General features: G+C 69.5%; 41 protein-coding genes. 16 read left to right on the forward strand and 25 right to left on the reverse strand.

The window, feature by feature from the left end; genetic code table 11:
• Nucleotides 1–20 precede the first annotated feature (20 nt).
• The 4 genes from VGO20_RS22810 to fliI form a co-directional block, all read right to left on the reverse strand.
• Nucleotides 21–392 (reverse strand): hypothetical protein, encoded by a 372-nt coding sequence (locus VGO20_RS22810; protein WP_327504690.1) that lies wholly within the window; start codon nucleotides 390–392, stop codon nucleotides 21–23.
• A 40-nt stretch (nucleotides 393–432) separates the two neighbouring features.
• Nucleotides 433–2,067 carry a PRC-barrel domain-containing protein gene (locus VGO20_RS22815; RefSeq protein ID WP_327504691.1) on the reverse strand — a complete coding sequence of 545 codons (1,635 nt, stop codon included), beginning with the start codon at nucleotides 2,065–2,067 and terminating at the stop codon, nucleotides 433–435.
• 232 nt (nucleotides 2,068–2,299) lie between these two features.
• Entirely contained in the window at nucleotides 2,300–2,728 is a 429-nt protein-coding gene (locus VGO20_RS22820; RefSeq protein ID WP_327504692.1) for a flagellar FliJ family protein, read from the reverse strand.
• The gene (gene fliI / locus VGO20_RS22825) at nucleotides 2,725–4,050 is read right to left on the reverse strand and encodes a flagellar protein export ATPase FliI (protein WP_414639883.1); all 1,326 of its coding nucleotides are present in this window, start codon (nucleotides 4,048–4,050) and stop codon (nucleotides 2,725–2,727) included. The genes VGO20_RS22820 and fliI overlap by 4 nt, the downstream gene beginning before the upstream one ends.
• Before the next feature lie 207 nt (nucleotides 4,051–4,257).
• Between fliI and ctrA the strand changes: the two genes are divergently transcribed.
• The 3 genes from ctrA (at nucleotide 4,258) to VGO20_RS22840 (ending at nucleotide 7,026) form a co-directional block, all read left to right on the forward strand.
• Nucleotides 4,258–4,995, forward strand: coding sequence for a response regulator transcription factor CtrA (gene ctrA / locus VGO20_RS22830; protein WP_327504694.1), 738 nt, complete (start codon nucleotides 4,258–4,260; stop codon nucleotides 4,993–4,995).
• Between the two features lie 145 nt (nucleotides 4,996–5,140).
• Nucleotides 5,141–6,313, forward strand: a complete 1,173-nt coding sequence (locus tag VGO20_RS22835) for a M20 aminoacylase family protein (RefSeq protein WP_327504695.1) — start codon at nucleotides 5,141–5,143, stop codon at nucleotides 6,311–6,313.
• 101 nt (nucleotides 6,314–6,414) lie between these two features.
• Nucleotides 6,415–7,026, forward strand: a complete 612-nt coding sequence (locus VGO20_RS22840) for a hypothetical protein (RefSeq protein WP_327504696.1) — start codon at nucleotides 6,415–6,417, stop codon at nucleotides 7,024–7,026.
• 41 nt (nucleotides 7,027–7,067) lie between these two features.
• Here VGO20_RS22840 and VGO20_RS22845 read toward each other — a convergent pair whose 3' ends face one another.
• The 5 genes from VGO20_RS22845 to VGO20_RS22865 are packed head-to-tail and all read right to left on the reverse strand — an operon-like array spanning nucleotide 7,068 to nucleotide 12,652.
• Nucleotides 7,068–7,907, reverse strand: a complete 840-nt coding sequence (locus VGO20_RS22845) for a CheR family methyltransferase (RefSeq protein WP_327504697.1) — start codon at nucleotides 7,905–7,907, stop codon at nucleotides 7,068–7,070.
• Nucleotides 7,904–9,043, reverse strand: a complete 1,140-nt coding sequence (locus VGO20_RS22850; RefSeq protein WP_327504698.1) for a protein-glutamate methylesterase/protein-glutamine glutaminase — start codon at nucleotides 9,041–9,043, stop codon at nucleotides 7,904–7,906. The genes VGO20_RS22845 and VGO20_RS22850 overlap by 4 nt, the downstream gene beginning before the upstream one ends.
• 36 nt (nucleotides 9,044–9,079) lie before the next feature.
• On the reverse strand, nucleotides 9,080–9,445 hold the full coding sequence (locus VGO20_RS22855; RefSeq protein WP_327504699.1) for a response regulator: 366 nt from the start codon (nucleotides 9,443–9,445) through the stop codon (nucleotides 9,080–9,082).
• A 43-nt stretch (nucleotides 9,446–9,488) separates the two neighbouring features.
• Entirely contained in the window at nucleotides 9,489–9,980 is a 492-nt protein-coding gene (locus VGO20_RS22860) for a chemotaxis protein CheW (RefSeq protein WP_327504700.1), read from the reverse strand.
• Complete coding sequence (locus VGO20_RS22865) at nucleotides 9,977–12,652, reverse strand: hybrid sensor histidine kinase/response regulator (protein ID WP_327504701.1); 2,676 nt, start codon at nucleotides 12,650–12,652, stop codon at nucleotides 9,977–9,979. Before VGO20_RS22865 ends, VGO20_RS22860 begins: the two co-directional genes overlap by 4 nt.
• 167 nt (nucleotides 12,653–12,819) lie before the next feature.
• Between VGO20_RS22865 and VGO20_RS22870 the strand changes: the two genes are divergently transcribed.
• Nucleotides 12,820–12,993 (forward strand): hypothetical protein, encoded by a 174-nt coding sequence (locus VGO20_RS22870; protein ID WP_327504702.1) that lies wholly within the window; start codon nucleotides 12,820–12,822, stop codon nucleotides 12,991–12,993.
• Nucleotides 12,994–12,999: 6 nt separating this feature from the next.
• Here the strand turns inward: VGO20_RS22870 and VGO20_RS22875 are convergent, their stop codons facing one another.
• Entirely contained in the window at nucleotides 13,000–13,626 is a 627-nt protein-coding gene (locus VGO20_RS22875; RefSeq protein ID WP_327504703.1) for a histidine phosphotransferase family protein, read from the reverse strand.
• A gap of 94 nt (nucleotides 13,627–13,720) precedes the next feature.
• Here VGO20_RS22875 and VGO20_RS22880 point away from each other — a divergent pair, with 94 nt between their 5' ends.
• Complete coding sequence (locus VGO20_RS22880) at nucleotides 13,721–13,903, forward strand: DUF3553 domain-containing protein (protein ID WP_327504704.1); 183 nt, start codon at nucleotides 13,721–13,723, stop codon at nucleotides 13,901–13,903.
• Between the two features lie 6 nt (nucleotides 13,904–13,909).
• Here VGO20_RS22880 and VGO20_RS22885 read toward each other — a convergent pair whose 3' ends face one another.
• The gene (locus VGO20_RS22885) at nucleotides 13,910–16,057 is read right to left on the reverse strand and encodes an AsmA family protein (RefSeq protein ID WP_327504705.1); all 2,148 of its coding nucleotides are present in this window, start codon (nucleotides 16,055–16,057) and stop codon (nucleotides 13,910–13,912) included.
• A 215-nt stretch (nucleotides 16,058–16,272) separates the two neighbouring features.
• Here VGO20_RS22885 and moaA point away from each other — a divergent pair, with 215 nt between their 5' ends.
• Together moaA and VGO20_RS22895 are read left to right on the forward strand one after the other, a co-directional pair.
• Nucleotides 16,273–17,355 carry a GTP 3',8-cyclase MoaA gene (moaA, locus tag VGO20_RS22890; protein WP_327504706.1) on the forward strand — a complete coding sequence of 361 codons (1,083 nt, stop codon included), beginning with the start codon at nucleotides 16,273–16,275 and terminating at the stop codon, nucleotides 17,353–17,355.
• 18 nt (nucleotides 17,356–17,373) lie between these two features.
• Entirely contained in the window at nucleotides 17,374–18,132 is a 759-nt protein-coding gene (locus VGO20_RS22895) for an NAD kinase (RefSeq protein WP_327504707.1), read from the forward strand.
• 9 nt (nucleotides 18,133–18,141) lie between these two features.
• On the opposite strand, the gene VGO20_RS22900 is transcribed toward VGO20_RS22895, so the two are convergent.
• A complete protein-coding gene (locus tag VGO20_RS22900; RefSeq protein WP_327504708.1) occupies nucleotides 18,142–18,999 on the reverse strand; it encodes an N-formylglutamate amidohydrolase in 858 nt (285 codons plus the stop codon).
• Between the two features lie 209 nt (nucleotides 19,000–19,208).
• Between VGO20_RS22900 and VGO20_RS22905 the strand changes: the two genes are divergently transcribed.
• From VGO20_RS22905 to VGO20_RS22920, 4 genes are all read left to right on the forward strand, one after another.
• Nucleotides 19,209–20,183, forward strand: a complete 975-nt coding sequence (locus VGO20_RS22905) for a M14 family metallopeptidase (protein ID WP_327504709.1) — start codon at nucleotides 19,209–19,211, stop codon at nucleotides 20,181–20,183.
• Entirely contained in the window at nucleotides 20,180–21,256 is a 1,077-nt protein-coding gene (locus VGO20_RS22910; protein ID WP_327504710.1) for an AbrB family transcriptional regulator, read from the forward strand. The genes VGO20_RS22905 and VGO20_RS22910 overlap by 4 nt, the downstream gene beginning before the upstream one ends.
• Before the next feature lie 66 nt (nucleotides 21,257–21,322).
• Nucleotides 21,323–22,435, forward strand: coding sequence for an AI-2E family transporter (locus tag VGO20_RS22915; RefSeq protein ID WP_327504711.1), 1,113 nt, complete (start codon nucleotides 21,323–21,325; stop codon nucleotides 22,433–22,435).
• Nucleotides 22,436–22,610: 175 nt separating this feature from the next.
• Nucleotides 22,611–23,480 (forward strand): DMT family transporter, encoded by an 870-nt coding sequence (locus VGO20_RS22920; RefSeq protein ID WP_327504712.1) that lies wholly within the window; start codon nucleotides 22,611–22,613, stop codon nucleotides 23,478–23,480.
• 6 nt (nucleotides 23,481–23,486) lie between these two features.
• On the opposite strand, the gene VGO20_RS22925 is transcribed toward VGO20_RS22920, so the two are convergent.
• Complete coding sequence (locus VGO20_RS22925) at nucleotides 23,487–24,428, reverse strand: carbohydrate kinase family protein (RefSeq protein ID WP_327504713.1); 942 nt, start codon at nucleotides 24,426–24,428, stop codon at nucleotides 23,487–23,489.
• Nucleotides 24,429–24,564: 136 nt separating this feature from the next.
• Between VGO20_RS22925 and VGO20_RS22930 the strand changes: the two genes are divergently transcribed.
• On the forward strand, nucleotides 24,565–25,233 hold the full coding sequence (locus VGO20_RS22930; protein WP_327504714.1) for a nucleoside/nucleotide kinase family protein: 669 nt from the start codon (nucleotides 24,565–24,567) through the stop codon (nucleotides 25,231–25,233).
• 27 nt (nucleotides 25,234–25,260) lie between these two features.
• Nucleotides 25,261–25,341 (forward strand): D-lyxose/D-mannose family sugar isomerase, encoded by an 81-nt coding sequence (locus tag VGO20_RS28660; protein WP_414639884.1) that lies wholly within the window; start codon nucleotides 25,261–25,263, stop codon nucleotides 25,339–25,341.
• Between the two features lie 94 nt (nucleotides 25,342–25,435).
• On the opposite strand, the gene VGO20_RS22935 is transcribed toward VGO20_RS28660, so the two are convergent.
• Complete coding sequence (locus VGO20_RS22935; RefSeq protein ID WP_327504715.1) at nucleotides 25,436–25,738, reverse strand: hypothetical protein; 303 nt, start codon at nucleotides 25,736–25,738, stop codon at nucleotides 25,436–25,438.
• Between the two features lie 109 nt (nucleotides 25,739–25,847).
• Nucleotides 25,848–26,270, reverse strand: a complete 423-nt coding sequence (locus VGO20_RS22940) for an HRDC domain-containing protein (protein ID WP_327504716.1) — start codon at nucleotides 26,268–26,270, stop codon at nucleotides 25,848–25,850.
• A 275-nt stretch (nucleotides 26,271–26,545) separates the two neighbouring features.
• Here VGO20_RS22940 and VGO20_RS22945 point away from each other — a divergent pair, with 275 nt between their 5' ends.
• On the forward strand, nucleotides 26,546–27,337 hold the full coding sequence (locus VGO20_RS22945; protein WP_327504717.1) for a YeeE/YedE thiosulfate transporter family protein: 792 nt from the start codon (nucleotides 26,546–26,548) through the stop codon (nucleotides 27,335–27,337).
• 375 nt (nucleotides 27,338–27,712) lie between these two features.
• Complete coding sequence (locus VGO20_RS22950; RefSeq protein ID WP_327504719.1) at nucleotides 27,713–27,877, forward strand: hypothetical protein; 165 nt, start codon at nucleotides 27,713–27,715, stop codon at nucleotides 27,875–27,877.
• Nucleotides 27,878–27,890: 13 nt separating this feature from the next.
• Here the strand turns inward: VGO20_RS22950 and VGO20_RS22955 are convergent, their stop codons facing one another.
• The 8 genes from VGO20_RS22955 to ligD all read right to left on the reverse strand — a co-directional run bounded on the left by VGO20_RS22955 (nucleotide 27,891) and on the right by ligD (nucleotide 38,700).
• Nucleotides 27,891–28,646: a competence/damage-inducible protein A gene (locus tag VGO20_RS22955; protein ID WP_327504721.1), complete on the reverse strand. Its 756-nt coding sequence runs from the start codon at nucleotides 28,644–28,646 to the stop codon at nucleotides 27,891–27,893.
• Between the two features lie 68 nt (nucleotides 28,647–28,714).
• Nucleotides 28,715–31,360 (reverse strand): hybrid sensor histidine kinase/response regulator, encoded by a 2,646-nt coding sequence (locus VGO20_RS22960; protein WP_327504722.1) that lies wholly within the window; start codon nucleotides 31,358–31,360, stop codon nucleotides 28,715–28,717.
• Entirely contained in the window at nucleotides 31,357–31,890 is a 534-nt protein-coding gene (locus VGO20_RS22965; RefSeq protein ID WP_327504723.1) for a putative pterin-binding protein, read from the reverse strand. The genes VGO20_RS22960 and VGO20_RS22965 overlap by 4 nt, the downstream gene beginning before the upstream one ends.
• A 174-nt stretch (nucleotides 31,891–32,064) precedes the next feature.
• Complete coding sequence (locus tag VGO20_RS22970) at nucleotides 32,065–32,706, reverse strand: response regulator transcription factor (protein ID WP_327504724.1); 642 nt, start codon at nucleotides 32,704–32,706, stop codon at nucleotides 32,065–32,067.
• 106 nt (nucleotides 32,707–32,812) lie between these two features.
• Nucleotides 32,813–34,369, reverse strand: coding sequence for a SpoVR family protein (locus VGO20_RS22975; RefSeq protein WP_327504725.1), 1,557 nt, complete (start codon nucleotides 34,367–34,369; stop codon nucleotides 32,813–32,815).
• Between the two features lie 13 nt (nucleotides 34,370–34,382).
• The gene (locus tag VGO20_RS22980) at nucleotides 34,383–35,690 is read right to left on the reverse strand and encodes a YeaH/YhbH family protein (RefSeq protein WP_327504726.1); all 1,308 of its coding nucleotides are present in this window, start codon (nucleotides 35,688–35,690) and stop codon (nucleotides 34,383–34,385) included.
• A 42-nt stretch (nucleotides 35,691–35,732) separates the two neighbouring features.
• Nucleotides 35,733–37,679, reverse strand: a complete 1,947-nt coding sequence (locus tag VGO20_RS22985) for a PrkA family serine protein kinase (RefSeq protein ID WP_327504727.1) — start codon at nucleotides 37,677–37,679, stop codon at nucleotides 35,733–35,735.
• 550 nt (nucleotides 37,680–38,229) lie between these two features.
• Entirely contained in the window at nucleotides 38,230–38,700 is a 471-nt protein-coding gene (ligD, locus tag VGO20_RS22990; protein ID WP_327504728.1) for a non-homologous end-joining DNA ligase LigD, read from the reverse strand.
• Nucleotides 38,701–38,808: 108 nt separating this feature from the next.
• On the opposite strand from ligD, the gene VGO20_RS22995 reads away from it, so the two are divergent.
• Complete coding sequence (locus VGO20_RS22995) at nucleotides 38,809–38,994, forward strand: hypothetical protein (protein WP_327504729.1); 186 nt, start codon at nucleotides 38,809–38,811, stop codon at nucleotides 38,992–38,994.
• A gap of 14 nt (nucleotides 38,995–39,008) precedes the next feature.
• Here the strand turns inward: VGO20_RS22995 and VGO20_RS23000 are convergent, their stop codons facing one another.
• Both VGO20_RS23000 and VGO20_RS23005 read right to left on the reverse strand, forming a co-directional pair.
• Nucleotides 39,009–40,610: an alpha-amylase family glycosyl hydrolase gene (locus VGO20_RS23000; protein ID WP_327504730.1), complete on the reverse strand. Its 1,602-nt coding sequence runs from the start codon at nucleotides 40,608–40,610 to the stop codon at nucleotides 39,009–39,011.
• Nucleotides 40,607–41,086: TRCF domain-containing protein (locus tag VGO20_RS23005; protein WP_327504731.1), on the reverse strand; the 480-nt coding region annotated here is incomplete at its 5' end. The genes VGO20_RS23005 and VGO20_RS23000, both read right to left, overlap by 4 nt.

Raw genomic sequence — 41,086 nt, forward strand, 5'->3', positions numbered from 1 at the left:
GCCGGCCTTACTGGCCGGCCTTACTGGGAGGTCACCGGCTCGTCGGGAACGGCCTCGATGGCCTCCTCGGTCTGCTCGAGCGCGTCCTCGATCACGACGCTGGGCTCCTCGACGGCGCCGCCCACGGCGGTATCCTCGACCACGGGCTCCTCGACGACCTCCGGTTCGACCGCGACCGGCTCCTCCACCGGCTCGCCGACCGTGGGATCGCCCACGACCGGAGCATCGACCGGCTCCTCGATCGCCCCTTCCTCGACGACGGGCGGTTCGACCACCACCTCCTCCTCGGCGACCTCGTCGTCGCCGCAGGCCGCCATCAGCGGCAGGATGATCGCGAAGGCCGCGAGGCGCGGCAGGCTCCGCATCCAGGCCGGCATCAACTTTTCTTCCATGACTCAGTTCCTCGTGTCTCGGTTGGCGTGTGCGGCGGGATCAGTTGCCTTCCGGGCCGACGAGCGCGTTCTCCGCCTCGCCATACTCGAACTCGGGCGCCTGGGCGATCTGGTCGGCCGACTGGGCCACGATCAGCCGGCGGTTCGCCTGGTCGAGCTGCGCCTCGGCCGCCGGCACCCGGACGAGATGCCCGCCGAGTTCGGTGCCCAGGACGATCACGATGGCCTCGACCAAGCCGTCGTCGGAGACGAGGATGTCGTTGACCGAACCGATCGCCTCGCCGGCATCGGACTGGACCTCGCTGCCGATCACCTGGAGGGCCTGCTGCTCGGTCCAGACGGCTCCCTGCGCCTGGGCCGCGCCCTGCTGACCGATCTCGACCTGCGGCCGGGCCTGCTCGACCATCACCTGCGGCTGGGCCTGCTCGATCTCGACCTGGGGCTGGGCCTGCTGGACCGCGACCTGGGGCTGGACCTGCTCGACCTGGACCTGCGGCTGGGCCTGCTCGACCTCGACCTCGGGCTGCGGCATCTCGACCGCGACCTGGGGCCGGACCTGCTCGACCTGGATCTCAGGCTGCGGCACGTCGACGGAAACCTGCGGCTCCGGCTGGCTCACCTGCACCTCGGGGCGCGGCATCTCGACCTGCACCTGCGGCTGCGGCTGTTCGACCGCGACCTGGGGCTCGGCCATGTCGACCTGGACCTGCGGCTCCGGCTGCTGCACGGAGACCTGCGGTTCCGGCATCTGGACGGCGACCTGCGGGGTGCCCGGCTGGACCTGCACCTGCGGCGGCGGCTGTTCGACCGCGACCTGGGGCTGGGCCTGCTGGACCCGGATCTGCGGCTCGGCCTGTTCGACCTGGACCTGCGGCTGGCCCTGGTCGACGGCGACCTGCGGCGGGGGCTGGTCGACCGCGATCTGCGGCTCGCCCTGCTCGATGATGATCTCCGGGTCGCGCACCTGGACGGTCACCTCCGGCTTGAACTGCCGGATCGTGATCTCGGGCGGGAACTGGCGGACGATGATCCGCGGCGCCGGCTCCTGCACCGTGATCTGGGGCGCGACCTGCTCGACCCGCACCTGCGCCTCGGGCTGCTGGACGCTCACCTGGGCCTCCGGCTGCACGACCTCGACCTGCGGCGCCGGCTGGTCGAGCACGACCTGGGCCGCCTGCTCCTGGACGAAGACCTCCAGGCCCGCCTCCGCCTGTCCTTGCGCGGCGAAGCGCTCGGCCTCGCCGAAGGCGACCTCGCTCTCCTCCTGGGCCGCCACGTCCTGGCCCTGGATCGCGACGAGAGAGCGCTCGACCTGCGCCTGCGCCTGCTCGAACGCCTGGACGGCTTCGTCGCTCTGCTGGACCTCCGGCAGGTCGACGACGACGACCAGCGCGTCGCGCAGCTCAATCAGCGCCTGCTCGACGTCCTCGCGGGCCTGTTGGACCTGGTCCTGGGCACCGGCTTCGCGCGTCTGGCGGAGCGCGTCGTAGGACTGGCGCAGCGAATTGCGGGCCTGCTCCAGCCGCTGCTGCGCGGCTTGGACCTGGTTCTGGCCCTGCTGCATCTGGACCTGACCGCCGGCTGCTGGCGCCTGCCCACCGGCTTGCGCCATGACCGCACCGGGGCAGGTCAGGGCCAGCAGGGTGGCGGCCGTCGCAAACAGATGGATCCGCATCGAAAATCTCCCCAAGTAATCTGCCCCAACGAATTCGCCGACGGGTCCTGTCTCGGCCGCCGACGCACCGACAACCGAACGGATGGAGATCGGTTCCGCCCGGAACGGAGAAGACCTGAAGCGGATGGGGAATACAGGGGGCACGAAAGCGCAGCGATGCGCGCGCGGGAGACTGGCCGGGGAATGTACAACGCCGTCCGGCGACACCCGGCCCGACAGGGGACGGACGGATCTATCCTTGGGCGTCGGGACGGCGGCGCAGGTATCCGGTGACCGCGACCTCGTCGAGCAGGATGCCTTCGCGCCGGCTCCGGCGCTGGCGTTCGCGCCGGTCGCGGCCCTCCTGGGCCAGCTCGTAGCGCTTCAGCTCCTGGAACGCGTCGGCCACCTCGTCGGTGGCGACGGCGATCTGGGCGTGGATCTGCGCGACCGACTGCTCGAGCCGCCGGCGCCGCTCGATCGCGACCTGGGCGAAGCCGGCATAGCTGAAGGCGACGTCCGCGGAGTTGCGGGCGGCCTCCTGCTCGCGCGAGACCTCGGCCTCGAGGCGCGCCTTGTCCTCCTCCAGCCGGTCCGCCAGCGCCTGCAGGTCGGCGAGCGCCCTGCGCTTCTCGTCGAGCTGCCAGCGGTGGAGCCGGATCAGCGTGTCGAGCTCGCTCATGGCCAGGGCTCACCCAGGACGGCCGCGAGCTGCGCATAGCCGGACGCGAGGTCGGACACCTCGTTCTTGTCCTGGCGCAGGAACGCCTCCAGCGGCTCGTGGAACTGGATCGCCTCGTCGACGAGGGGGTCCGACCCGCGGCGGTACGCCCCCAGGCGGATCATCTCGGCCATGTCGTCGTAGGTCGCCATCAGGCGGCGGGCGCGGGTCACGATCCGGTTCTCGTCGTCGGTGTTGCAGGCCGGCATGGTGCGCGAGACCGAGCGCAGGACGTTGACCGCGGGATACCGCCCGCGCTCGCCGATCGCGCGCTCCATCACGATGTGGCCGTCGAGGATGCCGCGCACGGCGTCGGCGATGGGCTCGTCGTGGTCGCCGCCTTCGACCAGGACCGTGAAGATCCCGGTGATGTCGCCCTCGCCGCGGACGCCGGGCCCGGCCCGCTCGAGCAGGCGCGGCAGCTCGGCGAACACGGTCGGCGGATAGCCCTTGGTCGTCGGCGGCTCGCCGGCCGACAGCCCGATCTCGCGCTGGGCCATGGCGAAACGGGTCACGCTGTCCATCATGCACAGCACCTGCAGGCCGCAGGCGCGGAAATACTCGGCGACCGCGAGCGTCAGATAGGCCGCCTGGCGGCGCATCAGCGGCGGCTCGTCGGAGGTCGCGACCACGACGACGCTGCGCGCCATGCCCTCGTGCCCGAGGTCCTCGGAGATGAACTCCTGCACCTCGCGGCCGCGCTCGCCGATCAGGCCGATCACCGACACGTCGGCGGAGGTGCTGCGCGCCAGCATGGACATCAGCACCGACTTGCCGACGCCCGACCCCGCGAAGATGCCGACGCGCTGCCCGCCGCACATCGACAGGAAGGTGTTGAGCGCCCGGACGCCGAGGTCGATCTTGCCGCCCACCCGCTTGCGGGCGTGCGCGGGCGGGGGTGCGGCCCTGATCGGGAAGCCGGCCGGCCCGTGCGACAGCGGCCCGCCGCCGTCGATGGGCTCGCCCAGCGCGTTGAGGACGCGGCCGAGCCAGCTCCGGTCGGGATGGATCTCGGCCTGCCCCGACGCCAGCTCGGCCCGGCAGCCCAGCCCCACGCCCTCCAGCGTGCCGAGCGGCATCAGCAGGGCGCGGCCGGCGCGGAAGCCGACGACCTCGCAGGGCACCGCCCTGTTGCCCCGCGCGATGACGTTGCAGCGGTCGCCGATCGACAGCATCCGTTCGATCCCGCCGATCTCGACCAGCAGCCCGAGCACGGCCGTGACGCGACCGAAGAATCGCAGGTCGGGAAGGCGATCAATTTCGTTAACGAAACGGCTTTGCACGGGCTGCACGATGGTTTATCAGTACGTGTATTAACCCTACTGGGCGCGTCGGGACGGGCGCGCCCGGACTGGCTGCATCTTGGGGAAGAATGCTTAAGTTTGCGTAAAGTTGACCGGCGTTGGCGTTAAGCTGAATCGTCTGTTAATAGCCGCAAGAACGGGTTATAGTTAGTTGAGGTCAAGGTCCTACAACGTCGGGATGCCGCTATGAGAGTTCTGCTGGTCGAAGACGATTCGTCGGTCGCCAAGAGCATCGAACTTATGCTTCAGTCGGAAGGGTTCATCGTGGACTCGACGGATCTCGGCGAAGACGGCTTGGAGATCGGAAAGCTCTACGACTACGACATCATCATCCTCGACCTGATGCTGCCGGACATCGACGGCTACGAGGTCCTGAGGCGACTGCGCTCCGCGCGGGTCACGACGCCGATCCTGATCCTGTCCGGCCTCTCGGAACTGGATCACAAGATCAAGGGGCTCGGCTTCGGCGCCGACGACTACCTGACCAAGCCCTTCGACAAGCGCGAGCTGATCGCCCGCATCCAGGCGATCGTCCGGCGCAGCAAGGGCCATTCCGACAGCGTCATCCGCACCGGCCGCCTGACCGTGAACCTGGACACGCGCACGGTCGAGGTCGACAGCCTGCCGCTGCACCTGACCGGCAAGGAATACGGCATCCTCGAGCTGCTGAGCCTGCGCAAGGGCACCACGCTGACCAAGGAGATGTTCTTGAACCATCTCTACGGCGGCATGGACGAGCCGGAGCTGAAGATCATCGACGTCTTCGTGTGCAAGCTGCGCAAGAAGCTCGCGACGGCGACCAGCGGCGAGAACTACATCGAGACGGTGTGGGGACGCGGCTACGTGCTGCGCGACCCGCACGAGGACGCCGCCGCCGTCCCGCCGCCGCCGGCGGCCCGCATTCCGGCCCAGGCCGCGGGCTGAGCCGCACGCCCCTGCCCTGACGAACGGCGCCGCCCCCGGGCGGCGCCGTCGCGCATTCCGGGTTCCCACCCCGCCCGTCCGCGCTTGCCCCTGCGTGCAGGGCATGTTTCCCTGTCGTCTCGACCGCGCCAGGGGAAACAAAGACATGCCCGTCAGAGACCGCATCCGCGAACTGCAGCCCGAGATCGCCGCGTGGCGGCGCGACCTGCACGCCCATCCCGAGCTCGCCTTCGAGGAATACAGGACCAGCGACTTCGTCGCCGCCAAACTCGAGGAGTTCGGCCTCGAGGTCCACAGGGGCCTGGGGCGCACCGGCGTCGTCGGCGTTCTGCGTGCCGGGCGCGGCGGCAACCAGGCGATCGGCCTGCGCGCCGACATGGACGCCCTGCCGATCCAGGAGGCGAACGAGTTCGCGCACCGCTCGACCGTGCCCGGCAAGATGCACGCCTGCGGCCATGACGGGCACACGGCGATGCTGCTGGGCGCCGCCAAGTACCTGGCGGAGACGCGCGGCTTCGACGGCACCGTCAACTTCATCTTCCAGCCCGCGGAGGAGAACGAGGGCGGCGGGCGCGAGATGGTCCAGGACGGCCTGTTCGAGCGCTTCCCCATGGCCGCGGTCTACGGCATGCACAACTGGCCGGGCATGCCGGTCGGGCAGATCGGCGCCATGCCGGGCGCCGTGATGGCGTCGATGGACAATTTCGAGGTGGCCGTCCGCGGCCTCGGCACCCATGCGGCGATGCCCCATCTCGGCCGCGACCCCGTCGTCGCGGCGGCCAACCTCGTCGGCACGCTGCAGACCGTGGCGAGCCGGACCATCGCGCCGACCGACGCCGTCGTCGTCAGCGTCACCCAGTTCCACGCCGGCGACACCTGGAACGTGATCCCGCAGGAGGTCGTGTTGCGCGGCACGGTGCGCACCCTGAGCCCGCAGGTCCAGGAGCGCATGGAACCGGCGCTGAAGCGCATCTGCGACGGCGTCGCGCTCGCCTGCGGGGTCGAGATGACGCTCGCCTACCACTACGGCTATCCCGTGACCGTCAACTCCGAGACCGAGACCCGGTTCTCCCGCGAGGTCGCCGGCGCGGTGGTCGGCACGGACAACGTCCGGATGGACCTGTCGCCGAGCATGGGCGGCGAGGACTTCGCCTTCATGCTGAAGGAGCGGCCGGGCTGCTACGTCTGGGTCGGCAACGGCCCGGCGGAGGGCGGCTGCATGCTGCACAACCCGCGCTACGACTTCAACGACGATGCGATTCCGGTCGGCGTCGGCTACTGGGCCGAGCTGGTGGAACGTGCCCTGCCCGGCCGCTGATACGGCACTGTTTACTTTATATCGAAATCAGAGTATCCCGGAGCTGCAATGCTACCGGAAGACGTATCCCATTATGTCTTCATGCGGTGACGGGGGCGGGGATGAGGTTTCGGAAGGTCTTCTCCATGTCGGCGGTGCTGGGGTGCGCCTTCCTGGCGGCCTGCACGACCACGAAGAGCGAGGTGGCCTTCCGGCCCATCGGCGCGGAAGAAGCGCGTATCGTCCTGCAGGCGCCGGCCTTCGCGGAGGCATCCCGGCGACACCTCGTCCACGAGGAAAGCCGCAACGGCAATCGCACCGAGCTCCTCGTTGCTTGGACGGAGACCTACCGGCTCGAAGCCGTTCTCCACAACGCCGGGCCTGACCACGTCTGGAAGACCGTCAAGACGGACCCGCGGGAATTCCTGGCGGAATGGCGCTCCTTCAAGGACCTGGACTTCGATGTCGAAAGGAAGCAGAAGGTCAAGACGCCCATCGGCTTCATCGACGTATGGCGGGTATCATCTTCCAGCCTTCGGTGCGCTACCTGGAACCACTACCTGGACCGGCGCCATGGCGTCGACTTCTATGGCGGTCGGTTCATGGGGTATTTCTGCCGGAACGCACTCAGGGGGCTTTCCGACGAAATGGTGATACGCACCATGGAAGGCTTCGGCCTGCGCGGCTCGGGCCGGCCGCTTCCCGCCCCGCTTCCTACCGGCACACCGACGTGAAGCGGCCGGTTCCTTGAACGCCGGAGCAGGAGAGGGAAGGCTCAGACGGCGGCGGCGCGCACCGCCGCCGGGCTGTTGATGACGTAGAGGCCGCGCTGGTCCTCCATCGGCTTGAACTTCTCCGTGATGCCGAGGACCGTCTCGGCTCCGCCCAGGTAGAGCACCCCGTCCGGAGCCATCTGGCGGGAGATCCCCTCCAGCACCCGGGCCTTGGTCGGCTGGTCGAAATAGATCAGCACGTTGCGGCAGAACACGACGTCGAACTGGCCCAGCGGCCCCAGGTCACCGAGCAGGTTGAACTCGCGGAACTGCACCATGGAGCGCAGCTTGTCGCTGATCTGCCATTTGTCCCCGACCTGGGTGAAGTTCTCCACCAGCAGCTTGATCGGCAGCCCGCGCTGCACCTCGAACTGGGTGTAGACGCCGGCCCGGGCGCGCTCGACCATCTCGCTGGACAGGTCGGTCGCGACGATCTCGACGCGCCACCCCGCGAGCCGGACCGTCTCCTTCTGGAGCAGCATGCACAGGGAATAGGGTTCCTGCCCGCTCGAACACGCGGCCGACCAGATCCGGATGGTGCGGCGCGTCGCGCGCGCCTCCAGCATGCGCGGCAGCACCACCTGGAGGAACTGGTCGAACGGCTTCTGGTCCCGGAAGAAGGAGGACTCGTTGGTGGTCATCGCCTCGGTGACGTGGCGCAGCAGCGCCTCGTCCTTGCGCGTGCGGATCGTGTTGGCGAGGTCCTCCAGGCCCTTCATGTTCCACTTGCGCGCGACCGGCATCAGGCGCGATTCCAGCAGGTAGGCCTTGTCGCGCGACAGGACGAGCCCCGACCGCTGCCTCAGCAGCGTGCTGAACATGTCGAAATCCTCGACCTTCATGCTGCCGTCCTCGTGGAAAACCTGCGGATGGCCGGGCCGATTTCCTTGAGCGGCAGAACGGCGTTCGCGATGCCGGCATGGGCGACCGCGCCGGGCATCCCCCACACGACGCTGGTCGGCTCGTCCTGCGCGACCACCATGCCCCCGGCCTCCGCGATCTCGGTGCAGCCGCGCATGCCGTCCTGGCCCATCCCGGTCAGGATCACCGACAGCGTGCGGCGCCCATAGATGCGCGCGATGCTGCGCATCATCGGGTCGACGGAGGGGCGGCAGAAATTCTCCGGCGGTTCCTTGTTGACCGACAGCGTCACCGAAGCCCCCCGCTGGACCAGCACCATGTGGAAATCGCCGGGCGCCAGATAGATGCGCCGCCCCGTCAACGGCTCGCCGTCCTTCGCCTCGGCGCAGGGGATGCCGCATTGCCGGGTGATGTGCTCGGCCAGGATGGTCGTGAACGTCGCCGGCATGTGCTGCGTCACGAGGATGGGCTGGATCGGCCCGTCCTTGAGATGCGACAGCACCTCGAACAGCGCCTGGGGCCCGCCGGTCGAGCTGCCGATGGCGATCACGTCGGGGTGGAAGAGCGGCGGCATCGGCCGCAGCGTCACCGGGGCCGGAACGGCCGGCTTGCGGATCGCGGGTGCCACGACCGGCCGGTCCGCGCGTACGCCCGGGCGGTTGCGCGACCCGGCGCGCCGGGCGCTGGCGGCCAGGACCTTCACCTTGGCCGCGAGGTCGCGCTTGAACTGGTCGGCAGCACCCAGTTCGCGGGTGGAGGTCGGCTTCGCGACGTAGTCCGCCGCGCCGGCCTGCAGCGCCTTGATGCTGATCTCCGCCCCGCGCTGGGTCAGGGTCGACGCCATGATGATCTTCACCGCCGGGTCGATCGCGATCAGCTTGGGAATGGCCGTCAGGCCGTCCATGACCGGCATCTCGATGTCCAGGACGATGACGTCGACCGCCTGGCGCTGCAGGGCGTTGACCGCCATCTGCCCGTCGCCGACGGACGCGACGACGCGCAGGTCGGGGTCTCCCTCGAGCGCCCGCGTGAGCAGGCCGCGGATCACCGCGGAGTCGTCGACCACCATCACGCGGTAGGGGTCGTCCGGCGAAGCGGTCGAGCTGTGGGGATGCATTGTCGGCCTGCTGTATCGGTCGTGACGGCCCGACCTCTAGATGAGGCCGACCTGCGCGAACTTGGTCTGGATGATGTCGCTGTCGAAGGGCTTCATGATGTATTCGTTGGCGCCGGCCGACAGCGCCTCCTGGATGTGCGCGAGGTCGTTCTCGGTCGTGCAGAACACGACCTTGGGCTGGTCCCCCCCTTCCATCCGGCGCAGCCGGCGCAGGAACTCTATGCCGGTCATCACCGGCATGTTCCAGTCGAGGAGGATCGCGTCGGGCATGTCCTTGAGGCAGTGGTCCATGGCCTGTTTGCCATCCTCGGCCTCGGCGCAGGCGAACCTCAGCTCCTCCAGGATCTTGCGGGCAACCTTGCGCACGACGCGGCTGTCGTCAACGACCAGGCACGATTTCATCTAGGGAACCCCGAGCGGCGAGGAGGGCGGCGGCGCCGTCCCTTCACACCACCTCCAGATTGGCGAAGTTGAGGAGCCGCGGCACGTCGAGGACGACGAGCAGCGTGTCGTTCAGGCGGTAGATCCCGGTGGAGAGATCGCGCCAGCGCGGGTCCATCGTCGCGGGGTTCCGCTCGAACTCGTCCGAGGAAAGGGACAGCACCTCGCCGACGCTGTCCACCATCAGCGAGTAGAGCTCGCCGCGGTGGTCGACGACGATGCTCATGCCGGGCTTCTCGCGGTCGCGGGCCGGCAGCCCGAGCCGCAGCCGGACGTCGACCGCGGTGACGATCCGCCCGCGCAGGTTCAGCGATCCCGCGACCTCCGGCGGCGCCAGCGGGATGCGGGTGATCCGCTGGTGGCCCAGGACGTCCTGGACCTGGAGCACGGGGATGCCGAACAACTGGTTCGAGATCGTCATGGTCACGAAATCGTCGTTGCCGACGGCGAGCGCGACTTCGTGCTTGCCCTTGGTGGCTGGAAGATTGGCACTCATGCGGCACCTTTGGCTTCAGCGAGGGTCTGCGAGAGCGTGTACAGCAGCGCGTCGCGGTCGAACTTCGCGACGTAGTCCGTGAAGCCCGCCTGGCGGCCCCGGTCGAGGTCGCGGGCGCTGGCATGGCTGGACAGAGCGACCAGGGGCACACCGGCCCAGCGCGTGTCGCGGCGCAGCGCCTCCGCCAGCTCGAACCCGTTCATGCCCGGCATCTCGATGTCGGAGACGATGACGTCGAAGTCCTCTCCGGCCTCGCACAGGCCGAGCGCCTCGTCCGCGCTTTCGACCGCGGTGACGTCGTAGCCCGCGACCGAGAGCAGCGGCGAGAGCAGATTGCGGAAGAAGACGCTGTCGTCGACCAGGAGCACGCGGTTGACGCGATCCTCCTCGTAGCCTTCCAGCTTGGCCGCCCCGAACCAGTCCTTGTAGGCGCGGGTCAGGTAGAACCCGGCGTCGATCACCTCGGTCGCCTTGCCGGCGATGATCGCGCTGCCCATCAGCCCCGGCCGCTCGTGCGTCAGCTCCACCTTCATGCGGTCCTCGACGATGTCGACGATCTCGTCGACCACGAGCCCCATCGACCGGTCGCCGTCGGCGAAGACCAGCACCGGCTGGCGGCCTTCGGGGCGCAGCGCGAAGCCGGGGTCGATCGGCACCAGCGGCATCAGCTTGCCGCGGTACTGGACCACCGGCTGGCCGTTCGAGATCTCGACCGTCGACAGGTCGATGTCCTCGAGGCGCGCGACCAGCGAGAGCGGCACCGCCTTGGGCGCCACGTCGCCGGCCCGGAACAGCAGGAGCGCCAGCTTGTCGTCCTGGCGCGCGGCGTGGGCCACCGCCGCCTCGCGGGCCGCGACCCCTTCGCTGATCCGCAGCTCGCCGGTCGCGGACGCGATGCCGTTCGGGTCCAGGATCATGATCACCGAGCCGTCGCCCAGGATCGTGTTGCCCGAGAACATCTCGATGTGGCGCAGGATCGGCGCCACCGGCTTCACCACGATCTCCTCGGTGTCGAACACGCGGTCGACGATGATGCCGAAGGTGTAGGTGCCGACCTGGGTCACGACGATGAAGGTTTCCTCCTGGGCCGCCTCGTCCCCCAGCTTCAGGAGGCGCTGCAGCGAGACCAGCGGCAGGAGGCGGTTGCGCAACCTAAGGACCGGCGTGCCGTTGATCCGCTCGATGGTGTGCTCGCTGTCGGCGGCGGCGCGCACCAGCTCGACCACGCTGATCTGCGGGATGGCGAAGCGCTCGCCCGCGCATTCGACGATGAGGGCGGAGACGATGGCGAGCGTGAGGGGGATCTTGATGACGAAGTTCGAGCCCTTGCCGAACTGCGACTTCATCTCGATCGTGCCGCCGATCTTCTCGATGTTGGTCTTGACCACGTCCATGCCGACGCCGCGGCCGGAAACGCTGGTGACCTTGTTCGCGGTCGAGAAGCCCGGCTTCATGATGAACTGGGCGATCTGCTGCTCGGACATGCCGACCAGATCGGCCTCGGTGACGAGGCCGTTCGCGATCGCCTTCTGCTTGATCCTCTCGAGGTCGAGGCCGCGGCCGTCGTCCGAGATCTCGATGATGATGTGGCCGCCCTCGTGGTACGCGTTCAGCGTGATGCGGCCGGTTTCCTGCTTGCCCGCGCGCAGCCGGTCGACCGGCGTCTCCAGCCCATGGTCGGCGGAATTGCGCACCATGTGGGTGAGCGGGTCCTTGATCAGCTCGAGCACCTGGCGGTCGAGCTCGGTCTCGGCGCCGAGCATCTGCAGGTCGATCTTCTTGCCCAGTTCGTGGCAGAGGTCCCGCACGAGGCGCGGCAGCTTCGCCCAGGCGTTGCCGATGGGCTGCATGCGCGTCTTCATGACGCCTTCCTGCAGCTCCGAGGTGACGTGGTTCAGCCGCTGCAGGGGAGCGGCGAACTCGCTCTCCTTCTGGCTGCGCAGGATCTGCAGGAGCTGGTTGCGGGTCAGGACCAGCTCGGAGACCATCGTCATCAGGTTCTCGAGCAGGTCGACGTTGACGCGGATCGTCTGGGCCGCGACCGCGGATTCCTTGGTGCCGTCGCGCAGCTCTTCGGCCGTCGGCCCGCCCTGCGGCCCCGAGGCCGCCGGCCGGGCGACCGGCGCGGGCTCGGCGGCGTGCTCGTGCACGACGAGGTCCTTCGCCGCGGCCGTCACCGCCTTCGCGACGGAAGCCGTCGCCGCCGCGACGACCGGCTCGAATTCCGGCTCGGGCTCGGGCTCCGGTTCCGGCTGGGGGGCGGGCGCCTGCGCCTGCGCGCCGCCGGAGGGCTCCCGGCCCTCGGCGATCGCGTTCAGCCGGGCGATCAGATCCACGTCGTCGCCGGCCGGCTCCGCCTCCGTCTGCTCCAGGACCGAGAGGATGAGCTTGATGGTGTCGAGCGACTGCAGGATCGCCGACACCGCGCCGGGGGTCACCTTCAGCTCGCCGTCCCGGAACTTGCCCAGGACGTTCTCCGAGGCGTGGGCCACCTGCTCCAGCCTCGGAAGGCCGAGGAAGCCGCAGGTCCCCTTGATCGTGTGGACCAGCCGGAAGATGTTTCCGAGCAACTCCGGGTTGTTGGGATTCTGCTCGAGGCGGACGAGTTCCACGTCGAGCACAGCGAGGTTCTCGTTCGTTTCCGTCAGGAACTCGCTGAGCAGATCATCCATGTCGAAGCCCCCACATCCCCATCGACGAACCGCATCCTTTTCCGTACCAGGGCCGGAAGCGGCCGGGCCGGCGGATGCGCTCGGAACGGTTCCAACCTCGCAAACACTGATTAAGAGTCCCTTACCCCGAAATCGCAGACCCGGAGCCACCGGAAAGGAGCAGTCGCATGGACGAAGCCCGGATCGCAGAGGAACTGCGCGCCAAGGTTGTTCTTCTGAACGAAGCCATGGCGGAGGCCGCCCGCGCGGGGCTGCGCGTCGAACTGCACACGAGCGCGCACCAGACCGCGGCGGGCGAAGCGATGCCCGTGCTCGACGTCGTCGTCTACAAGCGCCTTTGAGGCGGCTCAGGGGTTGAGCCGAAGCTCCAGGCGCTCCGTGCCCGGCACGACGTCCAGCCGGAAGCCGTACGAGGCGGCGAAGCTGCCGGTCGCGAAGGCATGGACGGTCCGCGGGCTCAGCGCATCGACCGCGACCGAACCTTCGAGCGCTGCGCGCGTTTCCGGCCGCAACCCGGCCGCGCGGCCTTCGGCGACCACCGAGGGCCCCCCGCCGTCGGCATCGACGCGCAGGGTGCCGCCATAGGCGAGCGCCTCCTCCCCCAGGACCAGGAGATTGAGGAGCATCTTCGCCGCGCCGCGCCGTTCCGCCAGCGCATCGGGCAGCCGCCCGGGGGGCCAGTCCAGCGAGATCTTCCCGCCCGTGAAATAGGCCGACGCCGCCTGCTGGGCATCCGCGAACCCGGCGGTGCCGCCGGCGCCGGCGGCCCCGTAGGCGAGCCGCAGCAGCCGCAGGCGCCGCGCCGCCTGCCCGGCGCTGTGGGCGATCAGGGCGATCGCCTCGTCGGTCATGTCTTCGCCCATCTCCTCGATGAGTTCGACACCGTTGTTGATCGCGCCGATCGGACTCACCAGTTCATGGCAAAGCCGCGAGCACAGCAGCTCGGCGACGCGTATGTCCATGTCGATCGTCACGTGCGTCAGGCTCCGTCTTGCGGGAAGATCCACGATATGACCGTGAACGGCACCTCAAGGTTTACCTACACCGCGGCCGAGAGCAACCCCAACGATGGCTGACCCGTTTCTTGTTCCAGGCGCGCGCGTGCGCCTGCCCGGCCGGCCCGACTGGGGCCTCGGCCAGGTCCAGTCCGTGATCGGATCGCGCGTCACCGTCAATTTCGAGCACGGCGGCAAGCAGCTCCTGAACGCCGCGGCGGTCGACATCGACGTCGTCGATCCCGAGACGGAGTGAGCGGCGTCAGCGGTTGAACAGCCCCCGCAGGGTCTGGAGAGGATCGGCGGGTGCCGCGGGCGCCTCTCCCGCAGCGCCCTCCGCGGGCGCCCCGCCGGCAGGGACGTCCCCGGCGGGCGCACCGCCGAGCCCCTCGAGCAGGCGCCGGACCGCATCCTCCGGCCGGCCGCCCTCGACCGCGTCCCGCAACTGGTCGACCTGCCGGCCGATCGCCGCCGGGTCGCGGACCGCCTCGCGGGCGAGTGCGGCCAGGTCGGGGGCGAAGGAGAGATCGTCGAAGGTGCCGCGCACCAGGATCGGCACGGCCAGTCCCGAGCGATCCTCCCGGCCGCCCTGCCCCTCGATGTCGGCGACGAGCCGGGGCGTCAGGCGCATGTCCACCGTGCGGGCCCGCAGGTCGACGCTTCCCTCGCCCGACATCCGGACCAGCGGCGCCAGCATGCGCAGGTCGCCGGTCCGGGCGACGCCGTCGACGACCTCGAACCCGGCGCCGAGTTCGGCGAAGTCGGTCCTGGGCGGCGCTTCGCCGTCCGGGGCCGGCTCGCCCCGGACGGTCGCGAGCGCGTTGCGCAGCATCGCCGCGATATTGACCCCCTCGACGGCGCCGTCGGTGAACAGCAGCGAGCCCGTACCGTCGAGATCGGCCAGCATCGCCTCGTCGGACGCCCCCGCCGCGCGCAGCGCGGCCGTGCCCTGCATCGTCCCCGACAGCCGGTCGAAATCGGCCAGGGCGACGAGCAACGGGTGGGCCTGGACGGCGGACAGCCGCAGGTCCAGCTCGGCCCGGGGCACGTCGGCGGAGCCGTCGAGCAAGGCGCGCGCCGCGACCGTCCCGTCCAGCAGGGGCGTGTCGCCGAGCACCAGGGCGAGCCGTCCGGCGGAGAGGTCGACCGACAGCGAGGTCGGCCCGCTCTCCACGCCGCTGGACGCGATCGCGTCCGCGGCAAGGTCCAGATCCGCGTCCACGGCGCGCAGGAAGCCGAGGTCGATCGGGACGGGTGCGCGCGCCTGGGCGGGGGCCTCGGTCTGCGCCGGCGGAGCGGCCGGCGCGGCCTCGGACGGAGCGGCTTCGGACGGCTGGGCCGTGCCGGCCGCCGCGCGCAGCCGGTCGAGGTCGACGCGTCCCAGTGCCAGTTGCCCCGAAACCGCCGGCCGGGGACCGTCGAGCGCCACCGCGAGGTCGCCCTGGACGCGTTCGCCGGCCAGTTCCATCGTCGCCCCGGAGAGAGCGATGCGCGTCGGCTCGGCAGCCAGCTCGCCGAGGATCGAGAGCTCGCCTTCGGGGATCTCCGCCGTCCCTGCCCCGAGCCATGCCGCGGCCTCGGCCGCGGAGGGCGCCGCCACCGAGACACGGCCGGCGGCCGACGGGGCCGTCCCGGCGGCGACGCGCCCGTCGAAGGCGACACGCAGCGCGTCGGCGCCGGCTTCCAGCGAAAGCGCGGTGGGCTCGCCGGCCAGCAGCGCGCCGAACTCGGCGCCTTCGGCCTCCAGCGATACGCTGCGCCCTCCATACTCGAAGCCGGCCTCGATCGTCGCCGGAACGTCCATCGCCGGGGCCGACAGGGTCGCGTCCAGGTCCGCGACCTGGTACCGGGCGCCGGTCCGGGCATCGCTCCAGGAGAGCCGCCCATCCACGACCTCGACCGACGGCAGCGCCAGGCTCGGCAAGGTTCGGGGCTCGGGAGCGCCGGACTGGGGGTCGGACTGGGGAGTGCCGGACTGGGGGTCGGACTGGGCTTCGCCGGCGGAGCCCGCCTCCGGCGCCCCGGCTTCGAACCGCCAGTTCGGGCGCCCCTGCGCGTCGACCTCCAGCGCGATCTCCGGTTCGACGAGCACCAGGCGCCGGATGGAAATCTCGCCGGAGAGCAGCGGGAGCGGGTCGAGCGCCAGGTCCAGCCGCTCGAGGCTGGCCATGGCGTCGGCATCGCCCCCGGGCGCGTTGGAGAAGGTGACCTGCTCGAGCTGCAGCGCCGGGCGGGGCAGGATCGAAAGGCTCACCGGGCCGTTCACAGTCAGGGTCCGCCCGGTGCGCTCGCGGACCAGGGCGGCCAGCCGCTCCTTCTGCGAGTCCAGGTTCACGAGGAAAGGCACGGCCACCACCACGGCGGCGAGCAGCACGACCAGGATGGCCAGGCCGATCAGCAGCTTCTTCATGCGTCCTGCTCCGTACGTCGGGCACGAGGGATCTGGACCGGGCGCCCGCCCCCTCCTACCTTGTGGAGACCCTGGGGTGCCGGCCGGGAACGTGAATTGCGCTATCGCGGCTGGAGCCGCGGAAGTCAAGCCATGTTATCCTGCGCCCTGCAACGCGAGCCGGCGCAGCGGGCTGGGTCATCCAGCCGGCTGGGCTGCAAGGAGATCACGAAGCCATGACGGACCGGCCAATCGCCCGCACGGCACCGATCGCACCGGCCGCCGGATCGACCATCCAGCCGGCCATCCAGCCCGCCATCCAGCCGGCCGTCGACCCGTTCGGCAGGGCCATCACCTATCTGCGGGTTTCGGTGACCGACCGCTGCGACTTCCGCTGCGTGTACTGCATGTCCGAGGACATGGCCTTCCTGCCGAAGGCGGAGATCCTGTCCCTGGAGGAGATCGACCGCGTCTGCAGCGCCTTCATCGACCTCGGCGTGCGCAAGCTGCGCCTGACCGGCGGCGAGCCGCTGGTGCGCAAGAACGTGATGAGCCTGATCCGCAGCCTGGGCCGGCACCTGTCGGCCGGGACGCTGGATGAGCTGACGCTGACCACGAACGGCAGCCAGCTCGTGCGCCACGCGGAGGACCTGGCCGCCGCGGGCGTGCGCCGCATCAACGTCAGCCTGGACACCCTCGATCCGAACAAGTTCCGGGCCATCACCGGGTGGGGCCGTCTCGACGGCGTGCTCGACGGCCTGGCCGCGGCGAAGCGGGCCGGACTTTCGGTCAAGATCAACTGCGTGGCGCTGAAGGGCGTCAACGACGACGAGTTCCACCGCCTCGTCGAATGGTGCGGCGGCGAAGGCTTCGACCTCGTCTTCATCGAGGTGATGCCGATGGGCGAGATCGGCGCCGACGCTCGGCTCGACCAGTACCTGCCGCTGTCCATGGTCCGGGCCTCCCTGGCCGAGCGCTGGACGCTGGAGGAGAGCGACTACCGGACCGGCGGGCCGGCACGCTACGCCGTGTGCCGGGAGACCGGCGGCCGCGTCGGCTTCATCACCCCGATGACCCATAATTTCTGCGAGAGCTGCAACCGCGTGCGCCTGACCTGCACCGGAACCCTGTATCTGTGCCTCGGCCAGGAGGACGCGGCCGATCTCCGCGCGCCGCTGCGCCGGTCGGACGAGGACGCCGACCTGGTCGCCGCGATCCGCGAGGCCGTCTCGCGCAAGCCGAAGGGACACGATTTCGTGATCGACCGCAGGCGCCGCGGGCCGGCCGTGCCCCGGCACATGAGCGTCACCGGCGGCTGACCGGAACGGACCGCCCCCATGAAGATCGCCTTCCGCGCCACAGACACCGCCGACGCGCGCGAAGCATACGGCAGGCTCGTCTCGCGCTACGGGAACTGCGACCTCGACCAGGCCGACACCGTCGTGGCCCTCGGCGGCGACGGCTTCCTGCTGGAGACGCTGCACGAGACGATCGGGCGCGGGCTTCCGGTCTACGGCATGAACCGGGGATCGGTCGGGTTCCTGCTCAACGACTACATCGAGGACGGTCTTCCCGAGCGGCTGGCGCGCGCGCAGATGGTGCCGCTGCACCCGCTGCGCATGGTCGCGACGCGGGCGGACGGCGGCACGGTGGAGGGCCTGGCCCTCAACGAGGTCTCCCTGCTGCGCGAGACCCGCCAGACGGCGAAGCTGCGGATCATCATCGACGGCGTCGTGCGGATGCCGGAACTGGTCTGCGACGGCTGCCTCGTCGCCACCCCGGCCGGCAGCACCGCCTACAACCTGTCCGCCCACGGGCCCATCGTACCGCTCGGCGCCGGCATCCTGGCGCTGACGCCGATCAGCGCCTTCCGGCCGCGCCGCTGGCGCGGCGCCCTGCTCCCGCACCAAGCCCGGGTGGTCTTCGAGGTGCTGGAACCCGGCAAGCGGCCCGTCAGCGCCGTCGCCGACTACACCGAGGTAAGGGAGGTCTCGCGGGTCGACGTGTTCGAGGACCGGGGCGTCCGGCTCTGCCTGCTCTTCGATCCCGAGCACAACCTGGAGGAGCGTATCCTCAAGGAGCAGTTCGCCCCCTGACGGCCGGCATCACTCCGCCGCGGCCGCCGACGGCAGGAGGCAGCGATCCGCGATCGTGTCGATCAGGACGCCGAGGTCGGCGCGCAACGCCTCGAAGCCGGCATTCCTCTCCAGCGTGTCCTCGTTCATGTAGAGGCCGCGGTGGATCTCGAGCTGCAGGCTGTGGATGCCGCGCGCCGGATTGGAATAGCGGCGCACCAGCTCGACCCCCTTGTAGGGATCGTTGATCCGGACGCGATAGCCCATCCCCCTCAGCACGTCCGCGACGAGGCGGGTGAAGTCCGGGCCGCAGGTCGTGCCGTCCCGGTCGCCGAGCACGAAGTCGACCGCGTCCGGGCCCCCCGGCACGCCGAGCGTCGGCATGGAGTGGCAGTTGACGTGAAAGACCCGCCCATGGCTGCGGTGGAGGTCGTCCAGCAGCCGGGCGAGCTGCTCGTGGTAGGGCCGGTAATAGCGCTCGATCCGCTCCGCGACGTGGGCGACCGACAGGGGGCCGTCGTACATCGGGACGCCGGGCCGGCACAGCCGCCTGATCAGGCCCATGCCGGCGATGCTCTTCTCGCTGGGCCGCAGGGGCCAGGGCCAGACGCCGTCGATCAGTTCCGGCTCGATGTCGTCGAGCGCGCGGTTCACGTCGACGTAGCTGCGCGGGAACAGGGCCGCCAGCAGCGTCCCGCCCTTCTCCGGCACCGCCGCGAACAGCTCGTCGACATAGGTGTCCTCGGCTTGGCGCAGCAGCGAGAACGGACAGACGAACCCGAAATCGGCGGGATACAGGACGCCGCTGTGGGGAGAGTCGAAAACCAGCGGAAGCCGGTCGCCAGCCGGATCGTCCCGGACGAGCACATCCTGGATGACGAAGCTCATGGACCCTCCGTGCCCTCGACGGGGCGCCGCGCGCCCGCCCCAGGTTTCATTTTCGTTACGCGAGATATACAGGTTGCACCACCGCGCGTCACGTTCGAACCTTCCCCGGGGCAGGTAAACGGGCCATGCCCCATGCGCATTGCCCGAGCCCGGCGACAGCCTGTAGGGTGCGGCGGACGAGCCCGCATGCGGGCCGAGGAACGCGAGACGTGATCGACATCCCCCCTCCCATAGAGCTGACGCCGCCCGATCTCGACGAGCATCGGAAAGGCAACATGGGGGTGGAGTACGTCACGACTCTGGAAGGCGGCGCACCCGGCCCGCATGCCGTGATCACGGCGCTGATCCACGGCAACGAGCTGTGCGGCGCCGTGGCGCTCGACTTCCTGCTGCGGGCCCGGTTCACGCCGCGCCGCGGCAGGCTCACCCTCGTCTTCGCGAACGTCGCCGCGTTCCGGACCTTCGACCCGTCGAACCCGTCGCTCTCCCGGTTCCTGGACGAGGACATGAACCGCGTCTGGTCGCCCGAAGTCCTGGACGGTCCCCGAACCAGCATCGAGCTCGCCCGGGCGCGCGAGATCCGGCCCGTGGTCGAGGCCGCCGACTTCCTCCTGGACCTGCACTCCATGCAGTATCCGGGGGAGCCGCTGACGCTGTGCGGCCGGACCAAGCGGGGCCGCGCGCTCGCCCGGGCACTCGGCTTCCCGGGCTGGGTCGTCAGCGACGGCGGTCACGAGGGCGGTCGCCGGCTGATCGACCATCCGGTCTTCTCCAGCCCGTCCGGCGCGCCCACCGCGTTGCTGGTGGAATGCGGCCAGCACTGGGAAGCCGTCGCCGCGCTGAACGCGATCGAGGCGGTCCTGCGCTTCCTGCTCCATCTCGGCATGGCCGACGAGGCGTTCGCCACCCCCCATCTCGGCGCGCCGGCCCGAGGCGGGCAGCGCTTCGTGGAAGTGACGCACGTCGTCACGGCGCTCACCGACCATTTCGTCCTGGAAACCGATCTGGACAGCATGGACGTGATCGGGCGCGCCGGCACGCTGATCGCGCGCGACGGCCGGCACGAGATCCGGACCCCCTACGACGGTTGCGTCCTCGTGATGCCCGCGCGCCGGGTGCGGCGCGGACAGACCGCGGTCCGCCTCGGGCGCCTGGTTCCCGACGCCTGCCGGGCCGACCGGTGACCGAGCGCCGATCCGTCCTCGCGAGCACCCGCCCGTTCGTTTCCGCCCTCGCCCTGGCCGCCGCGGGCGGCACCGTGGCGGCCTGGATCGGGCTGCCTCTGGCCTGGATGATCGGCGCCATGCTCGCGACCGGCGCCGCAGCCGTTTCGGGTGCGGCCGTCTCGATCCCGCTCAAGCTGCGCTCGGCGATGATAATGGTGCTGGGCATCATGCTCGGCGGCAGCTTCACGCCCGAGATCCTCGATCAGGCGGCACGCTGGTCGGTGACGCTGGCGGGTCTCGCCGCCTATGTCGTCGTCGCGGGCGCGGCCGGGACGCTCGTCCTGCGCCGGTTCGCGCGCCTCGATCCGGCCACGGCCTATTTCACGGCGATGCCCGGCGGCCTGACCGAAATGGTCATCGCGGGCGGGGCGATGGGCGGCGACGACCGGACCATAGCCCTGGCGCACAGCACGCGGGTCATGCTGGTCGTGCTCGCAATCCCGTTCTGGTTCGCCTTCGTCGAGGGCTACCAGCCCGGCGGGGGCGGAGCCGCGGGCCAGGCGGCCACGGCCATGAGCCTGCGGGACATGGCCCTGGTCGCGGCCGCCGCGGCCGGGATGCCGATCGCGGCGGTGCTGCGCCTACCGGTGCCGGCACTCCTCGGGCCGCTCTTCCTGTCGGCCGCCATCCATATCGCCGGCCTGACCGAGGGGCAGCCGCCGGGCCTGCTGGTCGCGGCCGCGCAGGTCGTCGTCGGGGCGGCGATCGGCTGCCGCTTCGCCGGGGTTCCTGCGATCCGGATCGCGAAAGTCGCGGGCCTGGCGCTCGGGCTGACGGCCCTGATGCTGGCGCTCGACGTCGCGGCGGCGCTGGTCCTCCACCGCATGACCGGCATCGGGATGCCTGCGCTCGTCCTGGCCTATTCGCCCGGCGGCTTCGCCGAGATGAGCCTGGTCGCCCTGGCCCTCGACATCGACACCGCGTTCGTGGCGACGCATCAGATCGCTCGCATCGTCATGGTTGTGATGCTGGCGCCCCTCGCCTTCCGGCTGCTCCGGCGCCGGCGCCCCGGAGGCGTTCCGGCCGACTGACCGGATGCCCGCCAGAACCATGGAAGCTCCGGAACCGTTAGTGATGCGGACCAACCGGGGAACCTCATGAACGAGAAGAGCGCGGCACCGCATCTGGAGGCCCAGCCGCGGCCCACAATGCGGCGCGCCGTCCAGGAAGGCCGGTCGGGAGCCGAGAGGTTCGCCGTCGTCGGCCTGTTCACGCTCGCCGTCTTCTACACGCTGTACCTCGCCCGCGACCTGCTGCTGCCGATCTGCCTCGCGATCCTGCTGAGCCTGCTGCTGCGCCCGGTGATCAAGGGAATGAAGCGCCTGCACGTCCCGGAATGGCTGGGCGCGGCATTCGTCGTCGCGGGCCTCTTCGGCGCCACCGCCGTCCTGATCTACAGCCTGAGCGAGCCGGCCACCACCTGGATCCAGCGAGGGCCGCTGCTGATGCGGCAGCTCGAGTTCAAGCTCGGCGACATCCGCGAATCGATCGAGGCGGCGCGCTCGGCCTCCCAGGAGATCGAGCAGATCACCGCCCAGCCGACCCCCGGGACCGCGCAGGTCGTCGTACAGGAAGCCTCGCTGGCCGAACGCCTCCTCACGCAGACGCAGGTCATCTTCGCCGGCTTCCTCATCATGCTCGTGCTGCTCTACTTCTTCCTCGCGCAGGGCCGGCGGATGCTCGAAAGCCTGATCGGGACGATGTCCCGCATCGAGGACCGCATGCACTACGCCACCATCGCGAATACGGTGCAGCGCAACATCGCGAGCTACCTCGCGACCGTGACGCTGATCAACGCGACGCTAGGGGCGATCACCGCGGTCGTGATGTTCGTGCTCGGCGTACCGAACCCCGTGCTCTGGGGCGTGGTCGGCGGGACGCTGAACTTCGTCCCCTATCTGGGCTCGGCGGTGACCCTCGCCATTCTCACGGTGGTGTCGATCCTGAGCTTCGACGACTTCTGGCACATCGCGCTCCCCCCGATCGCCTGGCTGTGCCTCACGACGGTCGAGGGCAACTTCGTGACGCCCACCATCGTCGGCCGGCGCCTGACGCTGAACCCGATCGCCGTCTTCGTCGCGATCCTGTTCTGGGGCTGGCTATGGGGCGTGCCGGGCGCGTTGCTGGCGGTTCCGATCCTCGCCGTCTTCAAGATCATATGCGACGCCCACAAGCCCCTTCACGGGCTGGGCGCGCTGCTGGGAGGCTGACGCCGGCCGGGGCGACGTCGACCGACGCGCGGGCATGGCCGCCATGCGCAGGCAACCGGTCGCCGCCGCTCCCCTACCCGGCTAGGCTCCGGGCCGCACGCAAGCGAGCTCCCGGAGCCCGACCCTGACCGCCGCATCCTCCACCAAGGCCGAACGCCTCCCCCGCCGCGGCTTCATGCTCCTGGCCGGGATCACCCTGTTCTGGGGCCTCAACTGGCCGGCGATGAAGATCGCGATGCTCGACATCGAGCCTTGGGCCTTCCGCGGCCTGTGCCTCGCGGTCGGCGCGCTGGGAATGGTCGCGACGGCCCGGGCGGGCGGGCGGAGCCTGCACGTCCCCCGCTCCGACATTCTGCCCCTGGTGGCCGTGTCGCTCCTCAACGTGACGGGCTGGCATCTCGCCTCCGCGCTCGGCCTCGCCGAGATGCAGGCCGGACGCGCCTCCATCGTCGCGTTCACGATGCCCTTGTGGGCGTCGCTCCTGGGGGTGCTGCTGCTGGGCGAGCGCATGACCGCGGCACGGGTCGCGGGGCTGGCGCTCGGCCTCGCCGGCATGGGGGCGCTGCTCGCCTCCGACGTCGCCAGCGTGATCGCCGCGCCTCGCGGGGTGCTGCTGATGCTGCTGGGCGCGCTTTGCTGGGCGGGCGGCACGGTGATGCTGAAGGCGGTCCGCTGGAACCTCGACACGATGCAGCTGGCCGCCTGGCAGCTCGCCATCGGCAGCGTCCCGGTGGTCCTGGGCGCCTTCGCGGTGGGCAGCCCTTCGACGATCCTCGCCGTCGGCTGGACGACCGGCCTGGCCGCGCTCTACACCTGCCTGATCCCGATGATCTGGTGCCATTACGCCTGGTACAGCGTCGTCTCGCTGTTTCCGGCGAACGTGGCGGCGATCGGCACGTTGGCGATACCGGTCGTCGGCGTCTTCAGCAGCGCCCTGCTGCTGGGAGAGGCGGTCGGGCCGAACGAGCTCGCGGCGCTGGCGCTCGTGGTCGCCGGCCTGTTCCTCGTGATGATCTTTCCGGGCCTGCCGGCGTCGAGGCGGTAGCGCGCGTCAGGCCAGCGACGCCAGTTCGCCGGCGCGCGGCAGGTCGGCGCCGCGACGGCCGCAGGTGATCGACGCGGCCTCGATCGCCGTGTCGAGCAGGCCGGCGAGACGGTCGCCGTCCAGCGCGTCCAGACTGCCGGGGGCGAGCAGCCCCTGCCGGTCGAGCACGGCGAGCACGGCGGCCTGGAAGCTGTCCCCCGCCCCCACCGTATCGAGCACGGAGACCGGCCGGCCGGGCCGCTCGGCCCGTGCCGCCCCGGACACGGCCAGCGCGCCGTTCGGCCCGTCCGTCACCAGCACGAGGCGCGCGCCGAGCCCGCGCCAGCGCGCGGCGGCGTCGGCGGCGGCAAGGCCGGGGTAGAGATGGCCGAGGTCCTCCGTGCTGGCCTTGACCAGATGGGCATGACGGACCAGCCCCTCGAACCGGCTGCGGAACGCCGCCATGTCCGGAACCAGGCGGGCGCGCACGTTCGGGTCGAGCGCCACGACCCGGGCCCCCGCCTCGCGCAGGAGCAGGGTCTCGTAGGCCGTCGCCGCCGGCTCGACCGCGAGCGAGAAGGACCCGAAATGGAGGGCGCGCACCGCGGGGTCGAGGCGTGCCGGCAGGTCGCCGGGCGAGAGGCCGCGGTCGGCCGCGCCGTCGCCGAGGAAGACGTAGTCGGGCGAGCCGTCGGTCCGGGTGGCGACGAAGGAAACCGTGGTCGGCCGGGCCGTGCGCCGGACATGGCCGAGCTCGACGCCCTCGGCCTCGAGCCGCCCGGCCAGATGGCGGCCGAAGGCGTCGGTCGACAGCGCCGACAGGAATCCCGACCGCCGGCCGAGCCGGGCAAGGCCGACGGCGACGTTGAACGGCGACCCGCCGGCAACCCCGGTGAAGGACAGCCCGTGCGGAGCGTCCGGGGCCGAGGGGAAGAAGTCGATCAGCGCCTCTCCGCAAACCAGGATCATCGCAACTCCGCCCGGACGAAGACGAACGAACGGATCTTGTAGCCCTTGCGCCGCCCCGCGTCACGGGGTCGGATAGCGGTTCACGCGAGGCGGGCGGCATTCCCGCCCCCCGCGCCCGCCCAAGGGAGGACAAGCGATGCAGGACCCGTTGCCGGCCGCCGCCGGGATAATCGTCGAGGCGGAGTTGCGGACCCTGCTGGGCGCGCTCGCGACGACGCCGCCCGGCCGCCGGCTGACGGTCGGGATCGCCGGACCGCCCGGCGCCGGGAAGAGCACGGTGGCCGAGGCGCTCGCGGCGGCCCTCGACCGGGCGTGCGGCCGGACGATCGCGGCGGTGGTGCCGATGGACGGCTACCACCTGTCCAACGCCGTGCTCGACGCCCGCGGATTGCGGGCCGTGAAGGGACGGCCGGAGACATTCGACGCCGAGAGCTTCGCGGCCCTGCTGCCACGCGTGCGCGACGGCGAATCGCCGCTGCCCGTCCCGACCTTCACGCGCGACCTCGACGAGCCGACGCCGGGCGGGATCGTCCTGGGCGGGAACCATCGGATCGCGCTGGTCGAGGGGAACTACCTGTACCTGCGGTCGGGTTCCTGGCCGGCGGCCGCGGCGATGCTCGACCGCCGGGTGTTCCTGATGGTGGACCGGGAGGCCTGCCGGGGCAGGCTGCTCGCCCGTCACGTCCGGTTCGGCAAGACGCCGGAACACGCCGCGCGCCACGTCGAGACCGTCGACCTCGTGAACTGGGACCGCATCGTCGGGGATTTCGAACCCGGCTCGGCGGTCGTCTATCAGAACGGCTGAACCAAGGACGTGGACGGGAGGATCGGCATGAGACGTTCCGAGATCAACGCGATCATGGCCGAGGCCGATGCGTTCATACGCTCCTTCGGCTTCCGCCTGCCTCCGTAACCGGGGCGGCGGCAGGCTCGCGCTGGAGCTGTTCTCCTCCGGTCCCTGCTGGTCGGCGACTACGACGCGCCGGCACGGGAGTGAGCGCCGGGCGTCAGATCCGGACGCCGCCCGGTTCCGCCGGAGGCGCGCGGCGCGGCACGTCCTCGCGCCGGTCGTCCCCGCCCTGCCCGGGATCGAGCCGACGGATGATGATGTCGCCGTCCTCGGTGATCTCGGGCGGCGCGTAGCGGGGCAGGCTGTCGATCAGCTTGGACATGCCGTCGCGCAACCGTTCCATCCCTTCGAGGATATCCCGGGTCGCCTCGTCCGGCAGCGGCGACGGCTCTCCGGCGGAAACGGGCGGCGCGCCCGCCGCCTGCAACGCGGCGAGCATCAGTGCGGTCGCTAGTAGCATGCGCATCGATCTTCTCCACGGCCTCCCGAGGTCGGACGCGTCCTCGTCGTGCCCATATATGGCATCGAGTCGGCGCTACGGAACCGCCCTCGCGCGGAGTGCCCGCCGTTCAGGGGGCGTCCGTCAGTCCCTCCAGGGTCTGGCGCACCACCTGCACGATCGCCGCCCCGTGACCCGCGACGTCGATGCCGAGCGATCCCGCGACCACGCCGAGCTCGATCTCGGTCGTCGGCGCGTAGCGGGCGATCTCGGACACGGCGGTGTCCGGGATCACGTCCTCGTGCCGTCCGCCCGCCGCCGCCGCCGTCCGGCGGCGCCACTGGTTCAGGGCGGCGACGATCGCGCTGTGGATCTGCCGTGTCTCCTCGCGCCGGCGCAGGTCCTGGTAGAGCACCAGGATACGCCAGGCGCCGTCGGCGAATGCCGTCTCTATCCCGGAGACCTCCACCGTCCGCAGGAACTCGGCCAGGATCGCCTCGTCATCCTGCACCGCGTCGTCCCGGATCCTGAAGGTCCTGATCTCGCTGGTCATGCCCTTTCCTCCGTCGATGCCCGTGAGCCTCCGGCATAAAGGATTAACCTTTTCGGGGAGGCGGCGGAACGCCGTATCCGATCACGAGATCAACATATGTAAATTGTATTTTTTCGGTCGGTTTGGCCGTGTTATTTACATATTATATTCGATATTTCACCAGGTTCCACAGTAGAACCCCAGGAAAGCAGGGCTCGATCATGGCCGACCTCTCGCTGGGACGCTCGAACGCCTCCGTCCGACGGTCCACACGGGCCGCAGCGATGATCATGGCGATGGCTGCGCTGGGGCCGGCGTGGGGCCTGAAGTGGCACCTCGCCGCGCTTGCCGTCGGCTGCCTGGTGTTCATGCCCCTGGCGGACGGCGCCCCGGCGGCCCCGGTCGGGCTGGCGCTGCTGGCTGGCGGTTTCGCATCCGGGGCCGGCGGCCGGCTCGCCCTTGGCCCCGGCCGCTCTTCCATCCGGCCGGCGGCGCAGCGCCGCGCCGCGCTGGCCGCGGGATCGGGTTCGATCCTTCTCGGCGCGCTGCTGGGAGCGGTGCAGGCGCAATGGTGGCAGGGCCTGCCCGCCCTCGCCCCCGTCTCGCTGCCGGCGGCGATGGGGTGGGTGCCCGCCCTGGTGCTCAGCATCGCGGTGCTCGCTTCTGCCGCCGGCTTCGCGATCCTGTTCGAGAAGGCCGGACGCGTACGCGCCGCGCCGTCGGGCACGGCGGCGGCGCTGGCGGTCGCGGCCGGCCTGGCGCTTCCGGCGGCCGGCATCTGGGCCGGCGGCATGCCCGCCGCAACCGTCGCGCTCGACCTTGCCGTTCCGCTCGCAGGGCTGATCGCCCTCGGCGGGGCGTCGGTCCCCTGGTCGGCGGCGGGTGGGTTGCTGCTGGGCTACGGCGCCTTGATCGGGCAAGGCGGACTGGTCGGCGCCCATGTCGCCGGGGTCGCCCAGGGCAGCCTGCACGGGTGGGTGTGGCTGGCGGCGGCGCTCGGGGGCGCGTGGCTCGGGGGCGTGTGGATGGCGAGGCTGCGCAAGAGCCCCGGGACCGGACCGGGGGATGGTGCGGACGGCGGGACTTGAACCCGCACTCCCTTGCGGGAAGCAGATTTTCGTACCACTTCGGCTTTCGCCGCCACGAGCCGTGTTCGTGGTCTGGACTATACCTTCACCATGGCCCGAGGGGCTTTAGGTGCCGCCCGTCTAGTCTCTACACCTTCCCCGGCCGATGGGCCGGGGCTTGGCTCGGGATCGGCATGGACGCTGGTCCGAAGCTTTCCCCGAGTTTGAGCGGTTCTACTCCCCAGGTTTCCCCGGAGGCACTCCGTTGAAGTCTGCTGTGTCTACCGATTTCACCACGTCCGCACGATCGCCGGCACCATGCCACAGCATCCCGGCGATTTCGACGTTTTTCCGGCGCGCGACCGGGTAGCATGGCGCCCGGTCGAGGAGCGTGCCATGGCGGAATTCGATTGGATGAGGCTGGTCTATCTGCTGCTGGTCCTGGCGCTGATCGGGCCGGCGGCGCTGGCGCTCGGCCGCGGCCGCCTGCTGAGCCACGCCGCAGCCTGGCTCGGCGTGCTCGTCCTCCTGGTCCTTCTCTACCGTGCTTTCGGCGGCTGACGGCCATCGCGGCTCAGGCGTCGCCGCCGCCGACCTCCGGCTCGCCGCCCAGGGACCGCACCAACCCGCACAGCTCCTCGGTCGCACGGTCGAGCTCGGCCACATCGGTGCCCCTCAGCACGAGGCTGACGCCGAACTGGCGGTTGCGGAACCACGGATAGCTGCCGATCTCCAGGCCGGGGTAACGGTCCTGGAGCGCGCCGAGCCCCTCGGCCAGCGTACCCTCCGCGAGCGAGCAGGTGACCGTGCGGGCATGCACGGGGTCCCCGCCCTTCAGCCCTGCCGCGATGCCGTCGAACATGGCCTGCATGATCGTGGGCACTCCCGCCAGGACGTGGACGTTGCCGATCGTGAAGCCGGGCGCGGCGCTGACGGGGTTGTCGATCAGCGTCGCGCCCGCGGGGATCTCCGCCATGCGCAGCCGGGCGGCGTTCAGCATCGCGGGGTCGCCGTAATGCGCCTCCAGCCGCCGGACCGCTTCCGGGTTCCGCTCCAGCGGCACGCCGAAGGCCCGGGCCACGCAGGCGCTCGTGATGTCGTCGTGCGTGGGCCCGATGCCGCCGGTCGTGAAGACGTGGTCGTAACGGCTCCGGAGCGCGTCCAGCGCGGCGACGATCTCGTCCGCGTCGTCCGGAACGACGCGGGCTTCGCGCAGCCGGACGCCGATCCCGGTGAGACGGCGGGCGAGGAAGGCGAGGTTGGCGTCCTGGGTACGCCCGGAGAGGATCTCGTTTCCGATCACCAGGATCGCGGCGGTCACGGTCGGCATCGCATGTCGTTCCTTCGTTGCTGGCCCCCAGCTTCGCCTGCCGGCCATCTTCGCGCAATCCCGCGCAGTCAGGCCGACAGTGCCGGCTCGCCCTCCTCGCAATCGGCCCGGAACCGCTCGAGCGCACGGCTGACGGTCACGGCGAGCGTACCGTGGTCGACCGGCTTCGTCAGCGTGGCGGCGACGTTGGGCGGCGGTTCCGGACGCGGGTCGGCATCGACGAAGCCGGTGCACAGGACCACGCCCAGGCCGGGATGCGTGACCGCCAGCCGGGTGGCGAGCTGCTGGCCCGTCATGTCCGGCATCATGTGGTCCGAAATGACGAGGTCGAAGGCGGCCGGGTCCTCGTCCATCACCTCGATCGCCTCGAGCGCGCCCGTGCAGGTGGCGACGTCGTAGCCCAGCCGCTCCAGCGCATGGGCGAGCATGTCGCGGACCTGCTCCTCGTCGTCGACGATCAGGATGTGCCCCTTGCCGGTCGGCGCCGCCGCGGGCCGGCCACGCTCGGGCGAGAGCGTCCGTTCCGCCGCCTGCGGCAGGTAGATCGCGAACCGTGTTCCCGCGCCGGGCTCGCTCTCGACCGTCAGGGCCCCGCCATGCGCGCCGACGATCCCGTGTACCGCGGCCAGGCCGAGCCCGGTGCCCTTGCCCACGCCCTTGGTGGTGAAGAAGGGCTCGAACATCCGCTCCATGACGTCGCGCCCCATGCCGCTGCCGGTGTCCTCGACCGCGATCCGCACGCAGGACGCGGGCAGGTCGGCCATGCCCACCCGCATCCGTATCCGGCCGGCGCCCGACACCAGGACCCCGCCGTCCGCCGGGTCGGGGGAAGGGACAGGGGCGAGCGCGCCGTCGCCGGCCGCTCCGGCGTCCTCCAGGAAGATCCTGATCGACCCCTGCTTCGGGCCGATCGCATCGACGGCATTCAGGCACAGGTTCATCAGCACCTGGCTGAGCTGGGTCGCGTTGGCGTCGACGAGCCGGCGGCCCTCCTCCGCCTCGACCAGGAGCGCCACGTTCTTCGGCAGGGTCGCGCGCAGCAGGTCCGCCGTTTCCGCCACGACGCGGCCGGGATCGATCGTCCTGCGCTCCACGTCCCTGGACCGGCTGAAGGCGAGGATCTGCTGGACGAGGCTCTTGGCCCGCTCGCCGGCCACGAGGACCTGGCCCGCGAAGCCCTGCTCCCGCGATCCCGGAGGAAGATCCTCCGCCAGGAAGGAGGCATACCCCATCATGGCGGCGAGGATGTTGTTGAAGTCGTGGGCGATGCCCCCCGCCATCCGGCCGACGGCCTCCAGCTTCTGGGCCTGGTGGAACTGCTCTTGAAGCTGCACGCGCTCCAACTCGGCCCGCCTGCGGCGGCTGACGTCGCGCACGATGCAGACGAGGCCGCCATCGTCGAGAGCGCTGAGGGTGAGTTCCTGGGGAAAGCGGCCGCCGTCGCGGCGCAGGCCGGCCGTCTCCCCCTGCCAGCGCCGCTTCTCCTCGACCACGGGCAGGATCTCCGTCCGGAAGCGCAGCCGCTCGTCGGCGTCGTAGAGGATCTCCCAGCTCCGTCCGATCAGCTCGTCGGCGCGCCCGAAACCGTATATCCGGGCATGGCTGTCGTTCAGATAGGTGAACCGTCCCGCCGCATCGAGGACGGCGATGCCGTCGATGGAACTGTCGAGCGCAAGCAGCCGCTGGCGCAGGACGTTTTCCGCCTCCTTCTGCTCGGTGATGTCCGTCGACACGCAGACCCGGCCGCCATCCGCGGTCCCGCGTTCGTTGACCAGCAGGACGCGACCGTCCGCAAGCGCCTCCTCCCACGGACCCGATCCGGCCACCCGTCCGAGGCGCGAGGCGACGTAGTCCGTCTCTCCCAGCGGCGTGCGGAACTGACCGCCCCGGAACGCGGCACGGACGATCTCGGAGAAATGCCGGCCCGGCCCGACCAGCGGCGCCGAGGCCGGGTAGTACTGGCGGTACCGGTCGTTCGCCATCACGACCTTGCCCCGGGCGTCGAGCAGGATGAACGCGCCGTCGACGCTCTCGATAGCGTCCAGCATGCGCGCCTGGGCGGCCTTGACGTCGGCTTCGGCCCTGCGCGCCTCGGCGTACAGGCGCCGCGACCGCCTCAGTTCGAGCATCAGCAGCACGATCAGCAGCGCGCCGGTGACCAGCACCACACTGAAGGCGGCCAGCATGTCGACATAGGCCCGGTACAGGCGCTCCCGGCTGTAGATGTAGTTGTCCTGGATCAGGGTCCGCCGCACGATGTCGTGGAGGGGCAGCCGGAACGCTTCCAGGCGCCGCTGGACGTCGCGGATCGCCGCCGCGTCGCGGGTCTCCAGTCCGCGCAGCGTCGCCTCGATGCCCGGCAGCTCGTCGCGGATCCTGCTCAGGCTCGCGACCACGCCGGGGATGGCCCGCAGCCCCTCCCCGTCCTCGCTGTCCAGCAGGATGGGCAACCGGCTCCAGAACAGCTCGAACTGCAGTTCCAGGTCGCTCAGGCTGGCGCCGGGCGGCTCGGCCCGGAACTCGGCCAGCGCGTGGCGCAGCTTCAGGTACTCGGTCTCGATCTGGGCCGCCGCCCAGGTGCCGCGGCGGTAGGAGGAGAAGATCAGCTCCTTCTCGCCGATGAGGCGGAACGCGCTCAGCAGGGCGGCGACGAGGAAGACGATGATGATCGCGCCCGCGAGCAGTCTCGGGGCCAGCTGCCGCGCCTGCTTCATCGTACGATCAACTCGTCGAGCTGCCAGACCATCCGGCGTTCGATCTCGGCCAGCACCGGCTCGGCCGGATCGAGGGGGTAGATGATCCACAACGGCCCCTTGTCGCGCACCTGCATCACCTCCCCGTCGCGCCGCAGCGCCAGCAGGACGTCGTGACGATCGAGATCGGACATCGGGATCTCCACGCGGTAGTCGTTCAGCGCGGACGCGACGATCGGGCCACCCGACGCGCACAGCCGCTCCATCAGGTCCGCCATCAGGACCCCCGAGAAGCGGACCGGCTCCCGGCCGGTCCAGGGCGTCCAGGTCACGACCTCGGTCTGGGGCAGCGCCTCGAGCAGGCCGCGGTCGAACTCCGCCCGGCCGTCCGCGTTGCGCACCTCGATATCGCCTGAAACGGTGAGGATTACCGCGCCGGTCGGCGCGGCCAGCGGTGCCGCCGACGCGGTCTCCGCCTTCGCGGGGGCCGCCAGCGCCCCGGCCGCCGCTACGGCCAGCCCGAACAGGCCGGACAGCAGTTTCGTCGTCATCGTCTCCCTCCCCTCGAGGGCGGTTCCGCCGCCGGCTTCCGCCCCCCGGGAAGGCAAGTTCGGGCAATATCGCGCGGGAGACAATCTCTCATCGGGCTACCGCACGGCCGCGCCGGGATCCGGACCCTATCCGAAAGGGCGGAACTCCGCCCCTGGCGGCGTCCCGATCGCAGGTCACGAGTTCCGGCGCAGCTCCTGCGCGCGCAGGGCCGCCTGAGTGCGGTTCTTGGCCCCGAGCTTGCGGCAGATGCCGCGGATGTGCAGCTTGATCGTGACCTCCTGGAGTTCGAGCGCGCGCGCGATCTCCTTGTTCGACCACCCCTTCTCGAGATAGGTCAGGACCTCGCCTTCGCGGTGGGTCAACGGCACGCCGCCCTCGATGCGCACCGGTTGCGCTTCCTCCCTGCCGTCGAGGGCGTCGAGCGGAACGAAGCGTTCGCCCGCGAGGATCAGCCGCAACGCCGAGACGAGGGCCTGGCCGGAGATCGTCTTGGGCAGGAAGCCCCGCGCGCCCAGGTCGAGCGCCGCGCGGACGTCGTCCTGGGTCGCGGCCCCGGACATCAGGACCACGGGAACGGTCGGCATGCGCTCGCGCATTTCCCGCAGACCCTTCAGCCCGTCCATCCCCGGCATCTTCAGGTCCAGGATCACGAGATCGACGGCCTCCGACCGGTCGGCGACGGCCATGGCGTCGGCCAGCGACTGCGCGGTCAGCACCTCCGATTCGGGTTCAAGGCGTTCCACGTAACTCTTCAGCGCATCGCGGACCAGGTTGTGATCGTCTGCGAGGAGCACGCGCATTCTCTGGCCGTCCATGGAGTTACGTCGCGACGAGGGGCAGCCAACCTACCAATTTCTGTTGAAGAATTGGTAAACATTCGGAACGCCTCGAGAGAGGTGGATCAAGATTGGAAGCGTGCCCTCAGGCCAGCAGGACCGAACTGCCGGCCACCGTATGCTCCTTCAGGACGGCTTCGGTAGTGGCATCGACTTCGACCAGCATCACCTCGTACCCCCAAAGATTGGCGACGTGGCGCAGCACCGCCCTCGCCTCGCTCTCGTCGAGCAGGATCCGGTTGGTGACCCGGTGCTGGAGCACCAGCTTGCGGTCCCCGGCCAGGTCGACGTCCACGATCTGGATGTCCGGGTCGGCATAGGCGATGTCGTACTGCCGGGCCAATGCCTTGCGCAGCGACCGGTAGCCCCGTTCGTTGTGGATGTTCTCGACCACGAGGTCGGGTTCGGCGGCGTCGTTGCGGACGTGGAACAGGCGCATCCTGCGCATCAGCTCCGGGCTGAGGTACTGGAGCACGAAGCTCTCGTCGCGGAAATTGGCCCAGGCATCGCGCAAGGTGCCGAGAGGGTCACCGTTGCCGGCGATGTCGGGGAACCAGTCCCGGTCCTCGGTGCTGGGATCGGTGCAGATGCGGGCGATGTCCTGCATCATCGCGAATCCCAGCGCATAGGGATTGATCCCGGAGAAGCGGGGGTCGTCGAACTCAGGCTGGAAGACCACGCTGGTATGGCTGTGAAGGAATTCCAGCATCGCGCCTTCCGGCAGCATGCCTTTCTGGTGCAGCCTGTTCATGAGGTAGTAGTGGACATAAGTCGCACAGCCTTCGTTCATCAGCTTGGTCTGCTTCTGAGGATAGAAGTACTGGGCGATGTGGCGAACGATCCGCAGGATCTCCCGCTGCCACTGAGCCAGCCGCGGCGCCTTCTTCTCGAGGAAATAGAGGATGTTTTCCTCCGGCAGGCCGAGCAGCGCCTTGCGCTGGGCCATGGCCGTCGGCGTGTCGGCCCGTCCGGCCTTGCCGGGGACGGTGCGCCAAAGGTCGTTGTAGATCCTTTCCGCATGCGCCTGGCGCTCGATCTCGCGGCGCTCCTCCTCGCGCAGGTTCGGCGCCGACTTGCGCGGGTAGCGATGCACCCCGTGGCTCATCACGGCGTGGGCGGCATCCAGCACCCGCTCGACGTTCTGGGCGCCGTACCGGTCCTCGCACCGCGCGATGAAATTCTTCGCGAACTCCAGATAGTCGAGGATGCCCTTGGCATCCGTCCACTGGCGGAACAGGTTGTTGTTCTTGAAGAAATGGTTGTGGCCGAACGCCGCGTGCGCGATCACCAGCGTCTGCATCGTGGCGGAGTTCTCCTCCATGATGTAGCTGATGCACGGGCTGGAATTGATCACGATCTCGTAGGCGAGCCCCCTGATGCCCTTGCGGTACAACGTCTCGTCGCGGGCAAAATGCTTGCCGAAGGACCAGTGCTTGTACATCAGCGGCATGCCGATCGACGAGTAGGCGTCGAGCATCTGCTCGGAGGTGATCACCTCGATCTGATTGGGATAGATGTCCAATCCCATCTCGCCGAGCGCGATGTCCTCCACGGCACCGTGGATGCGCTTGATCGTATCGTAATTCCAGTCGGGCCCTTCGTAGAGGAGGCCGCCGGACCGGGATTCGAGTTTCGTCAGCATGGGCGTCCCTGCCTTACGCGGTCGCGTTCTCACGGGAGAAGAGCTCCCGGAACACGGGGAAGATCTCGCGGCGGTTCTTGACCCGCCGCATCGCCATCGGAGCGCCCGGCTTGGCGACGAGCTTGTAGGTCCGCCACAAGTCGGTCTCGCGCCCGAACGCGGCGCCGAGCGCCCCGCCCAGCCCGCCGTCATGCTCCTGGGCGACTTCGATATAGGCGAAGTACTGGCACATCGGCAGGATCGCGTTCTCCAGCAGCGATGCCGACTTGGCGTTGTCGTTCGACATGTTGTCGCCGTCGGACGCCTGCGCGGCGTAGATGTTCCAGTCGTCGGGCGGATAGCGGTCGCGGATGACGCGCTGCATCTCCTCCAGCGCGGTCGACACGATCGTGCCGCCGGTCTCGGTCGAGTAGAAGAAGGTTTCCTCGTCCACCTCCTTCGCCTCGTGGGTATGGCGGATGAAGACGACGTCCACGTGGCTGTAGCGGCGCTTCAGGAACATGTAGAGCAGCATGAAGAACCGCTTGGCCAAGTCCTTCATGTGCTCGGTCATGGAACCGGAGACGTCCATCAGGCAGAACATGACCGCCTGGGCGACCGGCTTGGGAACCCGCTCGAACCGGTTGTAGCGGACATCCACCGGGTCGAGGTAGGGGATCAGCCTGGTCCTGCGCAGCACGTGCTCCAGCCGCTCGCGCAGTTCCTGCAGCTCCTCGATCTCGCCCCCCTTCTCCTCGATCTCTTCGATCCGCCTGCGCAACTCGTCCAGCTCGGCCGGGCGCGGCCGCTTCAGGGCGATGCGCCGGGACAGGCTGTTGCGCATGGTGCGCACGAGATTGAGGTTGGACGGCGTGCCCGACGAGCTGTAGCCGGCCCGCTGAAGCGAGAAGCTCTCGGTCTTCTTGATCTTCTGCTTCACGAGGTCGGGAAGCTCCAGATCCTCCATGAAGATGTCCAGGAACTCGTCGCGCGACAGGATGAAGCGGAAGTCGTCCTCGCCGTCGCCGTCCGCGCTGGCCTTCGAGCCGCGGCCGCCGCCGCCGCCGTCCGGCCGCGGGATGCGGTCGCCTTCGACATACTCCTTGTTGCCGGGAACGATGTGCTCCCGGACGCCGCCGTTGGCTGCCTTGTGGAAGGTCGGCTCGCGAACGCCGCCGGCGGCGATGGAGATCTTCTCACCGTTCTCCAGGTCCTGGATGTTGCGCTTGCCCGAGGAGTCGCGCACGGCCTTGACGATCTGCTCCTTCGCGCGTCTCAGGAAGCGCTGGCGGTTTGCCAGGCTCTTGCCCTTGGGATTGAGGCGCCGATCGATGATGTTCATACGTGCGCTTTCTCCAACGGAGGTTGTACGGGCGGCGCCGGCTCAACCGGCCTGCTTCACCCGCATGTACCACTCGACCAGCCGTCTGACCTGCCGCTCGGTGTAGCCGCGCTCCATCATGCGCAAGACGAATTCCGAGTGCTTCTTCTCGGTCTCGCCGTCCTTCTTGCTGCCGAAGCTGATGACCGGCAGCAGATCCTCCACCTGGCTGAACATCCGCCGCTCGATGACGTCGCGGATCTTCTCGTACGAGGTCCAGGACGGATTGCGGCCGCCGTTGTTGGCCTTGGCGCGCAAGGCGAACTTCACGACCTCGTTGCGGAAATCCTTCGGATTGGCGATGCCCGCCGGCTTCTCGATCTTCGTGAGCTCCTGGTTCAGGAGTTCGCGGTTGAGCATCTGGCCCGTGTCGGGATCCTTGAAGTCCTGGTCCTCGATCCAGGCGTCCGCGTAGTCGACGTACCGGTCGAACAGGTTCTGCCCGTAATCGTGGTAGCTCTCCAGGTAGGCCTTCTGGATCTCGTGCCCGATGAACTCCGCGTAGCGTGGCGCCAGCTCGCCCTTGATGAACTCGACGTAGCGCTTCTCCGTCTCTTCGGGGAACTGCTCGCGCCGGATCGCCTGTTCCAGGACGTACATCAGGTGCACGGGGTCGGCGGACACCTCGTTGGTGTCGTAGTTGAACGTGGCGGCGAGGACCTTGAACGCGAAGCGGGTGGAGATGCCGTCCATGCCTTCGTCCACGCCCGCGGCGTCGCGGTACTCCTGCATGGACTTGGCCCGGGGATCCGTCTCCTTGAGGCTCTCGCCGTCATAGATCCGCATCTTGCTGAACATCGAGGAGTTCTCGTGCTCGCGCAGGCGTGACAGCACCGAGAAGCGGGCCAGCATCTCCAGCGTGAACGGCGCGCAGGGCGAGCTTGCGAGGTCGGAGGTGCGGATCAGCTTGTCGTAAATCTGCATCTCTTCGGTCACGCGCAGGCAGTACGGGACCTTGATCACGCAGATGCGGTCGATGAAGGCCTCGTTGTTCTTGTTGTTCTTGAAGCTCTGCCACTCGGCCTCGTTCGAATGGGCCATGATGATGCCCTGGAACGGCATCGCGCCGATGTTTTCGGTCCCGGTGTAGTTGCCCTCCTGCGTGGCCGTCAGGAGCGGATGCAGCATCTTGATCGGGGCCTTGAACATCTCGACGAATTCGAGCAGGCCCTGGTTCGCCCGGTTCAGCCCGCCGGAGAAGCTGTAGGCGTCCGGATCGTTCTGGGGATACATCTCGAGCTTGCGGATGTCGACCTTGCCGACCAGCGAGGAGATGTCCTGGTTGTTCTCATCCCCCGGCTCGGTCTTGGCGACCGCGACCTGGCGCAGCTTGCTCGGCATCAGCCGGACGACCTTGAACTTGGAAATGTCGCCGCCGAATTCGTCCAGGCGCTTGAGCGCCCAGGGGCTCATCAGCCCGGTCAGCCGGCGCGCCGGAATGCCGTAGCGGTCCTCCAGGATCGGTCCCATGGAGTCGGGATCGAACAGGCCGAGCGGGCTTTCGAACAGCGGGCTGACCTCCTTGCCCGCCTTGAGGACGTAGACCGGGCAACGCTCCATAAGGGTCTTCAACCGCTCCGCCAGCGACGACTTGCCGCCACCGACCGGACCGAGCAGGTAGAGGATCTGCTTGCGCTCCTCCAGTCCCTGGGCGGCATGGCGGAAGAAGCCGACGATGCGTTCGATCGTCTCCTCCATGCCGAAGAAGTCGGCGAAGGCCGGATACACCTTGATGGTGCGGTTCATGAAGATGCGGCCGACGCGGGCGTCCTTGGACGTGTCCACGACCTCCGGTTCGCCGATCGCCGTCAATATCCGCTCGGGTGCGGAAGCGTACGCCGTCGGGTCGGACTTGCAGAGCTCCAGATATTCCGAAAGGGAGAGTTCGGTCTCTTTGCGACCCTCGTAATTGCGCGAGTAGGCGGTGAACAGTTCGTCGGCCGGGAACATCGGTCACTCCTTTGCAAAGGTGCTTCCATTGTTCCTGCGGCGCTCGACTGGACCCATATCGCCTCACCTATCCAGGGCTGCCGCAGGCAATGATACTCATGACTCCTCCCCGCCAACATTCCCTCGTGGCTGAACATCATCGCTACTCACGCAAGCTTTCCCCGCGTTTTCCCAATAATGAACCAACCTAGTGCGCAGGCGGGCATTGTCCAAAAACGAATCGGATGGGGCTTGATGCTTCCCAGCGCACGTCGCCAACGCGACACGCCCCCGCCGGATTTCCGGCCTATGCATCGAGAGTTGCCGCCAAGTGTGACCGGATCGTGACGCATCGGTCCACGCCCGGTCGAAAGTACGGCTTTCGGATACGGTGCCGGGAGTGATCGAGACCCCCTCCCGGGAGCGCGGCAGCACCGTCGACGCGCTTCCCAACTCGGCGGAAGCATCGGGGATCGGTTCTGCGGTGGGACGCGCCAAGCCGTACACCCTCTCACCCTTCATGGTTAATCGTTAAGCTAAAGCGGGTTCGGTTAACAAGGGGTTTCGCAGCCTACCGAACCGCCCCCGCCAACGTCGGATACCCCAAGAGAGAATATGGGGCGCCGATGCAACAAGGCGATGGTCCCCGCTTGCGCGGGGAAGGTCGCCTCGGCCCCGGAACTCCGGCAGCCGACGGCGGCGGCTCCTGCACTGTGAATCTGAACACACGCCCGCCCCTTCCGTTCCCCTGCCGGAATGCCCGGTACGCCCGCGACTCGGGTGCAGGCGTACGGCCCCAAATGGTGCAATCAGGTCGGCGGCGACTGGCGGACCGTCGGGAGGTCGGCCAGGAATTCGTGGGGGAGGCCGCCCCGGCGAGGGTGGCGAGCGTGAACCGGCCGGGGGCGGACCGCGCCGCGCCCACGTCCCAGGCGAACGGCATGCCGACGGGTGGGCCCGGCCGCGCCCGGGGAGACCACGGCGCGACGGTGCTCGCCGCCCGTTCGTCGCGCAGGTTGGTCAGGCCCTGTCCCGGCCACACAGCACCCGGTCCGGATGCGTCGGCGTCACTCCGGCAATCTCGAACGTTCCGCCCATGGACACAGGAACACGCGATGCGGCCGGGCTGTTTCAGGGGCAGGAGGACAGCATGAACGACACCGAGCGCGACGATCCCCGCCCACGGACTCCTGGAAAGGAGAAGACCGACGAAACCCCCGAACGCCGGCCCGACCCGGACGAGGAGCAGATCGGCATCCTGCCCGGCAAGGTCCCGGGCCGTCCGGTCGACCCGAGCGATCCACGCTTCCCGGGCAGCCAGCCCGACCTCGCCTGAAGCGCGGGACGGGTTCAGCGTCCGCGCCGTCCCACCTCGACGATCAGGCCCTCGCCGGCATGCAGCGAGACCGTCCCCTCGACGGGCTCGCCGCTCCTGTCGAGGCCGGTCGAGAGGACGACCGCTCCCGCAGGCACCCCGTGAGCCTCGTGAGGCTCGTCGCCCAGGTTGAGCAGCACGGCGAAGCACCGCCCCTCGTGCTCGCGCAGATAGACCAGCACGTCGCCTTCCGCCTCTATCCGCACGAAGGAACCGCGGTTCAGCGCAGGTTCCCCCCGGCGTAGCGCGACAAGGTTGCGGTACAGGGCCAGCATCGAGTCCGGCGCCTGCTCCTGCGTCGCGACGTTGACGGTGTCGGCATCGCCGGGAACCGGCAGCCACGGCTCGGCGGTGGAGAAGCCGGCTGCCCTGCCGGGCTCCCATTGCATCGGCGTGCGCTGCGGATCGCGCCCGAGCCCCAGGCCCGGTACGTTCTTCTCGAACGGGTCCTGGATGCGGTCGGGCGGGATCGGTACGTCGTGCATGCCGATCTCGTCGCCGTAGTACATGGTCGGCGTCCCGCGCAGCGTCAGCAGCATCATCGCGGCGACGCGCGCCTGAGCGGTGCCGACGCGCGACGCGATGCGCGGCTTGTCGTGGTTGCCCAGCACCCAGTTGGGCCACCCTCCCGGCGGCAGCGCCTCCTCGTAGTCCTCGATCATGCGGGCGAGGGACCGGGCGTGCCAGGGTGCTTCGACGAGCTGGAAGTTGAAGGGCAGATGGACCCCTTCCAGATCGGTACCGTAATAGGCCACCAGCCGCTCGAGGGGGAGGTAGATCTCCCCGATCAGCAGGCGGTCGTCATACTCGTCGACGACGCTCCGCAGCCCCGCCACCACGTCGAGCACCTCCGGGCGGTCGGTGGTGTAGACGGGCACCAGCCTCTGGTAGGGATCGTGGCCGGGCCGCCATTCCGGATTGATGGGGTTGTCGCGGAACCGGTCGTCCTTGATCAGGTGCCACAGCACGTCGACGCGGAAGCCGTCGACGCCCCGGTCGAGCCAGAAGCGCAGGGCGTCGTGCATGGCGCGGACGACTTCGGGGTCGCGCCAGTTCAGGTCCGGCTGCTCCTTCAGGAAGGCGTGGTAGTAGTACTGGCCCGTCGCCTCGTCGAACTCCCAGCCGCTGCCGCCGAAGGTGCTGAGCCAATTGTTGGGCGGGCCGCCGTCCGGCCCGGGGTCGCGCCATATGTACCAGTCGCGCTTGGGGTCGTCGCGCGAGGAGCGCGAGGCTTGGAACCAGGGATGCTGGTCCGACGTGTGGTTCGGCACGTAGTCCAGGATCAGCCTCATGCCGCGCCGATGCGCTTCCGTGACCAGCCGGTCGAACTCATCGAGGGTTCCGAATATCGGATGGATCGCGCAGAAGTCGCTGATGTCGTAGCCGAAATCCTTCATCGGCGACGGGAAGACCGGCGACAGCCAGATCGCGTCCACGCCCAGCCAGGACAGGTAGTCCAGCCGCGAAACGATGCCCGCGAGATCGCCGATGCCGTCGCCGTCGGTGTCCTGGAACGAGCGCGGATAGATCTGGTAGACGATTCCGTGCTGCCACCAGCGGGTATCGTGGGTCGTCATGACGCTGCCCTCTCCTCTCGTGCTTCCGGCAGCCTCTCCCCGGCCGGGGGCAAGGCCACCAACAGCCGCCGCACCGCCTCCAGGCTGCCGCCCCGTTCGGCGAGCGCGAGGCTTGCCCGCCGGTCCGGCCGCCCCCGGGCCTCGGGGTGGGCCGCCAGGAAGGCCGCGAGACCGGCTTGCGAACGGAAACCGATCAGGACGCCTTTGGGTCCGACGTCGAGCTGCTCGATCCCGGCAAGGCGGCACAGGCGCCTGAGTTCCGCGACGTGCAGGAGAGTGGAGACCTCCGTCGGAGGCGGGCCGTGGCGCTCGGCCAACTCGGCGGCGACGGTCTCGGCCTCCTCGTCGTCCAGGATGCGGGCGATCCGGCCGTAGAGCGTCAGCCTCTCCCCCACGTCGCGCACATAGGTTTCGGGGATCAGCACCGGCAGGTCGAGCGCTACGCGCGGCGTCCAGAACGCCTCCGGCTCGCCGCC

Source organism: Arenibaculum sp., assembly GCF_035998295.1.
Lineage (GTDB): Bacteria > Pseudomonadota > Alphaproteobacteria > Azospirillales > Azospirillaceae > DASYHS01.

Bases quoted from the DNA above. Each gene is read 5' to 3' on its own strand.
- VGO20_RS22850 (WP_327504698.1), bottom strand. From the start codon at position 9,043: ATGCATCCCCACAGCTCGACCGCTTCGCCGGACGACCCCTACCGCGTG.
- VGO20_RS22985 (WP_327504727.1), bottom strand. From the start codon at position 37,679: ATGTTCCCGGCCGACGAACTGTTCACCGCCTACTCGCGCAATTACGAG.
- VGO20_RS22835 (WP_327504695.1), top strand. From the start codon at position 5,141: ATGCCCGTCAGAGACCGCATCCGCGAACTGCAGCCCGAGATCGCCGCG.
- VGO20_RS22815 (WP_327504691.1), bottom strand. From the start codon at position 2,067: ATGCGGATCCATCTGTTTGCGACGGCCGCCACCCTGCTGGCCCTGACC.
- VGO20_RS22860 (WP_327504700.1), bottom strand. From the start codon at position 9,980: ATGAGTGCCAATCTTCCAGCCACCAAGGGCAAGCACGAAGTCGCGCTC.
- VGO20_RS22845 (WP_327504697.1), bottom strand. From the start codon at position 7,907: ATGAAGGTCGAGGATTTCGACATGTTCAGCACGCTGCTGAGGCAGCGG.
- VGO20_RS22980 (WP_327504726.1), bottom strand. From the start codon at position 35,690: ATGAACATCATCGATCGGCGCCTCAATCCCAAGGGCAAGAGCCTGGCA.
- VGO20_RS23000 (WP_327504730.1), bottom strand. From the start codon at position 40,610: ATGACGACCCACGATACCCGCTGGTGGCAGCACGGAATCGTCTACCAG.
- VGO20_RS22935 (WP_327504715.1), bottom strand. From the start codon at position 25,738: ATGCTACTAGCGACCGCACTGATGCTCGCCGCGTTGCAGGCGGCGGGC.
- VGO20_RS22995 (WP_327504729.1), top strand. From the start codon at position 38,809: ATGAACGACACCGAGCGCGACGATCCCCGCCCACGGACTCCTGGAAAG.
- VGO20_RS22900 (WP_327504708.1), bottom strand. From the start codon at position 18,999: ATGAGCTTCGTCATCCAGGATGTGCTCGTCCGGGACGATCCGGCTGGC.
- VGO20_RS22940 (WP_327504716.1), bottom strand. From the start codon at position 26,270: ATGACCAGCGAGATCAGGACCTTCAGGATCCGGGACGACGCGGTGCAG.
- VGO20_RS22950 (WP_327504719.1), top strand. From the start codon at position 27,713: ATGGCGGAATTCGATTGGATGAGGCTGGTCTATCTGCTGCTGGTCCTG.
- VGO20_RS22810 (WP_327504690.1), bottom strand. From the start codon at position 392: ATGGAAGAAAAGTTGATGCCGGCCTGGATGCGGAGCCTGCCGCGCCTC.
- VGO20_RS22925 (WP_327504713.1), bottom strand. From the start codon at position 24,428: ATGATCCTGGTTTGCGGAGAGGCGCTGATCGACTTCTTCCCCTCGGCC.
- VGO20_RS22930 (WP_327504714.1), top strand. From the start codon at position 24,565: ATGCAGGACCCGTTGCCGGCCGCCGCCGGGATAATCGTCGAGGCGGAG.
- ctrA (WP_327504694.1), top strand. From the start codon at position 4,258: ATGAGAGTTCTGCTGGTCGAAGACGATTCGTCGGTCGCCAAGAGCATC.
- VGO20_RS22895 (WP_327504707.1), top strand. From the start codon at position 17,374: ATGAAGATCGCCTTCCGCGCCACAGACACCGCCGACGCGCGCGAAGCA.
- VGO20_RS22855 (WP_327504699.1), bottom strand. From the start codon at position 9,445: ATGAAATCGTGCCTGGTCGTTGACGACAGCCGCGTCGTGCGCAAGGTT.
- VGO20_RS22955 (WP_327504721.1), bottom strand. From the start codon at position 28,646: ATGCCGACCGTGACCGCCGCGATCCTGGTGATCGGAAACGAGATCCTC.
- VGO20_RS22960 (WP_327504722.1), bottom strand. From the start codon at position 31,360: ATGAAGCAGGCGCGGCAGCTGGCCCCGAGACTGCTCGCGGGCGCGATC.
- VGO20_RS22920 (WP_327504712.1), top strand. From the start codon at position 22,611: ATGCTCCTGGCCGGGATCACCCTGTTCTGGGGCCTCAACTGGCCGGCG.
- VGO20_RS22870 (WP_327504702.1), top strand. From the start codon at position 12,820: ATGGACGAAGCCCGGATCGCAGAGGAACTGCGCGCCAAGGTTGTTCTT.
- VGO20_RS22880 (WP_327504704.1), top strand. From the start codon at position 13,721: ATGGCTGACCCGTTTCTTGTTCCAGGCGCGCGCGTGCGCCTGCCCGGC.
- VGO20_RS22885 (WP_327504705.1), bottom strand. From the start codon at position 16,057: ATGAAGAAGCTGCTGATCGGCCTGGCCATCCTGGTCGTGCTGCTCGCC.
- VGO20_RS22915 (WP_327504711.1), top strand. From the start codon at position 21,323: ATGAACGAGAAGAGCGCGGCACCGCATCTGGAGGCCCAGCCGCGGCCC.
- VGO20_RS22840 (WP_327504696.1), top strand. From the start codon at position 6,415: ATGAGGTTTCGGAAGGTCTTCTCCATGTCGGCGGTGCTGGGGTGCGCC.
- VGO20_RS22945 (WP_327504717.1), top strand. From the start codon at position 26,546: ATGGCTGCGCTGGGGCCGGCGTGGGGCCTGAAGTGGCACCTCGCCGCG.
- VGO20_RS22865 (WP_327504701.1), bottom strand. From the start codon at position 12,652: ATGGATGATCTGCTCAGCGAGTTCCTGACGGAAACGAACGAGAACCTC.
- VGO20_RS28660 (WP_414639884.1), top strand. From the start codon at position 25,261: ATGAGACGTTCCGAGATCAACGCGATCATGGCCGAGGCCGATGCGTTC.
- VGO20_RS22970 (WP_327504724.1), bottom strand. From the start codon at position 32,706: ATGGACGGCCAGAGAATGCGCGTGCTCCTCGCAGACGATCACAACCTG.
- moaA (WP_327504706.1), top strand. From the start codon at position 16,273: ATGACGGACCGGCCAATCGCCCGCACGGCACCGATCGCACCGGCCGCC.
- VGO20_RS22965 (WP_327504723.1), bottom strand. From the start codon at position 31,890: ATGACGACGAAACTGCTGTCCGGCCTGTTCGGGCTGGCCGTAGCGGCG.
- VGO20_RS22975 (WP_327504725.1), bottom strand. From the start codon at position 34,369: ATGCTGACGAAACTCGAATCCCGGTCCGGCGGCCTCCTCTACGAAGGG.
- VGO20_RS22820 (WP_327504692.1), bottom strand. From the start codon at position 2,728: ATGAGCGAGCTCGACACGCTGATCCGGCTCCACCGCTGGCAGCTCGAC.